Annotated in this window: 30 protein-coding genes and 1 pseudogene; 18 read left to right on the forward strand and 13 right to left on the reverse strand. The window is 61.7% G+C overall.

Going from position 1 to position 43,684, the window contains the following annotated elements:
* Window positions 1–338, forward strand: a 338-nt coding sequence (locus BG61_RS43000; RefSeq protein ID WP_161783715.1) for a hypothetical protein, incomplete at its 5' end; no start/stop codon positions are given.
* A 116-nt stretch (window positions 339–454) separates the two neighbouring features.
* Here BG61_RS43000 and BG61_RS30325 read toward each other — a convergent pair.
* Window positions 455–1,456: a MurR/RpiR family transcriptional regulator gene (locus BG61_RS30325; protein WP_232256406.1), complete on the reverse strand. Its 1,002-nt coding sequence runs from the start codon at window positions 1,454–1,456 to the stop codon at window positions 455–457.
* A 163-nt stretch (window positions 1,457–1,619) separates the two neighbouring features.
* On the opposite strand from BG61_RS30325, the gene BG61_RS30330 reads away from it, so the two are divergent.
* Genes BG61_RS30330 through alc form a run of 8 tightly spaced genes read left to right on the forward strand, consistent with a single transcriptional unit; the run spans window position 1,620 to window position 7,646 of the window.
* Window positions 1,620–2,465: a transporter substrate-binding domain-containing protein gene (locus BG61_RS30330; protein WP_035938337.1), complete on the forward strand. Its 846-nt coding sequence runs from the start codon at window positions 1,620–1,622 to the stop codon at window positions 2,463–2,465.
* 35 nt (window positions 2,466–2,500) lie between these two features.
* Complete coding sequence (locus BG61_RS30335; protein WP_232256405.1) at window positions 2,501–3,106, forward strand: DUF1989 domain-containing protein; 606 nt, start codon at window positions 2,501–2,503, stop codon at window positions 3,104–3,106.
* Window positions 3,107–3,118: 12 nt separating this feature from the next.
* Window positions 3,119–3,754, forward strand: coding sequence for an urea carboxylase-associated family protein (locus BG61_RS30340; RefSeq protein ID WP_035938336.1), 636 nt, complete (start codon window positions 3,119–3,121; stop codon window positions 3,752–3,754).
* 18 nt (window positions 3,755–3,772) lie between these two features.
* Entirely contained in the window at window positions 3,773–4,456 is a 684-nt protein-coding gene (locus BG61_RS30345) for an amino acid ABC transporter permease (protein WP_035938334.1), read from the forward strand.
* Complete coding sequence (locus tag BG61_RS30350) at window positions 4,453–5,127, forward strand: ABC transporter permease subunit (protein WP_035938332.1); 675 nt, start codon at window positions 4,453–4,455, stop codon at window positions 5,125–5,127. Before BG61_RS30345 ends, BG61_RS30350 begins: the two co-directional genes overlap by 4 nt.
* A gap of 5 nt (window positions 5,128–5,132) precedes the next feature.
* Complete coding sequence (locus tag BG61_RS30355; RefSeq protein ID WP_035938350.1) at window positions 5,133–5,936, forward strand: amino acid ABC transporter ATP-binding protein; 804 nt, start codon at window positions 5,133–5,135, stop codon at window positions 5,934–5,936.
* A complete protein-coding gene (locus BG61_RS30360) occupies window positions 5,933–6,601 on the forward strand; it encodes a DUF1989 domain-containing protein (RefSeq protein WP_035938331.1) in 669 nt (222 codons plus the stop codon). Before BG61_RS30355 ends, BG61_RS30360 begins: the two co-directional genes overlap by 4 nt.
* 40 nt (window positions 6,602–6,641) lie before the next feature.
* The gene (alc, locus tag BG61_RS30365) at window positions 6,642–7,646 is read left to right on the forward strand and encodes an allantoicase (protein ID WP_035938329.1); all 1,005 of its coding nucleotides are present in this window, start codon (window positions 6,642–6,644) and stop codon (window positions 7,644–7,646) included.
* Window positions 7,647–7,961: 315 nt separating this feature from the next.
* Here the strand turns inward: alc and BG61_RS30370 are convergent, their stop codons facing one another.
* The gene (locus BG61_RS30370; protein ID WP_035938328.1) at window positions 7,962–8,771 is read right to left on the reverse strand and encodes a hypothetical protein; all 810 of its coding nucleotides are present in this window, start codon (window positions 8,769–8,771) and stop codon (window positions 7,962–7,964) included.
* 960 nt (window positions 8,772–9,731) lie between these two features.
* Between BG61_RS30370 and BG61_RS30375 the strand changes: the two genes are divergently transcribed.
* A complete protein-coding gene (locus tag BG61_RS30375) occupies window positions 9,732–10,511 on the forward strand; it encodes an SDR family NAD(P)-dependent oxidoreductase (RefSeq protein WP_075584253.1) in 780 nt (259 codons plus the stop codon).
* 87 nt (window positions 10,512–10,598) lie between these two features.
* On the opposite strand, the gene BG61_RS30380 is transcribed toward BG61_RS30375, so the two are convergent.
* The 3 genes from BG61_RS30380 to BG61_RS30390 all read right to left on the reverse strand — a co-directional run bounded on the left by BG61_RS30380 (window position 10,599) and on the right by BG61_RS30390 (window position 13,756).
* Window positions 10,599–11,555, reverse strand: coding sequence for an HpcH/HpaI aldolase/citrate lyase family protein (locus BG61_RS30380; RefSeq protein WP_035938326.1), 957 nt, complete (start codon window positions 11,553–11,555; stop codon window positions 10,599–10,601).
* On the reverse strand, window positions 11,552–12,718 hold the full coding sequence (locus BG61_RS30385) for a CaiB/BaiF CoA transferase family protein (RefSeq protein ID WP_035938324.1): 1,167 nt from the start codon (window positions 12,716–12,718) through the stop codon (window positions 11,552–11,554). The genes BG61_RS30380 and BG61_RS30385 overlap by 4 nt, the downstream gene beginning before the upstream one ends.
* A gap of 138 nt (window positions 12,719–12,856) precedes the next feature.
* Window positions 12,857–13,756, reverse strand: coding sequence for a LysR substrate-binding domain-containing protein (locus BG61_RS30390; RefSeq protein WP_306434259.1), 900 nt, complete (start codon window positions 13,754–13,756; stop codon window positions 12,857–12,859).
* A gap of 187 nt (window positions 13,757–13,943) precedes the next feature.
* Here BG61_RS30390 and BG61_RS30395 point away from each other — a divergent pair, with 187 nt between their 5' ends.
* The 4 genes from BG61_RS30395 (at window position 13,944) to BG61_RS30410 (ending at window position 19,602) form a co-directional block, all read left to right on the forward strand.
* Window positions 13,944–15,389: an aldehyde dehydrogenase family protein gene (locus BG61_RS30395; protein ID WP_035938321.1), complete on the forward strand. Its 1,446-nt coding sequence runs from the start codon at window positions 13,944–13,946 to the stop codon at window positions 15,387–15,389.
* 47 nt (window positions 15,390–15,436) lie between these two features.
* The gene (locus BG61_RS30400; protein WP_035938320.1) at window positions 15,437–16,549 is read left to right on the forward strand and encodes a zinc-binding dehydrogenase; all 1,113 of its coding nucleotides are present in this window, start codon (window positions 15,437–15,439) and stop codon (window positions 16,547–16,549) included.
* A gap of 123 nt (window positions 16,550–16,672) precedes the next feature.
* Entirely contained in the window at window positions 16,673–17,704 is a 1,032-nt protein-coding gene (locus BG61_RS30405) for a TRAP transporter substrate-binding protein (RefSeq protein WP_035938318.1), read from the forward strand.
* Between the two features lie 65 nt (window positions 17,705–17,769).
* Complete coding sequence (locus BG61_RS30410) at window positions 17,770–19,602, forward strand: TRAP transporter large permease (protein ID WP_161783716.1); 1,833 nt, start codon at window positions 17,770–17,772, stop codon at window positions 19,600–19,602.
* Between the two features lie 182 nt (window positions 19,603–19,784).
* Here BG61_RS30410 and BG61_RS30415 read toward each other — a convergent pair whose 3' ends face one another.
* Window positions 19,785–21,194: a four-carbon acid sugar kinase family protein gene (locus BG61_RS30415; protein ID WP_051672888.1), complete on the reverse strand. Its 1,410-nt coding sequence runs from the start codon at window positions 21,192–21,194 to the stop codon at window positions 19,785–19,787.
* 7 nt (window positions 21,195–21,201) lie between these two features.
* On the reverse strand, window positions 21,202–22,479 hold the full coding sequence (locus tag BG61_RS30420) for a ribulose-bisphosphate carboxylase large subunit family protein (protein WP_035938314.1): 1,278 nt from the start codon (window positions 22,477–22,479) through the stop codon (window positions 21,202–21,204).
* A 271-nt stretch (window positions 22,480–22,750) separates the two neighbouring features.
* Between BG61_RS30420 and BG61_RS30425 the strand changes: the two genes are divergently transcribed.
* Window positions 22,751–23,638 (forward strand): LysR substrate-binding domain-containing protein, encoded by an 888-nt coding sequence (locus tag BG61_RS30425; RefSeq protein ID WP_035938312.1) that lies wholly within the window; start codon window positions 22,751–22,753, stop codon window positions 23,636–23,638.
* Window positions 23,639–23,644: 6 nt separating this feature from the next.
* On the opposite strand, the gene BG61_RS30430 is transcribed toward BG61_RS30425, so the two are convergent.
* Window positions 23,645–24,403 (reverse strand): SDR family NAD(P)-dependent oxidoreductase, encoded by a 759-nt coding sequence (locus tag BG61_RS30430; RefSeq protein WP_035938309.1) that lies wholly within the window; start codon window positions 24,401–24,403, stop codon window positions 23,645–23,647.
* A 723-nt stretch (window positions 24,404–25,126) separates the two neighbouring features.
* Here BG61_RS30430 and BG61_RS44225 point away from each other — a divergent pair.
* Window positions 25,127–25,318 (forward strand): annotated as a pseudogene (locus BG61_RS44225) (integrase); the annotation flags it as partial.
* A gap of 329 nt (window positions 25,319–25,647) precedes the next feature.
* Here BG61_RS44225 and BG61_RS30440 read toward each other — a convergent pair.
* On the reverse strand, window positions 25,648–25,854 hold the full coding sequence (locus BG61_RS30440) for a helix-turn-helix domain-containing protein (protein WP_267908619.1): 207 nt from the start codon (window positions 25,852–25,854) through the stop codon (window positions 25,648–25,650).
* 271 nt (window positions 25,855–26,125) lie between these two features.
* Complete coding sequence (locus tag BG61_RS30445) at window positions 26,126–26,851, reverse strand: hypothetical protein (RefSeq protein ID WP_051672889.1); 726 nt, start codon at window positions 26,849–26,851, stop codon at window positions 26,126–26,128.
* A gap of 511 nt (window positions 26,852–27,362) precedes the next feature.
* Here BG61_RS30445 and BG61_RS30450 point away from each other — a divergent pair.
* Together BG61_RS30450 and BG61_RS30455 are read left to right on the forward strand one after the other, a co-directional pair.
* Window positions 27,363–27,674 carry an HU family DNA-binding protein gene (locus tag BG61_RS30450; RefSeq protein ID WP_267908620.1) on the forward strand — a complete coding sequence of 104 codons (312 nt, stop codon included), beginning with the start codon at window positions 27,363–27,365 and terminating at the stop codon, window positions 27,672–27,674.
* 79 nt (window positions 27,675–27,753) lie between these two features.
* Entirely contained in the window at window positions 27,754–28,488 is a 735-nt protein-coding gene (locus tag BG61_RS30455) for an IS6 family transposase (RefSeq protein WP_035938301.1), read from the forward strand.
* Between the two features lie 146 nt (window positions 28,489–28,634).
* Here the strand turns inward: BG61_RS30455 and BG61_RS30460 are convergent, their stop codons facing one another.
* The 3 genes from BG61_RS30460 to BG61_RS40495 all read right to left on the reverse strand — a co-directional run bounded on the left by BG61_RS30460 (window position 28,635) and on the right by BG61_RS40495 (window position 43,587).
* Window positions 28,635–41,930 carry a non-ribosomal peptide synthetase gene (locus BG61_RS30460; RefSeq protein ID WP_051672890.1) on the reverse strand — a complete coding sequence of 4,432 codons (13,296 nt, stop codon included), beginning with the start codon at window positions 41,928–41,930 and terminating at the stop codon, window positions 28,635–28,637.
* 152 nt (window positions 41,931–42,082) lie between these two features.
* A complete protein-coding gene (locus tag BG61_RS30465; RefSeq protein ID WP_129572282.1) occupies window positions 42,083–43,348 on the reverse strand; it encodes a pyridoxal phosphate-dependent decarboxylase family protein in 1,266 nt (421 codons plus the stop codon).
* Between the two features lie 32 nt (window positions 43,349–43,380).
* On the reverse strand, window positions 43,381–43,587 hold the full coding sequence (locus BG61_RS40495; protein ID WP_075584254.1) for an MbtH family protein: 207 nt from the start codon (window positions 43,585–43,587) through the stop codon (window positions 43,381–43,383).
* Window positions 43,588–43,684: the final 97 nt, after the last annotated feature.

Here is a 43,684-nt window from a genome sequence, read left to right on the forward strand (position 1 = left end):
TCCGGCAAGGCATTGCGCAGGTGGAGTTTGCCGGCCGATCCATGGAGCGCGCCCATCGTGAACGGCGCCGCAGTCGCGATGTGTCGGTTGACGACCGCAAGCCCGACCGCAACGTGATCCGCGCTTTGAGACATTTGCGTAATAGCACGCCTGCATCATTGTCAGCGAGCTGTTACGACACTGCAATCAGCGTCAAAGGAAGTTCTCGAAGGGCAGTTCATTTATCTGGTGGCTCTCTGGAAGAGCATGTCCGGCTGCAAAAAGTTCTGGGTTCGGCCAAGATCGGGCACTCGAACGAAAAGTTTCGAACGAATTTCAGCAGCCAGTCATTTACTTAGAAGCGTTCAGTCAGGAGTATTCAATACTGGAATGGAGCGCTCTCGGATAGTTTTGATCAAGTTCACGCGCCCGTGACGATGTCTCATCCGATGCGTATTCTCGCTCACGGGCCGGTTCACTCCAGTTCACGCAAGCTCTCGTGCAGGACTTCGACGCGCTGCAAATGACTGTTACTGCGTTCAAGCAAACGTTCCGCGACAAGCGAGCAAATCAGGTTGACCACTGCCGTCATGCCAACCTTGCTGTCGAACAGCATCAGGCCATCGGTATGGCATCGAATCACCCAGTGCGCCAGCCGCGCAGGTTTGCCTGCAATCACATCCGACATATACAGTACCGGCACGCCCGCCTCGGCCAGAGCAGTGGCAGCCAGGCCGACCGCCGGAACGCGGCGCCGCAAGCCAATGACGATCACAAGATCTTTCGCGTTCAGATCAGTAAGATATTCGCCGATGGTGTCGCCCGGCGCGGGCAATAACATCACATCCGAACGCACTTGAATCAGTTCGCGCCGGATCATCGTGGCAACAGTGTGGCTATGTCGATAGCCGATGATCGCCACTCGCCGCGCATGCGCGATTGCGTCGACCACCTCGCTTAGCACTTGCGTATCAAGCGAGCGGTACGTGTTCGCCAGGTTTTCGACTTCGTGCTGCAAATGGGCCTGGATCACGTCGTCGAGTTTCGAACCCGCCGTCTGGCGGCCCCGGTCCTGTAGATATAACGGCGAACCGCCGACCTGCGCCGCGCGCGCAATCGCGCGGGCATCGTCATAAGACGCATACCCCAATTTCTGAAAAAAGCGCGTCGCGGTCGCCTTCGACACTTGCGCGGTCGTCGCCAGTTCGGTAGCGGTTTGCATCGCCAGTTGTCCCGGTGCACTCAGAATCACGTCGGCAAGGCGCTGATCGATTTCAGACAGTTCGTCATAGCATTCCGCAATCCGACTTTCGATCGACGGTGGAGATCGCTTCCCTTTTTTTGTTGGAACGTTTGACATTTCGGCCCGTGGATAAATTGACTGCCCGTGATGATGCGATGCCAGCACCGGCAACGTGCATCCGTGCTTCCCTGCACCTGACAGGTGCAGCGCGGCGCCGTCTCGCATTGACTTCATTATAGGTCCGGCATCGGAAACGTGAAATCTGTGTTTCTCTCAAACCCATTCAGGAACATATGTTTTATTGGATCTAGTCTGGAAACATTCGTTTCACTGCTAGCGCTGGTATGGATCATGCATTGCATCCGGCATCGTCCACCTGTCAACGGGAGTTACACCGATGTCGAAGCGCCGCCTCTCCAGCATTGCCCTCGCCGCGTTGTTGCCGTTTGCCGCGTTGATTCACTCGGTCGCTGCCAGCGCCGATACGCTTGACGACATCAAGAGTCGCGGCACGATGACGGTTGGCATCGACCCCACTTTCGCGCCATACGAATACACCGACGCCAACAACAACATCGTCGGCTTCGATCCGGCCATCCTGGCGGCCGTCGCGAAACATCTCGGCGTGAAGATCGAGTATCAGCGCATGGCGTTCAGTGGCATCATTCCCGGCCTGCTCGCACATTCGTTCGATATCGAAGGTTCGGCGCTGAACGTGACCGCCGAACGCGCGAAGCGTCTCGCATACGTAGTCCCGACTAGCAAGACAGTCAACGGCGCGCTCGTACGCGCCGATTTCAAGAAGATTCCGGCGAACGCCACCGTCGAATCACTCGCGGGCCTGACCGCCGCGGTCAAGAGCGCGAGCGCGCCCGAGCAGATCCTCAAGCAGTTCAACGAAACGCTGAAGGCCAAGGGTCTCGCGCCGATCAAGCTGATCAGCGTGGACAGCGTGGATCAGACTGTGGCGGCATTGATGACGGGTCGCGCCGATTTCGTGTTCGACGATATGACCGTGCTCGCGGGCGTTATCAAACAGAACCCTGGCAAGCTCAAATCGACCGATGAACTCGGCCCGTCGCAATGGATCGCGTGGGCAACGCGCCCGGACGATACGCGTCTCAACAAGGCGATCAGTGACCAGATCATCGCAATGAAGAAGTCAGGCGAACTCGCACGCCTGCAAAAGGACAATCTCGGCGTGAGCTTCGATACACCGACGTCCGGCTTCATTCCCCAGTAATGAACGCGAGCATGCCAAGTCAAATGACAGATCCAGTGCAGACTCTCACCGTCAAGGCGGGACGTGGCCGTACCTTCGAAGTGAAGGCCGGCCAACGATTGACGATCATCGATGTCGAAGGCCAGCAGGCGGCCGATTTCGTCGCGGTCGCCGCGTCGAACCATACCGAGAAACTGTCGCCCACCCATACGCGGCGCCAGCTTCGCACGCTGTTTTTCAATGTCGGCGACGCGCTGTATTCGTCGTTGGGACGGCCGCTGTTGCGGGTCGTCGAGGACACCGTCGGTGTTCACGATGCCAACGTACCCGCTTGCGACGACACGCGTTTCACGGTCGATTTCAACGTGATCGGGCATCGCAACTGTCTCGACAACATGCACGCAGGTCTCGCGTTGTACGGACTGTCGCCGTTCGACGTGCCCGAGCCGTTCAATCTGTTCCAGAACGGCCCGGTCACCGCCGACTGCCGGATGCAGGTCACCGATCCGACCAGCAGGCCGGGCGATCACATCACCTTCGATGTGCTCGTAGACCTGGTGTGCGCGGTGTCGTCGTGTCCGCAGGACATCATTCCCGGCAATGGCCTCAAGGTCACCGATATCGCCATTTCCATCCTTCCCGCGATGCCTGTCGCCGCCTGAACGGACTCATCCATGCTGCTTCTCAAAGAACCGCCTTCACGCGCCGCGCTGCCGCCGCAAACCATCGCCGTGCCTGCTGGCGAAAGCCGAGCCATTGAAGTCAAGGCCGGCCAGATCCTGCGCATCGAAGCGAAAGAACCAGGCGCGGTCGCGTCGATGTTCGGCTTCAGCCGGGTCAATGCCGACGTCTACATGTCGGTCCATCACACCCGTGTCTTCAGCAATTCGTACGTGTTGCAGGCGGGCATGCGGATCGTCAGCAACCGCCGTCGCGCGATGATGGTGCTGGGCAAGGATTCGAGCGGCAAGCACGATCTGTTGCTGCCTGCCTCGACGAACGCGTATCTCGCCGAACAGGGCTACGTGGGACAGACCGGCTGCGTCGAATCGGTCGGCGCGGTGATCGACACGCTCGGCCTCAGACCACCGAAAATGCCTGATCCGATCAACCTGTTCATGCACGTCGCGCTCCATCGGGACGGCCGTATCGAGCCGCTGCCGAACACCACGCGCACAGGCGATTTCGTCGCGTGCCGCGTCGTGACGGATATGGTGTTCATCGTGTCGGCGTGTTGCGCCGGGATTGCGGGTAACGATACGCCCGGCGCACTCGAACTCTCGACGGCAGAAGAACTCGACGAACTCTGATTCCGGGAAAACGCCGCAATGGGCTTCGACCCGCAAGTGATCCATAGCCTGCCGACGTTGATCGACGGCTGGTTGCTGACCGTGGAACTGACGCTGCTCGGCGCGACGGGCAGTCTCGCGTTCGGCCATCTCGCACTGGCGATGCAATTGACGCGTATCGCGCCGTTGCGCTGGGTCGCGCGCCTCTACATCAGCTTCATGCGTGGCACGCCGGCGCTCGTGCAACTGTTCATGCTGTTTTTCGCATTGCCGCTGATCGGACTGGGCGGACGTCCGATGCTAGCCGCCGCGATAGCCCTCGGCCTGAACAGCGGCGCGTACACGGCGGAAATCCTGCGAGGCAATCTGTGCGTGGTCACGGCCGGTCAGTATGAAGCGGCGATTGCGCTCGGCATGGCGCCGTGGCGCATCGTGTTGCGGATTGCGTTGCCGCAGATGCTGAAGGCGAGCCTGCCTGCGCTCATCAACGAATTCACGATCCTGTTGAAAACCACGCCGCTGGCGTCGGTCGTGGCCGTCACTGAACTCACGTATGCGGGACAAATGGTGATCGCGCGCACCTACACGTCGACGCAAGTGATGTTGCTCGTCAGCGTTGGCTATCTGGCGGTCGCGCTACCGGTCATCTACGCCGCGCGACGCATACAGCGTGCACCGCGCGTGCCGCGCGCCTCACGCATTGCAACCGGAGCCACTCGATGACGTTCGACCTCGGCGTTCTGTCGGCCTATTGGCTCGAACTCCTGCAAGGACTCGGCGGAACGATCTGGCTATGCGCGACTGGCGCAGTGTTGTCGGGCGTGCTCGGCGTCTTGCTGACCGTCGGTCAGCGTCGCGGCGCTCCGTGGCTCGTCGCGCTGATTCGCGGCTATACGGCGTTGACGCTCGGTTTACCCTTGCTCGTGCTGCTTTATGTGACGTTCTTTGTCTTGCCGGACTTCGGCGTGCTGTTGCCTGCTCCGCTGGTCGGCACCGTGACGCTCGCGATCTATTACGGCCCTTATGTCGCGGAAGTGATTCAGGCAGCTGCCGCCGCCGTGCCCGCGGGGACCGTCGAAGCGGGTGTTGCGATTGGCATGTCGCCGGCTGCAATCGCGCGCCGCATCATCGCGCCGCAAGCGTTGCCATTGCTGCTGCCGACGCTGACCGGGTTGCTGATCGGTCTGATCAAGGATTCCGCGCTGCTGTCCGTGATCTCGGTGCACGAGTTCATGTTCGCCGCGAAGGCCGTCGTGTCGGACACGTACGCGCCACTCGAAGTCTATTTCGTCATCGCAATGGTCTACTGGGCCGCGACGTCCGTCATCCACCTCTCGACCCGTCATTGGGAGCGCCGCCTCGGCCGCGCCCAGCGGGTCGCCCAGACCCGGTGAACAGCATGAACTTATCCGGCAATGCGACGCCCATTGCGTTGAAGGCAAGCGGCATCGTCAAGTCGTTCGGTGCCAATCGCATTCTGGACGCCGTCGATCTGACAGTCGCGCGCGGCGAAACGGTTTGCATACTCGGCCCATCCGGCTCCGGCAAATCGACGCTGCTGCGTTGCCTGAACTGGCTCTCTCCGCCCGACGAAGGTGCGATCTGGATCGGCGACGAGCGAATTGGCTTACGCGAGAACGCAAACGGCTCGACGAGCCCACGCCCCGACCGCGAGACACGCGCGCAGCGCAGCCGGATCGGCATGGTGTTTCAAAGCTTCAATCTATGGCCGCACATGACCGTGCTCGAAAACGTGATGGAAGGCCTGCTTTCGGTCAAGCGGATGAACCGCCTTGCCGCCAGCGATCTCGCGGTCGAAGCGCTGCGGCAAGTGGGTTTGGGCGGCAAGCATACATCGATGCCCGCGAACCTGTCGGGCGGACAGCAGCAACGCGTGGGCATCGCGCGCACGCTAGCGATGGCGCCGGAAGTAATCCTCTTTGACGAGCCGACCAGCGCGCTCGACCCGGAACTGGTCGGCGAAGTGCTCGCGGTGATGCGCGGCCTCGCCGCGAACGACACGACGATGATCGTCGTCACGCATGAGATCGGCTTTGCGCGTGATGTCGCCGACCGCGTGATCTTTATGGACAGCGGACGCATCGTTGAACAGGGGCCACCTGCACAGGTGCTCGACGCGCCGTCGTCACCCCGTCTCCAGCAATTTCTCTACCGCTTTGCACCGGAACCTACACGCTCATGAGCTACACGAATCAACCCACATCGACCGTTCCCGCCGGCCACGGTAAAGCCGTTCGACTGAAAGCCGGCCAGGCCGTGCGCGTCATCAATACGCACGGCACCCAGGTGGTGGATTGCTGGGCCTGGAATGCGTACGACCTGAACGAATACATGTGCATGGAGACCACGCGCGTGTGGAACCAGCGGCTCAACCCGATCGTCGGCGACAGCTTCGTGACTAATCAGCGTCATCCGGTGCTGACTGTAGTCGAAGACACGACACCTGGCGTCCACGACACGTTCATGGCGGCCTGCGATCGCAAACGCTATGAACTGCTCGGCGTGCGCGGCTATCACCGTAACTGTTGCGACAACATGTTCGAAGGCATGTTCGAGCTCGGCGTCACGCCGCCGCGCCAGAACTTCGCGTCGTTCAACATCTTCATGAATATTCGCGTGCAGCCCGACGGCATCACGCTGCATACGTTGCCCACAGTGACGAAGCCCGGCGAGTACATAACGTTGCGCGCGGAAATGGATTGCTTCGTGGCGTTTTCCGCCTGTCCGCAAGACATCGTCAAGATCCAGGGGCAACGCGACAACACACCGAAGCCCGTGGAAATCGCGGTGCTCGACGACTTCGAGTCGGACCTGCAAGGCACACAATCGTGGGTGCCGGTCGCCTGAGCGTCCCAGTTCATTAACCAATCACTTCGCGTAAATACACATGGCAATGCCCACTTTCGATCCCGACGCGCCCGCCTTCGCGCGCACGGGCATCAACCTCGCGGACCCGCGACTTGGCGCGCGGGCTGTACTCACCAGCGACGATTTCTTTGCGCCGATGGCGCGGATCCTTGACCCGGAACCGGCCGTCTTCATTCCCGGCAAATACGACGACAACGGCAAATGGATGGACGGCTGGGAATCACGCCGCAAGCGCGTGGCGGGCCACGATTTTTGCATCGTCAAACTGGGCGTGGCGGGCGAATTGGTGGGCGTCGATATCGACACAAGCCATTTCACCGGAAACTTTCCGCCAGCTGCGTCGATCGACGCGTGCCGTTGCGACAGCGACGTTCCGCCCGCCGACGCACGATGGACTGAAGTGCTGCCGGCGATCGTGCTCAAGGGCAACGCACATCACTATCACGCAATCGATCCGGCGACGCGAGGGGCTTACACGCACGTACGCCTCAATATCTATCCGGACGGCGGCGTGGCGCGTTTGCGCGTGTTCGGCCGGCCGCGTCGAGAACTCGCGCCGGGCGGCGAACTCGATCTCGCGTCCGCGATCAACGGTGCGCGAATCGTCGCCGCGAACAACCAGCATTACGGTTTAGCGTCGAATCTGCTGCTGCCGATGCGCGCGGCCAACATGGGCGAAGGCTGGGAAACCCGGCGACGTCGCGAACCGGGTTGCGACTGGTGCATCGTCGAACTGGCGACGCCCGGTGAAATCAGTCAGGTCAGGGTCGACACCGCGCATTTCAAGGGGAATTTTGCGGACCGATGCTCGCTACAAGGCGCGTTCGTCAGCGCGGGAACGGACGAGTCCGTGATTACGCAATCGATGTTCTGGCAGGTGCTGCTCGACGAGCAGAAGCTGGAGATGGACAGGGTACATACGTTTGCGCCGACCCGGAGCATGTCTGTCACGCATGTGCGGTTCAACATATTGCCGGATGGTGGCGTGTCGCGGCTGAATCTAATGGGTCGTGCCTTGATTTGATCCAAGGCAAGCCTTCGCCTGCATTGATCACGCAGTTTTCTCATGAGACCTCGCGGCTCATGCACAGCGATCGAGTGGCCGCTATGCTCTCGTTGCTGCCGGTCGAGGCGTTGCGGTTCCAAGGGCGGGTATTGTTAAGCGTTGTTCGACGCCTGCCCATGTCTGCCGCCGCGTGAGCATACGACGACGCATGCGGGCAGGCGTTGGACAACGCTTAACAGAGTGTGAGTTCGCTGATGCGGGAAGCTGACGTCCAGCTGCTCGACCGCTAACGTCAGCAATCCGCCGCATCGCTGACATAGTACCCAGCGCATCTCAATGTCGGCATTGGCCGAACTGCTCGTGTTCGCGATGCCCATAACGGGAGGCAATTTGCGCTCGCTCGAATAAAAACACCGGTCTAGCGCAAAGTACGTTTTTGGAGGCGGCAGTGCGCTTTCTATACATATAACGCCCACTTCCGACCTTTCCGAGCGTACGATCAAGGGGTGATAGCAGACGAATTTCGTCGATTGGCTCTAGGACAATCCTTTGCGTATGCTTGGACTGGTGTTTGACTAACTTCTCGGCTCTGTCAAGGCGAATAGCGGACCGAAGTGAGAGCCACGCAGATGGAAGGAAGACTAGCAGCGTGACCCCCGTTGCGAAGAGCATATCACCGGGATTGTGAAAGAAAATCCGTGAAAAGACGAAGGGAAAGAAGCCCAAAAAGGAGAGGACCGCGTACGCGGCTACAAACCAATATTTCCGAACACGCCGCGCAACGATAGATTGATATTTCTCTTTGAATTGAACTTGCAGATTTCCCTGCTGCGGCAAGTGTCGCAGATATCCGCGACCGAGAGTGTAATCCCTGAGCGCACGTGACGCGCCTCGAAGGGAAAGTAAGTATTCGATCTCGTCCGCGCTTAGCCTCGCGTCACCCGCTATCGCTTGATAGCCCTTTTCGCGCATAAACGGATGCATCGCAGGAATCTTCTCTTGGTCGAGCAGAAATTCCTTCGCGAAACGATACTCCTCTCGCATCCTACCGGGTTGACTTGTCAAAAGGTCGTAGATGAGCCGGCCGGCTCCTACAACGCCAATCAGGAAGCTTCCCACCTTAATCGCGATTTCGATGTCCACGAGTGTGCTAAAAGCGTTTCAACACACCGACTATCGGCAACGTCAGGAGAAACTTTAGGATTTTGCACACGGGGGCAACGCACTTACCATGAAGCGGCGGCAGCGCGCCCTATTGCAGACGTAGTGTCGTGTTGGATTCAACGTCGGCAAAGGCCGAAATGCTCGCGTTGAGCATTGGCGGGTTTAAGATGCGGATTCAACCGGTCGATGCAACAAATGGAAGCTGCGTGAGCAGCGGGAGTGTTGCCGACTAGAAGCGCGTTGGTTCACGAGTGCCTCCGAGAGCTGCGACTCAATCGTCACCGTCGCGCGTTCCCCATTGACCGGTGTATGGGTTCTGATTCCCGCGCGGCGACCGGTTATCGTTCCGTGTGGTGTTTGGATTCGTCCGATAGTGGCCTTCGACCTCAGGTCGGCGTCGTATGTGGGGACGAGTCGAGTGCCGTTCCCGCCGCGGGAAACAGCCAACACCAAGTGGTGCCCCAAAAGCATTTTTTGCGCGGACTCGGGAGGTATCGGCAGCAGCACCGCGGGCGACATCGGGCGGCGAGGCCTGATGGCGCGGCTGGATTTTCATGTGGCGCTGCGCGGCGTAGGCGGACATCGGAAAAACGGAGCGGGCGGGTTGCAAGCCGCGGCTGGCGGGCCGTAGCTTAACGCAGGCCCCTTTCGAATCGCCTCGAAGGCTCGCTGCCTTTGCCGCGTCCGCACGCTCGCACTTGATGTCGACTTGCCCAAACGGGCGGTTCGCTGCACCCGAATACCACACGTCGGCAACGACCACGGCCTGTCGCTTTGAGTGACCTTTACTCACAATACACTGCATTAATATCCATTGAGGCTCCCTTATGCGTCTCTCATAATGGCTTCGGACATTGATTCGATTACATTGACAAAGGGACTCGCGGCAACCTGGCAAGGTGAAGGACGGCTTGCGTCCGAATACAACTTGGAGACAACGTGGAGCAGACGATCGGAAGCGGCGCGGGCCGTGTGGCAGTCGTGACTGGCGGCGCAATGGGCATCGGCGCGGATACGGCGGAGCAGCTTGGCAGACGCGGACATCACGTGGTGCTGGCCGACCAAAACAAGGGTAGCGCCGACGAAACCGCCGCGCGCCTCTCGGCGGCGGGACTGTCGGTGTCCGCCGTTCAGATGGACGTGGGCCAAGCCGAATCGATTGCCACGGGGTTCGAATCGATCGCGAAAGAGCACGGGCGCTGCGACGTGCTCGTCAACGGCGCTGGCATCGCGAAACTAATTCCCTTTATCGACTATCCGCTCGACGCCTTTCTCAACACGATGCAGGTGAATGTCACCGGGGCGCTCCTGTGCGCACAGCACGCGGCCCGGCTAATGGTGAAGAACCGCTGGGGCCGAATAATTAACATCGCGTCGGTCGCTGGCATGCGCGCGGTCGGCAAGGGCCGAACGGCGTACGGCACGTCAAAAGGCGCCGTGATCGCGCTAACGCGGCAGATGGCAGTCGAGTTGTGCGACTACGGCATCACCGCGAACGCGGTCGCGCCAGGTCCCGTCGATACGCCGATGACCAGGGCGCTGCACAGCGACGAGTTCCGTGAAGAGTATTCGCGCGCGATTCCGATGCGCCGCTACGGCACAACCTCGGAGATCGCCGCCGCAATCTGCTATCTCGCATCGGACGAAGCGGCGTACACCAATGGTGTGGTACTGCCGGTCGACGGCGGCTTCCTGTCGTGGGGCGCGGGCGCGGTTTGAGCGTGACGCCAGAGTGGACGAAAAACGAAGCAGGATCGTTGAGCGAAAGCGCCGTCCGAAGGCTCGCGCATTTGGACAACAAGACGCTCAGCGCCGGCCCGCCGCACCGAGCATCAGGATGCGCTGCGCCATCCGCAGGTTCGCGTAGTCGATCATCTTGCCGTCGACGGACACCGCACCCCGTCCGGTGGCTTCCGCCTGCAGCATCGCGTCGACGACGCGGGCCGCGAATGCGAGATCTTCCCCCGACGGGGTGAAGGCGTCGCGCGTCGCATCAATCTGCGAAGGGTGAATCACTTGCTTGCCGTCGAAACCGAGTGCCGCCGCTTTTTCCGCCCATGCGCGTGTAAGCGTCAGATCGCGATACGTGCCGCAGGGTCCGTCGATCGCGCGCAGTCCGAACGCGCGCGCGGCGACCAGCACGCGCATCATCGGGTAGGCGAAGAGGTCGAGCGGCGTTTCGACGTAACGCGCGCCGGTCGAGAGCGAAGTTTGTCGGTAACCGTCCGGCGAGCCGCCTATCTCCGCGCTGCGCGCGCCGATCGAACCGGCGAAATCGCCGACGCCCAGATGCAGCGCCGCGACGCGTGCGCTGCTTTGAGCAAGCGATTCGACCATCACGAGGCCGAGCGCGGTCTCGATCAGCAGATCGATTGCGAGCGGCGCACGGCGCGTGTTGCCTTCGGCCGTGTGCACAGCGCGCGCGATCGCCTCGATGTGCTCGGGACGCTCTGCCTTGGGCACGATGATCGAATCGAGACGCGCGAGCGGCGCGAGCTCGCGGATCTCTTCTTCGATGAATCGGCTGCCGTATGCATTCACGCGCACTAACACCGTCTTGTCGCCCCAGTCGAGCTCCTGCAGCGCGCTGCTGGCGCCCTGCAGCGCATCGGCTTTTTCTGTTTCGGGCACCGCGTCTTCGAGGTCGAGAAAAATGGCATCGGCCGTCGAGCGCGCCGCCGATTCCACCATCCGCCGCCGGTTCGCGGGCACCGCGAGCACGGTGCGCGTCAGTCTGTAGCCGCGCTGGTCGCTCTCTCTCATGCGGCACTCCGCTTGGGCAAGTCCGTCAGGCCGAGTTCGTCGAGCACACGTTGCGTATGTTCGCCGACGGCTGGCACGGGGTTCATCACCGGTTCGACGCCGGGAATGGTAATGGCAGGCACGAACATGGTCAGCGGACCCGTGGGCGAGTCGACTTCGCGCGTGCGCCTGCGCGTATGGACCTGCGGATGCTTGACGAACTCCTCGACCGAATTCATGCGCGCGTTGGCGATCGAAGCACTGTCGAGACGCGCGAGGACTTCGTCGCTCGTCCAAACCGCGAAGCGCGCTTCGATCAGCGCTTCGAGCGCGTCGCGATTCGCGAGGCGTTGCGGATTGCTGTCGAAGCGCGCTTCGCTGGCGATGGACCGGTCGCCGAGCACGACGTCGCAGAACGACATCCACTCGCGCTGGTTCTGAATGCCGAAAAAGATGCTGCGGCCGTCGCCGGTGCGAAAGGGTCCATACGGCGCGATGGTCGCGTGACGCATGCCGTTGCGCTTGAGCGGCTCGCCGCTGCCGCTCACGTAGTAAGCGGGATAGCTCATCCACTCGGTCATCGAGTCGAACAGCGACACCTCGAACGCGGTGCCCTTGCCAGTGCGCTCGCGATGATAGAGCGCCATCAGGATACCGTTGAGCGCGTACATGCCGGTGGCGATGTCGGCGATCGCAAGGCCGCATTTGGCAGGTTCCGCTTCGCTGCCGTTGATTGCAAGAAAGCCGGATTCGCATTGCACGAGAAGGTCATAGGCTTTCTTGCTGCTGTACGGTCCGCCGCTGCCGTAGCCGGAAATATCGCAGGCGACCAGGCGCGGAAAGCGCGCAACGAGCGACCTGGCATCGAGCCCAAGCCTCGCGGCGGCGCCGGGGGCGAGATTCTGCACGAACACGTCGGCGTTCTCGAGCAGCGCGTTCAGAGCGGCCGCGCCGTCCGCGCTCTTGATGTCGAGCGCGACGCTTTCCTTCGAGCGGTTGGTCCAGACGAACTGGCTCGACATTCCGTTCATCACGGTGTCGTAGTCGCGGCAGAAATCGCCGTTGCCGGGCCGTTCGATCTTGATGATGCGGGCGCCCCAGTCGGCGAGATGGCGCGATGCGAGCGGCGCGGCGATGGCCTGTTCGAGCGACACCACGGTGAGGCCCGAAAGCGGAAGGGACATGCGTTGTCTCCTGAATGTGCGGGTCACGATAGCGGCGGTTCTCCCGCCGTCCAGAAAATCGTAGCGCGCCTGACGCGTCAGGAGGAAATACTCTTTGGAACTATGGGATATAGGCGAGCCCAATACCCCGGCCGCACGTCAGTTCGAATCGGCGCCGAGCGCCGGCGCCATTTCGGCGACGAGTTGCTTCATGCAGTCTTGCACGGCACGCGATGCGGCGGTCTGCGGCACGGCGTTGAGCCGGCACAGGGCGACCGAGCGCTCCAGCGTCGGCTTGACGAGGTAGCGCGTGAGCAGATCCTTGTGCGCTTTGCCGCGGCCGAGAAAGCCGGACAGGATGGTGGCCGCTTCGCCGCGCCGCGCGAGTTCGAGCATGGTCGGCAGCGAGTCAATATCGGCGACCACGTTCAGGTCCAGGCCGGCGCTGTCGAACGCGCGCTCGACGAGCAGGCGCAAGCCATGGGACTTACCCGGGAGCACCAGCGGCACGCCGGAGAGCAGTTCGAGCGGCACGGTCTTCGCGCGCGGATTGCCGACCCATGCCGCGCCGTGGACGGAGAGGCGCTCGTTGAACAGCGGAATCACCGACACGCCGCGCGTCTCGGTCTCGCGAAACAGTACGGCGATGTCGAGCCGGCCGTTCGCGAGGAGTTCGTTCAGATAGCCGCTCATGCTCTCGAAGATCTGCAGCTGGATGCCGGGATAGGTGGCGCGCATGCGCTCGAACAGCGGCACCGCGAGCACCGACGCGACGCTGGTCGGCAAGCCTACCGCCACCTGGCCGGACAGCGCGTGCTCACCGCGTTTGACGTCGCCTCGCATCTGCGCGAGCTGCTTGATGATCGACTGCGCATGCCGGTACAGCGTGACGCCCGCTTCGGTCGGCGCGACCCCGGAATAGCTGCGCATCAGGAGCGGCACACCAAGGTCGCTTTCCATCTCGGCGATCTGCTGGCTCAGCGACGGCTGCGAGATCGACAGCGCGAGCGCGGCCTTGGACAGGCTGCCCGCGTCGACGCAGGCTACGAAATAACGCATCTGGCGGATGTCCATCGCACGGTCCCCTCAGGAGGCGGCCATTGGTGAAAACCGCCGGCTATAGGTACGAATTATACCCTCTATTGCCAATTCGTATTTGTAGCAGGTCCGGCGATCTCCCTATACTTTTTTCAACTGAGCCGCTCTTCAAGAATCGCCAACTGCTACGTCAAACAGGAGACACAGCATGCCTTCGGAGGTCAGGACCATTTTCATCGGCGGCGAGTGGAGCGCCGCTCAATCTCACGACTCGCTCGAGGTGCGCTCGCCGACCGACGGCGAAGTATTCGGCGCGATTTCGCGCGGCGGCAAGCCGGAGATCGAGCGCGCAGTCGACGCAGCGCGCGCGGCACTCGCCGGACCGTGGAGCACGACGGCCGGATTCGAGCGCGGCCGCATCATGAGCAAGCTATCCGCGCTGATCCTCGACCATCTCGAGGAGCTTGCGCAACTCGAAGCGCGCGACACCGGCAAGCCGATCACGCAGGCGCGCACCGACATTCGCGCCACCGCGCGCTACTTCGAGTTCTACGCGGGCGCAGCGGACAAGGTTCTCGGCGATGTGCTGCCGTTTCTCGACGGCTATCAGGTCACCGTGCAACGTGAGCCGCGCGGCGTGTGCGGCCTCATCATTCCGTGGAACTATCCGGCGTCGATGTTCGGCCGCACGATCGGCCCTGCCCTCGCGACCGGCAACACTGTCGTGCTGAAGCCTGCCGAGGACGCGAGCATGAGTTGCGCGCGCCTCACTGCCCTCGCGCACGAGGCTGGTTTACCCGCGGGGGTCATCAACCTCGTCACCGGGCTCGGCGAGGAAGCGGGCGCGGCGCTGTCGCAGCATCCGGATGTCGACTTCCTGTCGTTCACCGGCTCGCCGGAAGTCGGCACGCTGATCCAGACTGCGGCGGCAAGGAATCACGTGCCATGCGTGCTCGAACTTGGCGGCAAGTCGCCGCAGATCGTCTTCGACGATGCGGATTTCGAACGCGCCGCGCAGACCATCGTCGGAGTGATCACGCAAAACGCGGGACAGACGTGTTCAGCGGGCAGCCGCGTGCTGGTGCAGCGCTCGGCGTACGACCGCTTCGTCGGCATGCTGAAGGCGAGGATGTCGGCGGTGCGGGTGGGCGCGCCCGAGGCCGATCTCGAATGTGGTCCGGTGATCAACCGCACGCAGGCGCAGAAGGTCCAGGGTTTCCTCGATCGCGCGCGCGGCGACGGCATCGACGTGATCGCGCAGGGTTCGCTCGACAGGAGCGCGGTAAGAACGGGCTATTTCGTGTTGCCGACGCTGTTCGGCCCAGTGCCGACCACGCATGAGCTCGCGCAAGACGAGGTGTTCGGCCCGGTACTCGCTGCGATTCCGTTCGAGGACGAGGCCGAAGCGATCGCGATCGCCAACGGCACCGCGTACGGCCTCGTCGCGGGTCTGTGGACGGAGAACGGCGCGCGCCAGATGCGCGTCGCGAAGAAGCTGCGCGTGGGTCAGGTGTTCGTCAACAACTACGGCGCGGGCGGAGGGATCGAATTGCCCTTCGGCGGCGTCAAGCGCAGCGGTCATGGCCGAGAAAAGGGTCTGGAGGCGCTGAAGGAATACACCGTGGCGAAGACGGTCGTGCTGCGTCACGGCTGATGCCATGCGCGACGCCATGTCGACAAGAGAACCAGGAGATAACCTGCATGACCGCCGTTCCAGAGTTTTCCCGCGCAGCCGTGCTGCGCGAATTCAAGGCGCCGCTCAAGATCGAGGAGGTGCCGGTGCCGCGCGAGCCCGAGCCGAACGCGGCGCTCGTGAAGATCGAGATGTGCTCGATCTGCGGCACCGACGTACACCTGTGGCAGGGATCGCTGTCGCTGAAGGTGAATCTGCCCGTGATCATCGGCCATGAGATGGTCGGGCGCGTGGTGCGCGCCGGCGCGGGCGTGACCACCGATTCGGTCGGCACGCCGCTCAAGGTCGGCGACCGCGTCGTCTACACGCACACGTCGTGCGGCGGCTGCTACTTCTGCACGACCGCGCGCAAGCCTACGCTGTGCACGAACCGCCGCGCGTACATGTACGAGAACATCGAGGAATCGCCCTATCTGCTGGGCGGCTTCTCGCAGTATGGCTACATCCTGCCGCAAGCGGGCCGCCTGCGCGTGCCCGATTCGGTGCCGAACGAACTCGCGAGCCTGTCGAGCTGTGCGTTGCGCTCCGTGATGAATGCGTTCTCGCAGATCGGGGAAATCGAGCCCACGGAGACGGTGCTCATCCAGGGCGCAGGCCCGCTTGGTCTGCTCGCGACCGCCAACGCGCGCGTGCGCGGCGCGAAGAAGATCATCGTGATCGGCTCCCCCGCGCCGCGTCTTTCGATGGCCGAGCGCTTCGGCGCAGACGTATGCATCCCGGTGGAAGGCACGACGGCGGCCGAGCGGCTGGAGAGGGTGCTCGCGCATACAGAAGGGCGCGGCGCCGACATCGTGATGGAGTTCACCGGCGTACCGGCGGCGTTCGCCGAAGGGCTCGCGCTCGCGCGCAAGGGTGGCCGCTATCTGGTGGTCGGCCAGCTCGGCGAGGCATCGACGACGATGGCGCCGTCGATGATCGTCAAGAAAAATCTCCAGGTGATCGGCTCGTTTTCGGGCGATGCGCGCAGCTATTCGCTCGCGCTGCAATTCCTCGACAAGCACCAGCATGCGTTTCCGTTCCACGAGATGATCACGGGGCGCTACACGCTCGACCAGGTGAACATAGCGATGGAGCGCATGAGGAATTTCGAGGAGGTGAAGCCGGTCATCTCGGTCGACTGAAGCAGTTTCGCAGCAGTGACGTAGCACGTACGCCGGCTCGAGCCGGCAACCCTAAAAAAAGCCGCTTCCGACGCGACACCATCGCCGGATGGATGACTGGCAAATTACATACAGGAGACAACCATGAAACTAGATCGTCGCAGCTTCCTCGTCACGAGCGCAGGAACCGTTGCAGTCGCCGCCTCGGGCATGATGGGCGCGCCGTGGATCAGGCGCGCGCAGGCGGCGGAATTCAGCTACAAGGTCGGCACCGATCTGCCGGCGTCGCATCCGCTGAACGTGCGGATCCAGCAAGCGGCCGACGCGATCAAGAAGGAGACGGATGGCCGCATGGAAATCCGCGTGTTCGCCAACAACCAGCTCGGCGGCGATCCGGACATGTTCGCGCAACTGCGCGCGGGGGCGCTCGAGTTCTTCACGCTCTCGGGAGCGAATGCGCTGTCGTCACTCGTGCCGAAAACGGCCATCACGGGCGTGGGCTTCGCATTCAAGGACTATAACCAGGTGTTCGCCGCGCTCGACGGCGAACTGGGCGTGCATCTGCGCGGGCTCATCACCAAGGCAGGGCTCGTGGTGCAGGACAAGGTCTGGGACAACGGCTTCCGGCAGATCACGACCAGCACGAAGGCGATCCGCACGCCGGCCGATCTGCAGGGCGTGAAGATCCGCGTACCTCCGGGCCGCCTGTGGATCTCGCTGTTCCGCGCACTGTCGGCTGCACCGACGTCGATCAGTTTCAACGAGGTGTATTCGTCGTTGCAGACCAGGGTGGTGGAGGGCCAGGAAAACGCGCTCGCCGTGGTGGATACGGCTAAGCTCTACGAAGTGCAGAAATACTGTTCCATGACGAGCCACATGTGGGACGGCTTCTGGTTTCTCGGTAATCGCGCGGCCTGGGAGAAGCTGCCCGCGAACGTGCGCGACGTGGTCTCGAAGCATCTGAACTCGTACGCGATGCAGCAGCGCAAGGACGTCGCGCAGCTCAATGCGTCGTTGCAGAAGACGCTCGAAGGTAAGGGCCTGCAGTTCGACTCGCCCGACATGACCGGTTTTCGCGAGGTGCTGCGCAAATCGGGCTTCTACGCTGAACAGAAGCAATTCTTCGGCGAAGAGGAGTGGGCGCTGCTCGAAAAAGTCACCGGGAAACTAGCATGAGATCGCACATCGCCGAGGATTTCTCGCAAGGGTCGCACGAAGCCAACGTCGTGCGTCTGCCTTCGATGCCGCGCGGTCTCGCGCTTGCCGACCGCGTGCTCGGGCTGATCGTCTCCGTGCCGGCTGCGTTGCTCGTGCTGGCCGAGATCGTGCTGCTTTTCAGCGGCGTGTGCGCTCGCTACGTCTTCCATCAGCCGCTCGTATGGGGCGACGAACTCGCGGGCATCCTGTTCCTGTGGCTCGCGATGACGGGCGCCGCGACGGCGCTGCATCGCGGCGCGCACATGCGGATGACGGCGATCGTCAACCGCGCGGGCACGGAGTGGGGCGCGATCTGGGATACGGTTGCGCTCATGGCAAGCCTGCTGTTCCTCGGCCTGATCGCGGCGCCGGCCTATGCATACATCAACCAGCAATGGATGATCGTCACGCCGGCGCTGGAGATCAACGACGGCCTGCGCGTCGCAGCGATCGTCTACGGCGTCGCCTGCATGCTGCTGATGTCGCTCGTCAAGCTGCTGGCGCGCGGCTGGAAGCCGGCGGCGATCGGCATCGTCATATCGGTGGCGGTGGTGGCCGGGTTCGAGACGGCAGGGCCCGTGCTGCAATCGCTCGGCAATCTGAACCTGCTGATCTTCTTTGTCGGCGTGGTCGGTTTTACCGTGTTGAGCGGCATGCCGATCGCGTTCTCGTTCGGTCTCGCGGTGTTCTCGTATCTGTCGTTGTCCACCTCGATGCCGCTCGAGATCGTCGTGAGCCGGATGGACGAAGGCATGTCGCAACTGCTGCTGCTCGCGGTGCCGATGTTCATCTTCCTTGGCCTCTTGATCGAAATGACCGGCATGGCACGCGCGATGATCAACTTCCTCGCCTCATTGCTCGGGCACGTGCGAGGCGGCCTGTCGTACGTGCTGATCGGCGCGATGTATCTGATCTCGGGCATCTCCGGTTCGAAGGCCGCCGACATGGCGGCTGTTGCGCCGATCCTGTTCCCGGAGATGAAAAAGCGCGGCGAGCGTCCCGGTGAACTCGTCGCGCTCTTGTCGGCGACCGGCGCGCAGACCGAAACGGTGCCGCCCAGCATCGTGCTGATCACGATCGGATCGGTGACGGGCGTGTCGATCTCAGCGTTGTTCACGGGCGGACTGTTGCCCGGTTTCGTGCTGGCGATCGCGCTGTGCGTGCTGGTCTGGTGGCGGGCCCGGCGCGTGCAGCCGGTCTCGGCCGAGCGTGCGACAGGCGCGGTGATCGGCAAGACACTGGTGATCGCGCTTCCGGCGCTCGCGCTGCCGGCGGTGATCCGCTTCGCGGTAGTCGAGGGTGTCGCGACGGCGACCGAGGTATCGACGGTGGGCATCGTCTATTCGCTGATTGCGGGACTTCTGATCTACCGCCGCTTCGACTGGAAGCGCGTCGGACCGATGCTGGTCGAAACCGCGGCGCTCTCCGGCGCCATCCTGATCATCATCGGCACCGCGACGGCCATGGCGTGGGCCCTCACCCAATCGGGCTTCTCGCACAGCCTCGCATCGTTCATGGAGCATCTGCCGGGCGGCGCGATTAGCTTCATGGCGGTCTCGGTGGTGATGTTCGTGCTACTCGGCAGTGTGCTCGAAGGCATTCCAGCGATCGTCCTGTTCGGTCCGCTCCTGTTTCCGATCGCGCGCGACGTCGGCATTCACGAGGTGCAATATGCGATGGTCGTGATCCTGTCGATGGGTCTGGGACTCTTCTCGCCGCCGTTCGGTGTCGGCTATTACGGCGCGTGCGCGGTGAGCAAGATCCATCCGGACGAGGGCATCCGGCCGATCGTCGGCTACATGATCGCGCTGTTCATCGGCATTGTCGTGATCGCAGCGGTACCGTGGATTTCCACGGGGTTCCTGAAGACGCCCTGAGACTGACGCGGGCGGGGGAGTGTGATGCTGAGAAGGGGCGGCGATGTTCGCGCATTGCCGCCTTTTTCTTCACGTGCCGAAGCGTTCGCGCCGCGATGCACGTGGCCGAATGAAAAAGGGCAGCGATCATTGCTGCCCTCGGTTTTTTGAGCGAGAAACGCATGCGTGCCCGTGGCAGCCGCTCAGCGAACGTTCCCGTCGCGCGCGGTAATGAAGAAGTTCGCGTCGCCCATTTGCCCGCCTTTGAGCGCGACCTGCAGTTCGCGCAGGTGCGGCTTCGCGGAGATCAGGCGGCACAGCGGCGCGCCCGGCGTGAGGCGCGCGTCGATTTCGAGCGCGTCCGGTCCGAGCACCTGTGTGACCTGGCTCGACGTATCGCCGCCGGAGAGGATCAGCCGGCGCAAGGGTACGCCGCGCACGACGGCGTCGGCGATCGCGCCCAGCCGCTGGCCGAGCATGCGTCCGCCGCCATGACGCGCATCGTCGCGCGTCATGCCCTGCGTGACGAGCGCGTCGAGCAGGCCGCCGATGCGCGGATCGCGCGGGCCGCGCGCCGTGTGCATGATCACGCTGCGTCCGCGGTGCAACGCGTCGAGAGTACGGCTCACGATGTCGTCGAAGGTGCGCGCGCCGTCGCGTGAGTCGATCACTGCGCGCGCGTCGATCTCCACGTCGGCGAAACCCGCCGCGATCGCGGCGTCGATCTGCGCCGCCGACAATGGCGAAGCGCTCCCCGACAGTGCGAGAATCGGCGTGGCGGGCTCGATGCGATCGTAGGCAGGCACCGACGCGGGCAGCGCGCCGTTCTCGCCCCACCACTGCGTGAGCGCGTATTCGAGGCCCGACGAGCCGATCGCGAAGACGGGCGCAAGCGCGTTCGCATGGCCTTCGAGCAGGCGGCCCACTTCGGTCAGATGCGCTCGCGATGCGGTATCGAGCAGCAGTCCCGCGGGCGCTTCAGCGCGCGCATTCTGCCAGGCGCGATCGAGTTGCTCGCGGCTCGCCTCGAAGTTCGGCAGAAAGAACCCGGCGAGAGGCAGGTCGGTCTGCCGCGCGAAATGGCGCAGCAGATCGCCTTCGTCCATCGGCGTGACCGGATGCGCGCTCATGATCGGATGACGGTCGATCCGGTAGACGCGGCCGTCGGTCCCTGAGCGCGCGAACAGATTGCCGAACGCGCAGTAGCGCTGCAGCGCGGGCGTGCCGGCGACGATGGGGATCGTGTGCGGCCCGAAGCTCGCACGCGCAATTTCCATCACGCGGCCGATGCTGCCGATGCCCGGCGCGCTGTCGAAGGTCGAGCACACCTTGTAGTGGATGAGCGGCGCGCGCAGCTCGGCGAGCGCGGCGAAGACCGGCGGCAACGCAGCGTCCATTTCGGCGGGCGTCATGGCGCGGCTGTCGCCGGCCACGCCGATCGCGTCGAACCTGCCCAGCGCGGCGAGCCGCTCGGGCGTCGGCGGCTTGAGGAACAAGGCGGTGCGCAGGCCCGCGAAGGCCAGCACTTCGAGCGCATCGGTGGAGCCGGTGAAATCGTCGCCGTAGAAGGCGAGTCGCAAAGTGGTCTGGGAGGGCAACTCGGCGCCGGTCATCGTCGTTTCAGATCGCCTTGAAGTGGGAGAGGGCCGCGTTCAACGCCGAGTGCGATTGCGCATAGGTATTCAGGTCGACGCCTTCGGCCGCAGCTTGCCAGCCTTCACGCATGCTCGCGACGCCCGCCGCGATGCCTTGCGGATGACCGATGATGCCGCCGCCCGCAAGGTGCATCAGATCGACCGAACGCAGCGCGTTGAAGAGGTCCGGCGCCTGCGACGCCCATTGTCCCGACGAAAATACCGGCATCACGGGCTGTACGCCGGCGAACGGCAGCAGGCACGCGCGCGCGGAGTCGATGACGGACGCGTCCGGTTCCCAGAACTTGCTGCGTACGCCGTTCACATGCAGATGATCGACGCCCGCGAGCCGCCAGAGCTTCTGGTATGCGGCAAACGAAAATCCGAGCTGCGGGTGACGCGTGAACGCACCCCAGCCATTGCGATGGCCATGAATCGGCAGTTGCGCATGCCGGCGCAGATGCTCGACGCCCGCGAAGCCGACCCAGTTCACACACACCATCACGCAGGTTCCGCCGGCGGCGAGTACCTGATCGTGACGACGCAGCATCTCCTCGATGGTGCCGGAGATGTTGATCGCGTACATGGGCATGCGGCCCATGCGATCGGCGTGCCGATGCAACACCGGCATCACCGCCGCGAGCCGCGCATCGAAACTCGCATACGCCGGGTCGGCCAGGAGTTCGTCATCCTTGATGAAGTCGATGTCGGCGCAACAAAGGTCGTCGACGATCTGCGCGGTCTGGTCCGGAAGCAGCCCGATGCTCGGCTTGACGATGGTGCCGATCAACGGGCGGCCCTGCACGCCGCTCAAGCGGCGCGTGCCTTCGATGCCGAACGCGGAGCCGGGAAAGCGCTTTGCGTATGCGTCGGGCATGTCGATGTCGAGCATCCGAAGACCCGTCACTTCGCCGAGCTCGAACAGATTGCCTGCGATGGTCGAGAGCAACTGCGGCAGATTTGCGCCGACGTTGTCGACCGGAAACGCGATGTCGATTTCGCCGCGATAGTAGAGCTGCGCCGGGTCCTTGCGTTCGACGAACGCGCTCTTGAGCGACGGCTCCAGCACGGGTGGCAGCGATTCGACGCGGGCCACGCGCGCGCGGGCGCGCTCTTTCAACGCATCGGTTTCGCCGGGCAACGCGAGAAAGGTGCCGCTCGACTGCTCGCCCGCAATCACTTCCGCTGCCTTGGCGATCGGCACCGAACTTTCGACGAAGTAGCGCGCCTTGAATTCTGCGCGCGAGTGAGGGTTTTTGGACATGTTATGGGTTCACGTTGCGGCTGGAGCGAGAAGGGCGGAGCGCGCCGCACATCGCCGTTTCGGCGTGTGCACACGGACGTCGCCGGGCGAACGGTTTCAGGGACTATATGATTGACGCTTGGAAGCATCAAACGATATGATTTCCGCACGCGATGCGAAAAACTCACAATAGCGTTGCGTTCGGGCGCTTTCGCATTTCCAATCCGCACTCCTTCACGCTGGCGTACGCCACTCGCGGCGCGAGCGTTCTGCCTTGTGAGGTATTCTGCGCATGCCCCGTCCATCACTCAACGCATTGCGCGCGTTTGAAGCCACTGCGCGCTTGCGCAGTTTCGGTGAAGCGGCCCAGGAGCTGTCCGTCACGCATGGCGCGATCAGCCGTCATATCCGTTCGCTTGAAGACAACCTGGGTGTGCTGCTGCTGGTGCGAAACGCGCATGCAACCGAGCCTACGCCCGAAGGCACACGCCTGGCCGAAGGGTTGTCACGCGCGTTCAAACTGATTCAGACGAGCGTGGATCAGGTGCAGCCGGGCCCGCTGACACTTTCGTGCTCGGCGTCGATCATGATGTACTGGCTGCTGCCGCGGCTCTCGAAGCTGCATCGCAAAGAGCCGCAGCTCGAAGTCGGTTTTCACACCGGTTACGGCGAGATCGATTTCGCGCGCGACAGCATCAGCGTTGCCATTCGCCTGAGCAGCATCAGGCCGCCGAAGGATGTGGAGCCGAAGCCGGTCGTCGACGAATGGATCGGCGTCGTGTGCTCGCCCGATTACATGCGCACCACGCGCATCACCACGGCCGACGATCTGGAACGCGCGCGTCTTCTGACTACCGCGACGCGGCCCGCTGCGTGGGACAACTGGTTCGAGGCGAGCCTGCATACGCCGGCGCGCCGGCCGGGCATCGCGGAGTCCTTCGAACATTTTTATCTGCTCATTCAGGCCGCGAAATGCGGGCTCGGCGTGGCGGCCGTGCCGCGCATACTGGTGCGCGACGAACTCGATTCAGGCGCGCTCGTCGCGCCATTCGGGTTCGTGTCGGGGCCGCGCAAGCTCGTGCTGTGGGTCGCGCCGCATCTGGAGACGCGGCCGCAAACGGTCGCGCTGGTCGAATGGCTGAAGAACGAGTTGCTGCGCACCGAGGGGAAAAGCGCATGAGGCCGGCTACATCGCGCTGCCGCCATCCGCGTTATACACGCCACCGGTAACGAACGACGCTTCCGGCGATGCGAGAAACGCGACGACTGCGGCGATTTCTTCGGGCTGCGCGCCGCGGCCCATCGGCGTGACCGCGTAGATCGAATCGACGAAGCCTTCGGGTTTGGTCGCGAGCTGGCGGCGCACGAAGTCGGTCAACGTGAAGGCGGGTGCCACCGCGTTGACGCGAATGCCCGATTTCGCGAATTCGCGCGCGAGCGACTTGGTCATGGCGAGGATCGCGCCCTTCGATGTCGCATAAGCGGCGGTGCCGAGCATGCCGCCGCCTTTCTGGCCCGCGATCGAGCTCAGATTGACGATCGAACCGTTTTTCTGCGTGAGCATCTGGCGGATCGCTTCCTGACAGCACAACCACGTGCCGGTCGTGTTCACTTCGACGACACGGCGGAATTCTTCCGGCGTGATGTCGAGAAACGGCTTCGCGCTTTCGAGCCCGGCGCTGTTGACGAGCACGTCGAGCCTTCCCCAGCGCTCGACGACTGCATCGACCATTGCATTTACGCTTGCTTCGTTGGCGACATCGACCATGACCGGTATCGCTTCGAAGCCGCTCGCGCGGATCGCTTCCGCTGCATCCGCTCCAGCCGGTTCTCGCAGATCGGCGATCGCGACACGGTAGCCTCGGCTCGCGAGCAGTCGGGCGGTGGCGTGGCCGATACCGCTGGCCGCGCCGGTGATGATCGCAACGGGTGTCTCATTCGTCATTTTCTGGTCTTGGCGTTAATGATGGGATGACGGTAATGCTGCCCTCGTAGATGCGAGCGGCGGCGGCATGCCTGCGTTGACCAAAAATATACGGCTTGGATGCGGACAGTATCAAACGAAATGATCTCCGCTTGTGGGGAGAAAAACTCAATCAAGGGGATGAGGCAACCTTTGCGGAAGTCTTTGGTCTTGGGGCAGCGATTGAACCGGGTGATGAGGCCGCTTGGGTGTGCTGTGGGTGAAGCGAAAGGCGACAATCTCGAAGCCACGGAGCATAGTGCGGACGATATGAAGGCCATGAACCGCGCGATTGGTACCTTGTATGAAGCCCGCAGGCAGCCACCATGAAGAGGCCGCCTGACTCGCAAAGCGGTGCCCGGATAATACGGAACATTTTTGCGTAGCCGGCTTATTTCCTTGCCGTTTTACTTCTTTCTCGTGCCGGTGTCCGCAGGACCGCGCGAGCTTTTCTCGACGGATTTACCCACATCATTCGTTTTTTTCGGTGGCTGTCTCCCTCAACTCGGTCGCGACGTCGTCCAATGGGTGAGCGAACACGAATCGGCTGCCTCCAGTTGCATCCGACCTGGCGGCGTGGGCTGTACGGCCGCTTTGGCGCGGTGGTGACATTCGCAGAAGCTAACTGAGGGGCAGGAACGGGTCGAAGATTGACCACTCCACCAAGCACAGAATCGATCTCCCTTCGTTGAAGAGGAGGTTGTCATGGAAACGCTTAATTCTTCCGGCTCTCGCCGGGTGCCGTGGAACAAGGGGAGGTTGACCGGCCAGAAGCCTCCGTTGAAGCTCCGAGAAATTTGGGCGATTAGAACGAGGCTGCAGATATCGTCCAACGCTCGTGAGTGGGCGATGTTCAACCTGGCGATCGAGAGCAAGCTCCGGGCGTGCGATTTGACGCCTTGCGCAATTGGCCGTATGGCAGCTCGGCGGTCCGGGACAGTTCCGCGTGCGCGCGCAAGGGCTCGGCGCCTCGCGCTCGTATTCTGCCGGTGCGATGCGCGTCGCTTGCTGCCGCGCAGAGACGACGTCGATTTCGCTCGCATCTCTTGAAGGAGCCCGAGATTGCGCATGATGCTCCCGATGCACGCTGGTGGCATCGAGCTAATCCATGCCACTGCACCGGGATACGCATTCTCGGGTGCGAGCATTGCCGATTATTCGCCGCCCGGCCTGGAGAGGAGACGGCGCTGCAACCTCAGTAGCGAGCAGATCGTCCGGCACACTCTTCACGCCAAAAACACCGATTCAGCGCCTTTCGGGGAGTCAACAATGTGGAAGCCCCAACTATTGCGTCCGTTCAGCACGTCATTGAGCGTGTGCAGGGTCATCTGCTGGGGACTGCGTGCGCCGGACTCGTAATCGCGAATGCATTGAGCGGTGCAGCCAACCTTGTCAGCCAGCTCCTGCTCACCCATCCCTTGCTGCATGCGCAGACGCTTGAGGTCGCCAGGAAAGGTACCTCGCGATCCAGAAGGCCATCTTTCATTTTTCCTCCTAAATTAGGGTCACCTTTAAGCCGCATGTACCGCTGCCCTACTCAACCTGATACCGGTAAAGCAGATGGTGATGGCTCCGGGTCCGGCATGCGAGCCGCGTTCCGTTGCTGTGAGCATTTCACCAACGAGAAAAAGAAACTTTGAAAGGATCGTCCGACGGTGCAACAGGGTAATCTCGTTCGTTGATCGGGCCTCCCCTACACACGGGTCATACCAGCTTCGTGAAATCGCGAACGCCAACGTCTTTATATGCCGGATTTTGCATCCAGCTCCGGATGTGAGCTGGAATCTGCTTTGGAAGAGGTACGCGCTCCTTGGGCAGTCCCTCGAGCAAATGTGCAGCTCTCTTTTCAAGTTTTGGATAATTCACTTTCTTTGCAAATTTAACTGTGGCCGACAGCCACATCTCATGCAGCATCTGCACGTAAATTCGCTTATGCTGCTGTTTTAAAATGTTAAATTGCTCGGTGCTGCCAAAATCATATTCATATGGGTCAGCCCGATAAGCGTCCAGATCTTCCAAGACGATCCGCTGCCTGTACGCAACCAACATACGACTGTAATCGCGTGTGATATCGACCAAGCTGGCTTCAGATGGAAGCTTTTTTGGTTCATTCAGATCCATCAGATCAACTAGGAGGGTCGAAAAGAAATCAAAATCGCTGCCTCTGAAATATAACAGCGAGTCACTGATAATTTGCTTCGGGTAGTTTTTTTGGATAAACACTTTCGCTATTTTTTGGCGATCCCCTTTCGAAAAATTCACCAAATAATTCTCGCCAAGCGATGTGGAAATGAAATCGACCAGATGTTCCTCCGAAAAACAGAGTTTAACCCACGGGTGGCCGATTATTGTTGTGCCAAGGTCATCATTAGTTTTTACAAATGGATTTACGTTGAATTCCGTGAATAGCGCGCCACGGAGTGGCGACATGGATACTCCTGGCGCGTTCTGTTCGACGCGACTATCTACATCACGCCGCGAACGCCACGACGTCGGACCGCATCCTAAACCGACAGACCGGTTTCGCCTTTTCGCAGGGGGCTCGTGAACTGGTCGGAGGCTCGAGTCGGTGAGCAGGAGGAAAGCCGATTGAGTGGTGCTGAATCTTCTGCGGCATGTCACAAATTGAGCGCTTATACGACGTTTGAGACATCATAAATCTACTTTATCGTTTTCTCATGAGGTCTGCTCTTCGGCATTCGTGCTGGATTGAACCGCGGTCACCTGGTGCCGCAGAAGACCTCAAGGTATGCACGTGGCTTGAACAAAGCTACCTACTCGTAGCAGAACCATCTGGCTACAAAGACGCAGGCACCATCCGCCAAAAAAGGAATCCGTTCGGCGACGCTTGATTGGGTCCGAATTGACTTCGCGCGCCGCTCACAAGCGTCTCCGTTTGCGTACGCGCGGCCCGTCCGGTAATGTAGCGCGCTCCGAGTCCATCCGACCCAGCCTTAACCTTCGTAAGGAAGTTACCATGAACAAGCAGGAACTCATCGATGCCGTTGCATCGGAAGCAGGCGTCAGCAAGAGCGCAGCCGCCGAGACAATTGATGCAATGCTGGGTGTCGTTTCGAAAACCGTCGCAGCCGGTGACAGTGTGCAGTTGATCGGCTTCGGCACGTTCGCGACCGGAGCCCGCGCGGCGCGGTCCGGACGCAATCCGCAGACCGGTGAAACGATTGACATCGCCGCCGCGACGACCGTCAAGTTTACCGCCGGCAAGGCGTTCAAGGACGCGGTCAATCAGTAAGCTCGGTCGGCGCCGAGCCCTCCCGATAGCCTTAAAACGGTGTTGTCACCTCGCTGGGGCGGTCCCGTAAGATTGCGCGATGAAGAATACACGATCGCTCTATCACGGTCACCGCTTTCCGGCGGTGGTCATCAGCTGCGCCGTGCGCTGGTATTTCCGCGATCGGTTAAGCCTGCGCGACATCGAGGAATTACTGTTCGAGCGCGGGGTTGTTGTCAGTTACGAAACGATTCGGCGCTGGTGCGACAAATTTGGCGGGGGCTTTGCCCATCGCGTGAAGACTGCTCGCCGCAAGCCCGGCACCACGTGGCATCTGGACGAAGTGTTTGTGGCCTTGCGCGGCGAGCCTTATCTGCTGTGGCGGGCAGTTGATCAGCACGGTGCCGAACTCGATATCCTGCTGCAGAAGCGTCGCGACAAGGCCGCAGCTAAGCGGTTTTTCAAGCGCGTGCTTGCCTCTTGTCCCGAAGTGCCACGCAAGATCGTCACCGACCAGTTGCGCAGTTATCCGGCGGCGAAAGCCGAAATTCCCGAGCTGGCAAACGTCAAGCACGTCTTCGTCAAAGCCAGCGCCCGGTTGAACAACCGAGCCGAAAACGGTCATCAGCCTACGCGTGAACGGGAGCGCCGCATGCGTGGCTTCCGCGATCCGGAACGTACGCAGGTGTTCCTGTCGAGCTTCGGCCCGATCAGGCAGCACTTCGCGCTCAAGCGACACCTACTGCGCGCCTCTCTTTACCGCAAACAACTCGGTGAACGCTTTGCGGCATGGCATCGCTTCACTGAGCTCACCCAAGATCCGTCCGCTTTCTGAGCAAATGTGCGTCCCCTGCGCAATTGCGTCGCCAACACTTTAACGTGACAACGCCGCCGATGGATTTCATGTAGGAAAGACCGATTTCGCTGCAGCGTTCCTCAGGAACGCTGCAGCATAGGCACTTTGGCCCCAAGTTTCAGGCGTCAGCTGATGCGATCGGGATGGCGCGCGATCAATTCACCGAGTGCGTGCCCCAAGGCGCATACATTTGGTGGCTGAATCATCGAGTGATGAGTCCCGTCAACGTAGACGACCGAAAGTCGGTTAGCGGAGACGACGCTGGTCCATTCCGAAACTAACTGTCGAGCGTTAAGCCTTTCTTTCGCCACGAAAAGACAAACTGGCAATGGGGCCGTGCTCGCTCGATAAGTCACGGCTACCGGCCTGCTATCGTAGGAACCGTCGCGCGGCCGGGACGTCACGGTGTTGCCGTCAGGCAGTGCGACGTCGATTGTCGCGCTCGAATCAAGCAGGCCGATAAAAGAGACCGTCTCGCCCTGCGCGAGGAGCTGCAGTCCTATCTCATACGCCACCATTCCCCCAAAAGACCATCCGGCGATTCTATAGGGTCCTTCAGGCTGAATCTTCCGAATAAGCGGTAGCATCGCTTGCGCCCAGCGCTCGACGATATCGTGGCCCTCAGGGAGGCTTAAGGAGGGAAGCCCGTATAGCGGTATCCGTGAATCGATGAATGGCGCAAGTACGTGTGCGTAGAGCAATGATCCTGTGCCGTCGGGAACCAGAAACAGGGGCTCGGTGGCATGCGGCGTCGGCGCGCGAAGCTCGACCGCCTGATTGGACTGCACGTGTGACGCGCCGCCTCTCGAGGCGATCAACGCCGAAAGACGCTCGATAGTCGGGGCTTCAAACAGATCCGTTATCGTGAAGTTGAACGCCAGTCGAGTTGCCCGGTCAACCAACTGAACGGCGAGCAGCGAATGGCCGCCCAGTGAAAAGAAATCGTCTCTACGCCCGACGCGCTCGATTCCGATCATTTCAGCCCAAAGGGAGGCTAGCAGCACTTCGAGCTCTCCTTCTGGCGGCTCGTAGTCATCGCGTGCGAAAGCGCCGGTGTCCGGCACAGGTAGCGCGTGCCGATCGAGCTTGCCGTTCGGTGTGAGAGGCAGTTCATCCAATCTCACGTATGCCGCGGGGATCATGTGTTCCGGCAACGACGGTCGCAGCCAACCGGCGAGATCGGCGGCGTGCACGACGGAGGACGGCTCGCTCGTGTAGTAGGCCACAAGCCGTCTGTCCCCAGGCCGGTCCTCGCGGGCGATGACGGCTACTTCGCGAAGGCCTGAAAAGCCCGCCAACTGCGTCTCGATTTCGCCCGGTTCGATGCGCAAGCCCCGGATCTTGACCTGATCGTCGTTCCGTCCCATGAACTCGATCTCGCCGTCGCCGGTCCAGCGGCCGAGATCGCCCGTGCGGTACATCCGCGCGTCTGGCGTCGATGCGAATGGATCCGGGACGAATCGCATGGCCGTTAGATCGGGACGGTTCAGATATTCGCGCGCGATGCCGTTGCCGCCGATATATATCTCGCCAGTCGCCCCGATCGGCGCGGGCTCGCCATAGCGATCCAGGATGTAGATCCACTTATTGACAATCGGCTTACCGATTCGCGGTGAACCGGAACCGGCCGCGTCGAAGTCGTGCAGCGTCGCGCATACGGTCGCCTCCGTCGGACCATAGCCGTTGATCAGCCTGCGTCCATCGGACCAGCGGCGGGCGATCTCGAGCGGCAGGCGATCACCGCTCAGGATCATCGTTTTGATGGAATCGAGCGCGGACGTTGAGTCGAGCCCCGCGACGACTGACGGCGGCAATATGGCATGCGATATGCGATGTCGGGCGACGAATTGAGTGAGTGCATCACCGGCCAGAATTTCGCGGTGCGAATGCAAATAGAGCGACGCGCCCTGACAGAGCGCCATCACGACTTCGAATATGCATCCATCGAAGCTGAACGACGCAAACTGCAGCACGCGACTTTCCGGGCCGACAAAAAGCTGCTGCGCATGCACGACGGTCAGATTCGCAAGCCCCTGGTGTTCGATTGCGACGCCTTTCGGCTGTCCGGTTGATCCCGACGTGTAGATAACATACGCCAGGCTGCGAGGACCCAAGCCATCGCTACGCCCGAGGTTTTCTTCGCTTTCATGCTCCCAAGCGTGTGTGGCGCCGTCGAGTTCGAGCACGGGTATCGATTGCGCGAGCCCGGTGAGCATGTCGCGCAGCGCATGCTGCGTGAGCAGTGCTGACGGTGAGCTATCGTTGAACATGAACGTCAGACGATCGGGCGGGTAAGCAGGATCGAGTGGTACGTACGCCGCGCCCGCCTTGAGTGTCGCCAATAATGCGACGATCATGTCGAAGCCGCGCGGGATGCATATCGCCACACGGTCGTCGGGCCTGATTCCGCGTTGCCGCAGGTAGTGGGCGAGACGGTTGGCCCGCTTGTTCAATTCGCGATAGGTGAGAATTTCGTCGGCGTGCACCAGCGCGACCGCATCGGGTGTTCGCTCGACCTGCAGTTCGAACTGTTCGTGTATACACAGATGCGACGGATACGGATGCGAAGTCGCGGTCCATTCATGAATCAGCCGGTTCCGCTCGCTCTGCGCGAGCATCGGCAGGCTCGCGATAGGCACCGATTGCGCGTTCTCTGCAACCATTGCATCTAACAGCCGATGCAGATAGCTGCCGTACCGCTCAACGGTTTCCCGATCGAACAACGAAGTCGCGTATACGAGCTCTCCTGCGATGCTCCCCTCGGTCTCCTCGAGGGCCAGGGTCAGATCGAAGGTCGCCATTCTCCCGTCGAACGGCGCTCCCGGCATTATCTCCAGCTCAGGCAGGACGAGTGCGTGCTGTGGTGTGTTTTGCCACGCGAACATCACCTGAAAAATCGGGCTGTGCGCGAGACTGCGCTCCGGCTCCAGCGCCTCCACCACCTGTTCAAACGGAAAGTCCTGATGCTCCTGCGCTGCAACGGTTTGGGTCTTCACGCGCTGCAACAGCTCTGTCGATGTAGGCTCGCCGCTGAGGTCGATACGCAATGCCACGGTGTTGACGAAAAAGCCGATCAGGTTTTCGACTTCGGTTCGAGACCGATTGCTCACGGGAGCGCCAACGACGACCTCGCTTTGACCCGATAGACGTCCGAGGACGGTCGCCCATGCCGAGAGTACGGTGGTGTGCAACGTGACACCATTGCTCAGACTCAACGCCTTCAGCCTGTCGGTCAAGGGTTGGCCGAATTCCAGCGGTACTGCATCGCCCTCGTAGTCTTGACGCGCCGGCCGCGGCCGGTCGAGCGGCAACTCTAGCAACACGGGGGAGCCGCGCAGCGTGCGCTGCCAGTATTCGCGATTCTCCCGAAGCATGCTGGCGTCGAGAGCCTGTCTTTGCCACACCGCGTAGTCGGCGTATTGAACCGGCAACGCTGGCAAGTTAGGCAAGTTACCCTGCACGCGGGCTTCGTAAAAACGACTGAGATCGCGCGCAAAGATTCCCGTGGACCAACCGTCGGAAACCATGTGATGCATTGTGATGAGCAGTGTGTACCGATCGTCAGCCTCGCGTAACAGCTGTGCACGGATCAGCGGTCCCCGTTTGAAATCGAATGGCGCCCGGGCCTCGTCGGCTGCATGTTTGCGGACCTCGGCGAAAATGTCGGCACGCATGCGCAAATCGGTTTCCGAAATATGAAAGCCGATTTCGTCGGTCGGGAGCACACGCTGGAACGGCCGACCGTTGACTTCGTCGAATACGGTACGCAGGACTTCGTGCCGCTCGACGACGGCGGTCAACGCATCGTGGAGGGCTGCCCGATCCAGCGTGCCGGTCAGGCTAAGCGCCGATGCAACGTTGTACGCCTCGCTACCGCCTTCAAGATGCGAAAGGAACCAGAGGCGTTGCTGTGCGAACGAAAGTGGTATCGGTCCGGCGCGGTCTGCACGGCCAATGGGCGGAAGGGCTTCCTGCGCGGCGACGGCCAACTCCGCGGCAAAGCGCGACAACACCGGATGCGCAAACATCGTCGCAATCGTGACACGACGCTTGAGCATTTCACGAACGCGCGCAAGGACTTGAATTGCCAGGAGCGAATGACCACCGAGCGCAAAGAAATCATCGTGGCGCCCCACGCGCTCGCGCCTAAGCACTTGCGCCCAGATTGCCGCAACGGCTTCCTCCCACTCACCTTGCGGGGCTTCATAGGCGCTCACTGCGTACGCCGCATGCCGTTCAGGCGCTGGCAGTGCCGCACGGTTGAGCTTTCCATTCGGTGTTGTCGGCAACGCTTGCAACACCACGTACGCAGCCGGCACCATATATTCGGGAAGAATGGCGAGTAGCCCCGCACGTAGCGTCCGCGCATCGAGCACCATGCCTGCGTCGGGCACAACGTATGCCGCCAGGTGTCGATCTCCCGGCTCCCGCTCGTAGGCGATCACTGCCGCTTGCCTGACGCCCTGCAACGAGGAAAGCCGTGCCTCGACCTCGCCGAGTTCGACGCGATAACCCCGGATCTTGACCTGGTCGTCACTGCGCCCGGCGAACTCGATGTTTCCGTCCGACAGATAGCGCACGAGATCACCTGTGCGGTACATGCGCGCGTTCGGAGCATCCCTGAACGGGTCGGCGAGGAAGCGCTCCGCCGTGAGGTCAGCGCGGTTACGATAGCCGCGGGCCACGCTGTCGCCGCCGATGTAGAGTTCGCCTACCACGCCTGTCGGCACGGGTTCGCGGTGCACATCGAGCACGTAGGCGCGCGTGTTTCCAATCGGCCTGCCGATCGGTACCACCTCACGCCCGCTTACGTCCTCGACGGGGACTCGGTAGGTGCACACGCCCACTGTTGTTTCGGTAGGACCGTAGTGGTTGATGATCGTTGCTCGCGGATATAGCCGTCGCCAGGCACGCACGAGATCGAGCGTCAGCGGCTCGCCGCCGACGACGGTGACAAGTTCGCCTTGCGGGTTACCTTTACTGACGTTCAGCAATGCTTTCAGGTGGCTCGGGGTGAGCTTGACGAGCCGCTCAGGATGCGCCTCGAGTTCTTCGGCAAGCCGCTCCATTTCGCGCTCGGGCGACGCGAGCAAGGTAACAGACCGGCCCGACATCAGCGGCGGGAAGAAGCTCGTGTTGGTGAGGTCGAAGCTCACCGGCGCGTGCACCGTGGCGTCGAGATCGGGGGACGGGAGAAAGCCTCCGGCGCCCGCCAGATAGTTCATTAGATTGCGATGCTCGACCATGACGCCCTTCGGAAGGCCAGTCGAGCCCGAGGTATAGATGATGTAGGCGAGATGCGTGGCCGCGACACCGCTTGCGGGCGAATGTGACGGTTGGCGAGCGAGCTGTTCACGCTCGCCCGCGATGCTCACGACGCTCTTCACGTGCAAGCCGGGCGGAACGTGGCCCGTCACGACCATGATGCGCGCACCGCTGTCCTCGATGACCCACTGCTGACGTTCCGTCGGATGCGAGGGTTCTACGGGAACGTACGCGCCGCCCGCTTTCAGTATGGCGATCAGACCGACAACCGTCTCGAGGGTGCGTTCCGCCAGCAATGCAACGGGCGTGTCCGGCCCGACACCCAGCTCGCGGAGGTGATGGGCAAGCTGATTCGCCTGGCTGTCCAACTCCCGATACGTTACACGGTGTCCGCCCGCGATGATGGCGATGGCGTGAGGCGAGCGTTCGGCTTGCTGCTCGAATAGTTGATGCGTGCAAAGGTCCCGTGGGTAGGAGGCTTCCGTGACATTCCACCGGTAAAGCAACTTATTGCGCTCCGCTTCGCCGAGCAATGCGAGGCCCGTCACCGGCAAGTCCTGTGCGCCGTCTTCCACCATTGCCGCAAGCAAACGCCGCAGATATCCCGCGTAACGTTCAATGGTCTGCCGATCGAACAGCGCCGTCGCATACTCGAATTCGCCAACAACGCGCTCATCAAGCTCTTTCAGGGCAATCGTCAGGTCGAACTTCGCCATCCTTGAGTAAGTCGGCTCGAACGGCCCGACCTCGAGACCGTGCATCGCGGGTGCCTCGGGCAGCGCGTTCTGCCATGTGTACATGACCTGAAATAGAGGACTGTGAGCAAGGCTGCGCACAGGTTGCGCGATTTCGACAACATGCTGGAACGGGATGTCATGGTGCCGCTGCGCCTCGAGAATCTTGGCACGCACTCGCTCGAGCCATTCACCGACGAGCGGCGAACCCGAAAGATCCATCCGCAGCACGAGCGTATCGACGAATAAGCCGATCATCGAATCCAGCTCTGGGCGCCCGCGATTCGCGGAGGTGGTACCGATCACGATGTCCTGCTGCCCGGCGAGGCGCGACAGCAAGAGCGCCCATCCGGCCAGGACCGTCATGTAGAGTGTCATCCCATGGCGCCGTCCTAACGCCCGCAGCCGCGCGGTCAATTCAGCGTCGAGTTCGAACGAAATGAAATCGCCGACGTGATCCTGCCGCAACGGGCGCGGCCTGTCTGTGGGAAGGTTGATGAGCGCCGGAGCACCCGCAAGCGTTTGGCGCCAGTAGTTTCTTTGCCGATCCGTCAGTTCATCACGCAGCCACTGTCGTTGCCATATTGAGTAGTCGGCGTATTGGAACGGCAGTGCTGGCAGCGTATCCGGCTCCCCGCGGGCGAACGCACTGTAAAGCGTTGCCAACTCCTCGGCAAACAAATGCATGGATAAGCCATCCGACGCAATGTGATGCATCGTGACGAGAAGTACATGGGAATCGTCCGTTTGCCGCAACAGCCGGCCCCTGACGGCGCATCCGCGTTCGAGATCGAACGGCTGTGTCGCTTCCTGCTCGCAGTGGCGCTGCAACGCCTCCTGAGCGTCGACGTGACGTCGCAGATCGATCTCGATCAGTGGGAATCCGCTTTCGTCGACCGGCGCGATCTGCTGGGCGACCCCGTCATTGCCCGCTTTCACGAATGCGGTGCGCAACACCTCGTGACGGGCAACGATCCGCCCGAGCGCTTGCAAAAGCGCACTCCGTTCCAGTGTGCCCTCGAGCCGCAATCCGAGAGGAAGGTGATAAGCCTCTCCAGCGCGATCGACTTGAGCGACGAGCCAAAGACGCTCCTGTGCAAACGAAAGCGGCAGTGGAGCGTCGCGCGACACGGCCGCAATCACAGGAAGCCCGCCTGATGGGTCGCTGTCGCCGGCTTCGGCGATTTGTCGAGCCAGCAAGCTGACCGTCGGTGCGTCAAATAGTGAACCCACCGTAAGCGTTATGCCCAAACTCGTGCGAATGCGGTTCACGAGCCGCGTCGCGAGCAGGGAATGGCCGCCCAGATCAAAGAAGTTGTCGTCGACGAAGACCTCCTGAAGGCCGAGGACCTCACAAAACAGCGTGAGCAGGGTTTGCTCACGCGGCGTTTGCGGTCCGCGCCCTTGTCCGGAGGCAACTGTAGGACGAGGCAATGCGCGGCGATCAATCTTGCCGTTCGGCATGATCGGAAAACGGTCCAGCACGATGATCGCGCTCGGCACCATGTATTCCGGGAGCGTTTGAGCAAGCGTATGGCGCAGAACGGCTGGGTCGACGCGAAGCGGCGTGTTGCTGAGAGACGACCAGACCACATCCGTTTTTGCGCGAAAAGCATTGATCGGAAAAGCTTCGCCGTCACTCGCGGCACTCCAGAGCACAATATCCAGCGTGCCGTCGTTGCTGGCGCTCCATGTACATGCGCATCGGTAGCCGAGCTCGCCGGCGAGCGCGTGAAACGCATCGACGCCGATTTCGTGCCCCGACCGTGCGGCCTGCGAAAGCGGCCACACAAAATCGTCGAGGGTCTGCTCGCCCGCGTCGAGCGCGTGCATTGCGTCGATCTCGCGAGCCAGGTCCTCGTGCGGTACGCCCGTCACCCGGATCACGGCCGGTGTGTCGCGCGCCAGCCGCTCGCGCAGCGCGTCGCTTCCGGCAATCTGTGCACCCCATTGGACTGATGGAGCATCGCGCAGATCGACCGTGAGCGACGGACCCTTACGCAGCACGACGTCATAGCGGTAGCGGCTGAGCTCGTTCGAATATCCACCCCGCTTGACCTGAATGTCGACCGCGCCGATCGAATTCAGGCGCGACGGCAGCAGCGAAAAGAATTCTGGAGCGAGCAGCAACTCTTTCTCGGCTTCTATTGCCCGTTCGATCTGCCGGCGAAGACCGGCCGCGGCTCCGCGTGAGCCGAACCTCGCGAGTTGCGTAGCGGTTGCAAAAGCGCGATGTAGATGCAGATTTCGCACATCGCCGATAAACAGAGAGCCGCCCGGCGCCAGCCGCTCGACGGCCTGCTCGATGACGTTGACCAGGTAAGCGGCGCTCGGAAAGTATTGAATCACCGAGTTGATGACGATCGTATCGAAGTAGGATTCCGGCAGGTCGTCCCAAACGTGTGCGGGCTGTACATGCAATTTTACGCGGGCGGCCCAGTTCGGCTGCCTCTGCAAATGTCTTTTCACCGTCGCAATGGTCTGGCTCGAAAAATCGGTTGCCCAGTACGCTTCGCATTTCGATGCCAACTGAGAGAGCAGGAGTCCGCTGCCGACGCCGATCTCGAGGATGCGCGCGGGCTTCAGTTCTAGGATGCGATCCACCGTTGCTTGCCGCCACTGCCGCATCTCCGAGAGCAAAATGGCTTCACCGCTGTAGCTGCTAGTCCAGCCGTCGAAGTTTTCTCCGAAGTCAGCGTGGTCAGACTCCGCATAGATGGATTCGTAAAACTCCTGCCATTGCTCGACCTGTTTGATTTCTTGGTCGGGATCGCGGCTCTCTTCACTCTTTGTCGACGTGACATACGCAACGAGTTGATGACTCGCGCTGCCATCGTCATGCGCGAGGACGACCGCGCGGCCGACGCCCGATTGCTGTGCGAGCGTCGCTTCGATTTCGCCCGGCTCGATACGGAAGCCGCGTACCTTGATCTGCTCATCGGCTCTGCCCTCGAAGTCGAGTACCCCGTCGGCATGCCAGCGGGCGAGGTCGCCCGTGCGATACATGCGGCTGCCCGGGACATCGAATGGACATGGCACGAACCGATCTGCCGTGAGGTCCGGCCGGTTCAAATAACCGCGCGCGAGTCCTGCTCCGGCGATGTAGACTTCACCAACCGTCCCTACCGGAACCGGAGCCATCGCATCGTCGAGCACATAGACGCGCGTGTTCCAGATCGGCCTGCCGATCGGCACACGCCGCCGTCTGCGGTCGATATCGCGCAACGGATGCGACATTGCCTGAATCGTCGCTTCCGTGGGACCGTACAGATTGACCACTGGCACACCGCAGACTGCTTCGGCGCGGGCGGCTAGATGAGCGGAAAGCGCCTCGCCGCCGACGAACATCATCTGCGGACGCCAGTCCGTTAGCAGCCCCTCGTCGAGCAGCGTTTCGAGCATCGACGGAACGAATTGGGCCACCGTTATTTCAGCGTCGACCAGGAAGTGGGCCAGCCGATCGAGTTCGCGGACTGTGCCGGAAGAAGCCAACTGAAGTTGCGCGCCTGAAATGAGCGGCAGCCAGATTTCCCAGCCGGCGGCATCGAAGCTTATCGATGTGCGTCCCAGCACACGATCCTCGGCCGTAAGCGGATAGGTCGCCTGCATCCATAGCATGTGGTTGACCAATTCGCGATGCGTGACGATCACGCCCTTAGGCGCGCCGGTCGAGCCAGACGTAAAGATCACGTAAGCGGGATGGCGGTTGCGTAGCTTTTCGGGAACGGCGGCAAGGGGAGGATTGGCCGTCGATGCTTGCGCAAGCGCCGTTGCCATCTCCGCGGTGTCGATTTTGAGCAGATGCTCGCTTGCGGAGAATATCGGGCGCACGGCGATGACCGTGTTCGTCACGACTGCCTTCGGACAGGCCTTGTCCAGCATGCCTTGCAGCCGGCCGGCAGGGTAGTCGGGATCGAGCGGCAGGTAGGCTGCGCCCGCTTTCAAGATGCCGATCATCGCGACGATCGACTCGGGGGAGCGTGGCAAGCAAAGGCCGACACGATCCTCGCGCCCGATGCCAAGCGCGCGCAAGTGATGAGCGAGCCTGTTTGCGCGTTCGTTGAGCTCGCCAAAGCTGAGGCTCTCACCCTCGAAAACGACCGCCCGCGCCTTCGGATCGCGTGCTGCTTGCTGCTCGAATAACTCCACGAGCGTCACATTTGGCACATCGTGAGCCGTGTTGTTCCAATCGACCAATATGCGCTCACGTTCATCGGGCGCAAGCCAATCGATGGCATTGATGCGCTCCTGCGGCGTCGAAGTCATGGCGGCGAGGACGCGCGCAAACTGCGTTGCGATGCGTTCGATACTTTCGCGGTCGAAGAGATCGGTCGCATACTCAAGCACTCCCGCGATGCCGGCCGCGTCCTCAGTCAATTCGACGGTTAAATCAAACTTCGCGGTATCCGTCGCCACGGCATATTCGGAGCCTGTGAGGCCCGCCAGTGTCATGTCGGCTGCCGCATTGTTCTGCAGAGCGAGCGTGACCTGAACCAGCGGATGGTGGCTTTGCGTGCGCGCCGGATTCATGATTTCGACGAGGCGCTCGAACGGCAGGTCCTGGTGCGCGTAGGCGGCAAGGCAGCGTTCGCGCACGCGGCCGATGAGCTCCGCAACAGTCGGGTTGCCGGAGACATCGGAGCGCAGCACGATCATGTTGACGAAGAACCCGACGAGATCGTCGACCGCGCTGTCCGTCCGCCCCGCGATCGGGCTACCTATCGCGATGTCATCCCCGGCGCCGAGCTTGCTCAACACGAGCGCGAGCGCCGCATGCAGCACCATGAAGAGGGTGGCGTCGCACGAGCGTGCGAGCGCCTTGAGCCTGACGTGCACCTCGCCCGGGATGTGGAAGTGAAAATGAGCGCCGGTGAACGATGCGATCGGCGGACGCGGCCTGTCGGTTGGCAGATCGATACATGGGGGTAGGCCGTCGAGGGCATGTTGCCAGTAGCGGCTTTGCCGGTGCATTGCGCTGTCGACGTTGCGTTCGTCGCCAAGGATCGCCCGTTGCCACAGCGTGTAATCGATGTACTGCACCGGCAGCGGAGTAAAATTGGGGGCGCGGCCCGCTGCTCGCGCCGAGTAGGCATGGCCGAGATCGCGGATCAGCGGATTGAGCGACCAGCCGTCCGACGCGATGTGATGCGTCAGTACCAGCAGTACGTGGTGCGCCGGTGCGACTCGGATGAGCGTCGCCCGTATGGGTATTTCGCGAGCGAGGTCGAACGGATAGGCCGCACTTTGCCGTGCGATCACGGCAAGCGTTGACTCGGACGCGTCCAATTGGTCGAGTGGCACGCGCGCACGCGGATCGTCGATGGTGAGCACATGCTGATAGGGTTTGTCGTCGTGTTCGGAAAAAGCCGTGCGCAGCGAATCGTGCCGCGCGAGCAGATCGCCAAGTGCCGCCTTCAGCGCCTCGGTATCGAGTTGCCCGTGAAGCCGCAAGGCAACGGGCAGGTTGTACGTGGCGCCGGGTCCTTCCAAACGATCTAAAAACCATAGCCGCTGCTGCGCAAACGACAACGGAGGATGTGCCGGGCGGCCCATCGCGGTGAGCGATGAGCTAGAGGATATCGGAGCGGCATCGGCCATGTAGCGCGCGACCCCGGCTATCGTCGGCGTCTCGAACAGCCGTGCGATTGGCAAGTCGATCTTGAACGTGTTGCGCAGTTGGCTGACGAGCCGCATCGCCAGCAACGAGTGCCCCCCGATTTCGAAGAAGTTGTCGCGAATGCCGATACGCCCGCGCCCCAATACCTTGGCAAAGACGCGTGCAATTTCGGTTTCAATTTCGCTTGCCCCTGCATCGACGACCGTCACCGGGTCGCTGTCCCACGCGGGTAGCGCCTGTCGGTCGTATTTTCCGTTCGGCGTCAACGGCAGCGCGGGCAGGACCATCCATGCGTCAGGGACCATATGGGATGGCAGTCGCTCGTGGAGGGCGGCCTTTAGCGCCTGCTCATTGAATTCGACCATCGCACCGGTCGCATCGACGTGGAGGACGATATAGGCTCCAAGACGCACGTCGCCATTGCCTGAATCGCGCGTCACCACCACCGCATGCTTGATGTCCGGTTGCGCTGTCAGCGCGTTCTCGATCTCGCCCAGTTCGACACGAAAGCCTCGCAACTTGACCTGATTGTCCACACGGCCCACGAACTCGAACGTGCCGGATGCGAGTCGCCTCCCTCGATCGCCGGTCCGGTAAAGCCGCTCCCCGGCGACAAATGGGCTGGGTATGAAGCGCTCGGCAGTGAGCCCCGGATGGCCCAGGTATCCGCGTGCGACACCGGGACCGGCGACGTACAGTTCGCCGGCCACGCCATCCGGCGCCTCACGCATGCTTTCGTCGAGCACGTGAACCTTCATGTCGCCGATCGTCCTGCCAATCGGCACGCCGTAGTCCGGCGCCCCGTCGCCCGTGTCCGTCACCTCGTGCGCCGTTGCATCCCAGAACTCGGAGGTTCCGTAGATGTTGACCAGTCGCGCGTGCGGCGCGGCACGGCGAAACGCGTCAGCGAGTTCCGCCGGCAGGCGCTCGCCGCTCGAGGCCCAGTGTGTGAGGTCGGGCAGCGCAGTGCGAAGGTCGTTCTCGGTTTCGATCAATGCACGCAACAACGACGGTACGAGCACGATGTGGGTGACGCGATCGGCGCGCATCGAGCGAATCAACTCGCGCGGGTCTCGGATGGCCTCTTCCGCAACAATGGCAAGGCGCTCGCCGCGGGTAAGCGGCATGAAGACTTCCCAAAGAAAGTCGATGAAGTTCGGCGTCGTCTTCTGCGCGTACACAGGCGGGCGCGATCCCTCCAACTCCCGTGGATAGGCGGGCATGCGCGCCGCCACGCTGCGATGTGTACCGAGCACCCCCTTCGGCCGTCCAGTGGAACCGGAGGTGTACAACACATAGGCCAGGTGATCGGCTTGCACGGTGACGCCGGGCGCATCTTCCGTCTGCGCGTCGATCGCCGCCGCGTCACGGTCGAGTGCGACGACCGCGGTCGATGAAAGCGGCAAGCGTTCAGCGATCGCGTGACGTGTCAGGACGAGCTTAGGCCGCGCGTCGTCGATGATTAGCTTCAATCTTTCGCGGGGATAGTTCGGATCGAGCGACAGATAGGCACCGCCGGCTTTGAAAATGCCAAGCAAGCTAACCACCAGGTCGATCGAGCGATCAAGACTGAGTCCGACGATCGTATCCGGGCCTACACCGAGCGCCATTAAATGGTGCGCCAGCTGGTTCGAGCGGCGATCGAGTTCAGCGTAGCTCAGATTCGACGCGCCGTGCGTGACAGCGACCGAGTGCGGGATGCGGTGCGCGCATGCGACGAATGACTCGTGTACGAACTGAAACGCCCCATGTGACGCCTGGCCCCCATCGGTGGCATTTCGGCTTAAGCGAATATCGGAATTCATGGCTAGTTTCTCGTTGTGACTTTGCGGGCGGCCGTCCGCAAGCGACGGCGCCTCAGCGAATAACAGATGTGAGGTGAGTAGACTGACGCGGCATGCGGGAAGCGCTTCACTCGCGAGCACGGGCTACGGACCAGCAGGATCGTTGCTATGGCCTAGTAGGTCACGACTGAACGATTTCGGGAGGCGATCCCCCTGTCTGTCACGAACTGGACGCTTTCGCGCAGATCGCGTACATAGGCGTCGACAATGCCTTCATGCGCGGGCGTCACTGTCATCTGAAGCGCGGGTGGGCGACCGACGCGGCTGATGTACCAGCCCTTGTCTTCCATCTGATCTGCGACGGCGAATATATCGACGTGGCTGGAAGTAAAGGCAAGCAATCCGAGCGGCTGAACGCCTAGCAGATGGAATCCGGGTATCAACGCGATTTCGCGCTGCAATCGTGCGCGCGTGTCGATGACGCGCCGCGCGAGGGTCTTATACCCGTTTGTCCCTAGGTGATGCATCACCGCCCAGGCAGCGGCCACCGCTCCGCCGGAACGCGTGCCGGTGAGGGTCTCGGTCAAGTATCGACCTTTGGGCCATTCATCGAAATCGAAGAATTGCCGGTTTCGATCGTCGACGTTCGCATAGAGGACCACCGAAGCGCCTTTAGCGGTGTACCCGTACTTATGAAGATCCGCTGACAATGACCTAACGCCGGGAACGCGGAGATCCCAGTCGGCGAGATCGCTCCCGAGCATCTTCGCGAACGGGGCCAGAAATCCCCCGATACAGGCGTCGACGTGAAGCCAGATATCGTGCCTACGGGTGATTTCGGCAATCTCCGCGACCGGATCGACAGTGCCAAACGGCAAACATGGCACCGAAGCGACCGTCATCATCGTATCCGCGTCGAGTTGTTCCGAAAGCCGCGTCGCGCATCCACGGCACGATGCGTCGATAGGATAGCGCCGAACCGACAGCCCAAGCAGTTCCGAGGCTTTATCAAAAGCAGGATGGGCGCTCTCAGGTATGAGCAGGTGAGAGCGTGACGAAAGCCGGCCGACATCGGCGAACCATTTCGCCGCCGAGCGCACCGCGAGGATGATGCTTTCGGTGCCGCCGGAAGTAAAACTGCCGGCGGCGTGGACACCGCCTCCCAGCAGATCGATCGCGATTCCAAGGACGTCTTGCTCCATCTGCCTGAGGCTGGGGAAAGCCGCCGGCGCTAATGCGTTTTCGCTCATGAACATGCCATAAGCCTCACGCGCGACCTTCAGTACTTCGTCCCCGGCAAAATAGATGTGCAACGGTGTCCGTCCTGCACGCCAGTCGATATCATCGATGCGCATCGTGAGCATTTGCTCGCGCAGCGCGTTCCAATCTGTGCCTTGCTCTGGCAATGCTCGACTAGGCAAGTGTTTTGAATTTGACACGAAAATCTCGGCAGAGGAATGGGAAAGAGAAGCTACGTTTGGAGATCGAGCACGCGCAAGCTTGCGGGACGCATGTCGGTCCAGACTTCATTGATATGGCGCAAACAGGCTTCCCTATCGCCGATTTTTCCTGCATCGCGCCAGCCGGCAGGAACGGGTAGATCTGCTAGCCAGACGGAATACTGGTCTTCGTGATTAGCCACCACCCTGAACAGTGGCGTTTCATTTGATTCTTGCATCGACGTTCCGTTGAAAAATATTTAAATGGTCTAGGCACTGTCCTACGTTAAACCTTTCCTATTTCATAAAAGTGGCTCTTTTGAAAACGGAGTGGGT

Origin of the sequence: Caballeronia glathei (genome assembly GCF_000698595.1) — a bacterium.
Taxonomy (GTDB): Bacteria; Pseudomonadota; Gammaproteobacteria; order Burkholderiales; family Burkholderiaceae; genus Caballeronia; species Caballeronia glathei.

What these genes read in the sequence shown, in the direction of transcription:
- BG61_RS30325 (WP_232256406.1), bottom strand. Translation starts at nt 1,456, where the DNA reads ATGAAGTCAATGCGAGACGGCGCCGCGCTGCACCTGTCAGGTGCAGGG.
- BG61_RS30330 (WP_035938337.1), top strand. Translation starts at nt 1,620, where the DNA reads ATGTCGAAGCGCCGCCTCTCCAGCATTGCCCTCGCCGCGTTGTTGCCG.
- BG61_RS30340 (WP_035938336.1), top strand. Translation starts at nt 3,119, where the DNA reads ATGCTGCTTCTCAAAGAACCGCCTTCACGCGCCGCGCTGCCGCCGCAA.
- BG61_RS30345 (WP_035938334.1), top strand. Translation starts at nt 3,773, where the DNA reads ATGGGCTTCGACCCGCAAGTGATCCATAGCCTGCCGACGTTGATCGAC.
- BG61_RS30350 (WP_035938332.1), top strand. Translation starts at nt 4,453, where the DNA reads ATGACGTTCGACCTCGGCGTTCTGTCGGCCTATTGGCTCGAACTCCTG.
- BG61_RS30355 (WP_035938350.1), top strand. Translation starts at nt 5,133, where the DNA reads ATGAACTTATCCGGCAATGCGACGCCCATTGCGTTGAAGGCAAGCGGC.
- BG61_RS30360 (WP_035938331.1), top strand. Translation starts at nt 5,933, where the DNA reads ATGAGCTACACGAATCAACCCACATCGACCGTTCCCGCCGGCCACGGT.
- alc (WP_035938329.1), top strand. Translation starts at nt 6,642, where the DNA reads ATGGCAATGCCCACTTTCGATCCCGACGCGCCCGCCTTCGCGCGCACG.
- BG61_RS30380 (WP_035938326.1), bottom strand. Translation starts at nt 11,555, where the DNA reads ATGAGAGAGAGCGACCAGCGCGGCTACAGACTGACGCGCACCGTGCTC.
- BG61_RS30385 (WP_035938324.1), bottom strand. Translation starts at nt 12,718, where the DNA reads ATGTCCCTTCCGCTTTCGGGCCTCACCGTGGTGTCGCTCGAACAGGCC.
- BG61_RS30390 (WP_306434259.1), bottom strand. Translation starts at nt 13,756, where the DNA reads ATGCGTTATTTCGTAGCCTGCGTCGACGCGGGCAGCCTGTCCAAGGCC.
- BG61_RS30395 (WP_035938321.1), top strand. Translation starts at nt 13,944, where the DNA reads ATGCCTTCGGAGGTCAGGACCATTTTCATCGGCGGCGAGTGGAGCGCC.
- BG61_RS30400 (WP_035938320.1), top strand. Translation starts at nt 15,437, where the DNA reads ATGACCGCCGTTCCAGAGTTTTCCCGCGCAGCCGTGCTGCGCGAATTC.
- BG61_RS30405 (WP_035938318.1), top strand. Translation starts at nt 16,673, where the DNA reads ATGAAACTAGATCGTCGCAGCTTCCTCGTCACGAGCGCAGGAACCGTT.
- BG61_RS30410 (WP_161783716.1), top strand. Translation starts at nt 17,770, where the DNA reads ATGCCGCGCGGTCTCGCGCTTGCCGACCGCGTGCTCGGGCTGATCGTC.
- BG61_RS30415 (WP_051672888.1), bottom strand. Translation starts at nt 21,194, where the DNA reads ATGACCGGCGCCGAGTTGCCCTCCCAGACCACTTTGCGACTCGCCTTC.
- BG61_RS30420 (WP_035938314.1), bottom strand. Translation starts at nt 22,479, where the DNA reads ATGTCCAAAAACCCTCACTCGCGCGCAGAATTCAAGGCGCGCTACTTC.
- BG61_RS30425 (WP_035938312.1), top strand. Translation starts at nt 22,751, where the DNA reads ATGCCCCGTCCATCACTCAACGCATTGCGCGCGTTTGAAGCCACTGCG.
- BG61_RS30430 (WP_035938309.1), bottom strand. Translation starts at nt 24,403, where the DNA reads ATGACGAATGAGACACCCGTTGCGATCATCACCGGCGCGGCCAGCGGT.
- BG61_RS30445 (WP_051672889.1), bottom strand. Translation starts at nt 26,851, where the DNA reads ATGTCGCCACTCCGTGGCGCGCTATTCACGGAATTCAACGTAAATCCA.
- BG61_RS30455 (WP_035938301.1), top strand. Translation starts at nt 27,754, where the DNA reads ATGAAGAATACACGATCGCTCTATCACGGTCACCGCTTTCCGGCGGTG.
- BG61_RS30460 (WP_051672890.1), bottom strand. Translation starts at nt 41,930, where the DNA reads ATGAATTCCGATATTCGCTTAAGCCGAAATGCCACCGATGGGGGCCAG.
- BG61_RS40495 (WP_075584254.1), bottom strand. Translation starts at nt 43,587, where the DNA reads ATGCAAGAATCAAATGAAACGCCACTGTTCAGGGTGGTGGCTAATCAC.